The sequence below is a fragment of the Flavobacterium agricola genome (assembly GCF_025919725.1).
Taxonomy (GTDB): domain Bacteria; phylum Bacteroidota; class Bacteroidia; order Flavobacteriales; family Flavobacteriaceae; genus Flavobacterium; species Flavobacterium agricola.
Window position 1 is genome coordinate 2,014,463 of sequence record NZ_CP081495.1, and the last position, 57,671, is coordinate 2,072,133.

The window sequence follows — 57,671 nt, forward strand, 5'->3', positions numbered from 1 at the left end:
TAAACTTACAACGAATACAAAAAACAAATAGTTACTTATTGTGGTTTTCATGATGAACATGCTAGGATTAATTGGTAAATATACAATAGAATTGAAAACGAATACAACTAATTTAGTACGGTAAATCGTCGTTGTCAGAAATTTCTACGCTAGGTTTTACCGCTTTAAATTCGGCAGCTGCTTTCTGATCAATTTCTTTTTTTACGTTTAAAAAGGTAAATTCGGTTACCTGAATCTCAGTAGTAAATTTTTGTACACCATCTTCACCTTGCCATTGACGCGATTTTATACGTCCTTCAACATAAATTTTATCGCCTTTGCTTAAATATTTTTCGCACAATTCGGCCGCTTTATTACGCACAACAATATTGTGCCATTCGGTAGATGAAATGCGTTCGTTGGTTGTTTTATTAATATAAACTTCGTTGGTTGCCAACGGAAAACGCCCAATGCAATTACCGCCTTCAAAATAATGCATTTTAACATTTTCGCCTAAATGCCCAATTAAAATAACTTTATTAACTGTTCCGTTCATAATTTAAATTGTTACGTTCAAATATAATTTTTTTGTTAAATTTTATGGTAGTTTTTATCTAAGAAATTTGCGAGGACGATAGGAAAAGAAAAATCAGCAATTTCATGTTTTTTAACACCATTAACTTCTTGATTTACTTCTAACAACCAAAAACGAATGTGCAAATGCTGATGCGAAAGTTTATGTACTAAATAATCAGAATCAAATCCTAGTAAAGAAACAACATTATGAGTTGCAAAATGATTTAAAATGGTTTGATTTGCATCGTTAAAAGCTAAATTATCAGTACTTTCTAACAATTCAAATTGATGCAGTCCGGCCCAAATATCAGATTCATCACGTTTTACAATTTTATATTTCTGATTATTGCCTTTAATTAGTACATAATCAAAATAGCGTTTTTTAATTTTTATTTTAGCCGATTTATAAGGCAATTCGGCAACTTTATTTGTTGCATAAGCCAAACAACTACTAGCAAAACAACAGGCTGTACAATTGGGCGATTTAGGAACACATTGTAAGGCGCCAAAATCCATAATGGCTTGATTAAACAATGCTGGTTCACACGGATTACCTTCTAGCAACAGCTTATTAGCTAATTCTTGAAATATTTTTTTAGTTTTAAGCAAAGAAATATCGGCATCAATACCAAAAATACGAGAAAGCACTCTAAAAACATTACCGTCTACCACTGCAATTTTTTCATTATAAGCAAAAGATGCAATGGCAGCAGCGGTATAACTACCAACGCCTTTAAGCTTTAATAAATCATTATAATTATCTGGAAATTGGTTATTTAACTCAAAGCTAACATATTGTGCTGTGGCATGCAAATTTCTGGCACGCGAATAATATCCTAATCCTTGCCAAAGTTTTAGTACATCTTCTTGGCTGGCGTTTGCTAAATCACTAACTTTGTAAAATCGCTCAATAAATGCCTCATAATAAGGTAATCCTTGGGCTACACGGGTTTGTTGTAAAATAATTTCTGACAACCAAATGTGGTACGGATTGGTCGTTTTTCGCCAGGGTAAATCGCGCTTATTGGCTAAATACCACGTAATTAATGTATTGTAAAAGATCATGATTTTAATGTAGTTTGCAAAAATATAACTTTATATGATTAAATTTTAATTGATTAAGGTTGAAAATTTGTTTTTTTAATTCATATATTTGCAAACTCAAAAAACTCATCAAAATAAATACAAAGAAATAATGACAAAAGCAGACATCGTAGCGAAGATTTCGGAAAAGTTAGGTCTTGAAAAAGGCGACGTTCAAGCTACAGTAGAGTCTTTCATGGAAGAGGTAAAAACTTCACTTGAATCTGGAGAAAATGTATATCTAAGAGGTTTTGGTAGCTTTATTATCAAAACAAGAGCTGAAAAAACAGGGAGAAATATTTCAAAAAACACAACGATTAAAATTCCTGCTCACAACATACCAGCATTTAAACCAGCTAAAGTATTTGTTGATGGAGTAAAATCGAATACAGAAGTAAAAAATAACTAATTTATTAACACTTAAACACTACACATTATGCCAAGTGGTAAAAAAAGAAAAAGACATAAGGTAGCAACGCACAAACGTAAAAAAAGAGCGAGAGCTAACCGTCACAAAAAAGAAAAAGTAGTTTAAAACTACTTTTTCCTTTTTTTAAGTTCATTGAAATTGTAAGCCAAAAAGCTTACATCGGGCTAAAAACCTGTAAAATTTTGTTTAATCCATCTGTACTGCATACGTTTTAGTAAGAAATTACGTTAAAACATATTCGTATGGATAAATAAGTTATACTGTGAACAAAGAGTTAATTGTACGTTCTAGTTCAGAAGCAGTTGATTTTGCCTTATTAAAAGATGGAAAACTAATTGAACTTCATCACGAAGAAAAAGATGATGAAAGCCAAGGTCAAGGATTTAACGTGGGCGATATTTTTATTGCAAAAATTCGCAAACCCGTTCCTGGTTTAAATGCCGCTTTCGTTCATATTGGATTCGATAAAGATGCATTTTTGCATTATCATGATTTAGGTCCAAACCTAACATCAATGATGAAGTTTATTAAACTTGTAAGCACAGGTAAATTAAAGGACTACTCCTTAAAAAACTTTCCTTTTGAAACTGAAATTAATAAAGATGGTGTTATTACAGATGTTTTAAGTGCCAACCAATCTATTTTAGTTCAGATCGTGAAAGAACCAATTTCTACAAAAGGACCGCGTATATCATCTGAATTGTCGTTAGCGGGTAGATATGTAGTTTTAGTTCCATTTTCGGATCGCGTTTCGGTTTCTCAAAAAATCGAATCGAAAGAAGAAAAAGAAAGGTTAAAGAAACTGGTTCAGAGCATAAAACCCAAAGGTTTTGGCGTAATTATTAGAACCGTTGCTGAAAGACAAAAAGTAGCCGAGCTAGAAAAGGATTTGCAAAACTTGCTAGACAAATGGATAGCAATGTGCAAACGTCTACCTACTGCACATCACCCCTCAAAAATTTTGGGTGAATTAAATAAAGCTTCGTCTATTTTACGTGATATTTTCAATGATTCATTTACTGGAATTCACATAGATGATGAAGATTTATATTATCAAACTAAGGACTATTTGCAAGAAATAGCTCCTTCTAAAGTCTCAATCGTTAAGCAATATCATTCGAAAGAGCTGCCGTTGTTCGAAAAATACAATATTGAACGACAAATAAAAACCTCGTTTGGAAAAACGGTTTCTATGAGTAAAGGAGCTTACTTAATCATAGAACATACCGAAGCTTTACACGTTATTGATGTAAACAGCGGTAACCGATCTAACAAAGCAACCAATCAGGAAGAAACAGCTTTAGAAGTTAACTTAATTGCTGCCGCAGAAATTGCCAGACAATTGCGTTTACGAGATATGGGCGGAATTATTGTTGTTGATTTTATTGACATGCAAAACCCCGAAAATCGTAAAACGTTGTACGACTTCTTAAGAGAAGAAATGAGCGACGACAAAGCCAAACACAAAATCTTGCCTCCTAGCAAATTTGGATTAATCCAAATTACTAGACAAAGAGTTAGACCCGAAGTACATATAAAAACCAATGAAGAAAATCCGAATGAAAACGGAGAAATTGAAGCTCCAATATTGGTAATAGATAAAATCGCGGCTGACCTAGAAAGAATTATTAAAGAAAACAAATCGGTTGTTTTAAATACCCATCCGTTTGTTTCTGCTTACCTTACTCAGGGTTTTCCATCAATTCGAATGAAATGGTTTTTTGAACACAAAAAGTGGATAAAAATTATTCCAAGAGATGCTTACACGTACCTAGAGTATCATTTTTTTGACAAAGAAGGTAATCAATTAATGTAAAAAATTAAAACCGCTACGTTTTCGCAGCGGTTTTTTTATTTAGTTTAAAGTAATATTCACAAAAGCTTCATTACCCATTTCATCTACTGCATAAAGCTTATAATCTCCTGGTTTAGCTTCAATCATCATTTCATGAAAAGTTTTGGTTTTACCCAAATAGGTATCATTTAAATACCAAAAAATCTGCGCTTCGGTATTTACATGTGCAACTTTAGCAATAACAGGTTGTAATTCGCCCGCTTGATTTTTAGTTTGACTTAAAACCATATTGTTTTCCGGATAAATAAAATCTAAAACATGTTGTTTACTAGTACCACAATCTGATCGATAAGGCGGTACCAATTTATAATTCATATTTTTAGATTTATAGTACCATTGCATAACAGGAGGTAAAACAAAATAAACTTCGGTTTGTATTTTGTCTAAATCTTCGCAAGCTGCGCTAACTTGAAATTGTTTGGTTTGATCTAAATGAATTACTTTATGATACGGACAAATGGTCGTATTGATTCCTTTTTTAGGAATTTTAGCTTTTTGTGAAGGACAATGCTGAGATGCAACATGGCCTGAAACAGTACAAACATCAATTAGCTGTAAATCAGATGCAGGTTCTTTAAAAAATTCATTTTTAGGCAAAGATCTAAAAACATCAAACAAAATGGGGCCGGCGTATTGCATCCCGGTTAAACCAGCACGGCCTTCGCCCGATGCATTACCAACCCAAACACCAACTACATAATTTTTATCTACTCCAATAGCCCAACCATCTCGGCTACCAAAACTTGTTCCTGTTTTCCAAGCAATTTCTATAGATGAATCGTAATAACGCCATGCATCATCATTGGGTCGGTTTACCTCTTTCATCGCAGTAAACGTTTGATACAAAGCTCCTGCACCAAAAACGGTAGCATCCGAAACAACTTTTCCAAAATCTAAATCAATATTGCTATTACTTTGTAACGACTGAAATTCATTGCTGCGGTATTTTTGTGTTTTGTTGTAAAAATTTAAGGTTGATGCCATGTTTGCGTAAGCGCTGCACAAATCGTACAAATTGGATTCTGCTCCGCCTAAAATTAAAGATAAACCATAATGCGCTGGTTGTTTATTAATATCTGAAAGTTGTAATTGTTTCAGTTTTTCGTAAAATTTATTTACGGTATAATCTTTTAGCATTAAAACATACGGAATGTTTAACGATTTAGATAAGGCAATATCAGCCGGAACTGCTCCATCGTACGTATTTTCGTAATTCTGCGGCGAATAATTAGCAATTTGAGTAGGAATGTCGGCCAACAAAGTTTTAGGCAGTAATTCGCCCTCATCTAACATTGCAGCATATAAAAAAGGTTTTAAAATACTGCCTGTACTTCGCGGTGCAACGGTAATATCTACATCTTTACTATGTGCCGCATCCGTAGGGCTATTTCCAACATAAGCTAAAACTTTTCGCGTATTTACATCGGCTACCAAAACTGCTACATTATAAATTTGATTTTGCTTGTACAAATTATAATATTTGGCAACAATATGATTAACCTGCTCTTGCAAATGTGCATCTAAAGTTGATGTTAATGTTTGCTCAGGATATTTTTGAGCCATTTGCATGACATAATGATTGGCACTTTGTGGCAAATTGTAAGGTTTGCCCGGTAAAGATTCTGCAATGGCCAATGCATAAGTTTCGGCATCAATTACTTTATTTTCATGCAATTTTAATAACAACGTATTGCGTTTTGCTAACAACTTTTCCTGATTTTTACCCGGATAAATTAAACTTGGCGCATTAGGTAAAATAGCTAAAGTTGCACTTTCTGCCCAAGATAATTGATGTGCAGGAATACCAAAATACCGATAAGCAGCCATGTCTAACCCCACAACATTACCACCAAAAGGTGCGTGCGAAGCATAAAGTTCTAAAATAGTATTTTTAGAATGCATAAATTCTAAACGCGTAGCTAAAACAACCTCAACAAATTTTTCGACATAGGTGCGTTTTTTATTTTTTCGATGCAATCGGATAACTTGTTGCGTCAACGTACTTCCGCCTCGAACAACTTTTTTTGCTTTGTTATTTTGCACCAAAGCTTTGGCCATAGCTACCGGATTAACTCCAAAATGGTAGTTAAAATATTCATCTTCAAAATAAATTAAACTTTGCTTGAATTTATACGGAACAGAATCAGCTTCTGGAAAACGCCATTGACCATCTTCAGCAATTTTTGCACCAAGCAATTCTTGATTTCGATCTTGAATTACCGTTGCATACGGCTGATTGAATAAGTTTTTTGGTAAACAAAAATAGTAAGCAACCACAGCTACAAGCGCTATGGTTGCTTTAATTTTATTATTTTTTATGTATTGAAAACTTTTTTTTATCATTAATCGGCAACAATTTCTACCCAACCGCCAACATTGCGCGCTTTATATGTATTGTCGTACATGGCTTCAACATAGGCACCTGATAAATAATATTTTCCTAAATAGGATGCAATTACAACTGTTGTAAATGTTTTACGATCGGCTGGTCCTAAATTAAAATAATACATGGCACGATCGTCACGAATGTCAATAAATTCGGCGTCATTTTTATAAACTTCACCATATTCTGTAAAACGTAAGTTTACCACCTCAAATCCAGAAGGGAAAATTTGTTGTAATGCAACATTAGTAAGCGCCTTTCTACTTAAATTATCAACGGTTACGGTAGCAACAATCTCAGATCCTTGTTTAATATTTGCCATATTAATAGGTTCGCCACTACGTGTTTTAAACGTAGTTGTAATACGTAAATTATCAGCAATTACTTGCTCATCGCCCACAGGTAAAACTCCAGAACTCATGATGCGAACATAAACCACATTATCACCTTTATTAGTAAGTTTTACTTGATGATTGCCTTTTTCTACTTTATAAGTCTTATCAGCAAACGCTTTATCTGTTTTTATTTTGTCTGATTTACCGTCAAATTGATAGGTTACATTCAAACCTTTGCCACCAACAACTTTAATAAACTTACTTAACGCATTTAATGCGTATGCTGTAGCTTGCGTACTCATGTATTTTTCTGATGATAAAGCTTGTGCAAGTTCGTTAGCAACTTCAAAACTTTTGGTTTTATCATTTAATAAAATATAAGTTTCTAAAGCAATAGCCTGGTTTCTGTCGTACGAACCAAAATAATACAATTGATCTAGCTTTTTACGATCTATGTTTTGCAATAAACTTTTAGCCACCTTTTCTTGCTTAACTAATGCATAAGTTGCTGCTAAACGCACTTTTGCTTCGTCCGAAATATTTGGTGTTTCGCGCAAACGGTTCATTGATGCTAAATCGACTGAGCCAGCCAACGCCAACGTATATAAACGATAAGCTTGTGCAATATCATTATAATAACGGTTTTCATAACGCCATTGCTTTGCTGCACGTTTTTGGTAATCTAGCCATTTGTTTTTCATTCCGTCAGGCAAAATATATCCTTTATCACCCGCTTCTATTAAAAACTGCCCCACGTACGAGGTTGCCCAATCGCTTACATAACTACCTCCCGGCCAATATGCAAATGCTCCGGAACTTAATTGGTAATTATTAAGCAGATTAATGGTTGCATTTACATTACGTTGCGCGCTGCTTTTTTGCGAAGCATCTAACTCAAAAATATCTGCCATGTACAATTGCGGAAAAGCGATTGACACAATTTGCTCTAAACATCCGTGCGGATATTGCAGCAAATAGCTCATACGTCCGTTAAAGTTGATTGACGGGAATGAGGAAACTTCTAGCACTGCTTGGTTAGATCCTTTTACTCCAAATGCTTCAAAGTTAATTGTTTCTGTTTGCCCTGGATTTACCGTTATATCCGTAAAAATTGCAGTGGTTGGGTTAGGGTTTGTAATTGCTATTTCAACCTTATAACTGGCTTTAAAACTACCTGAGGTTGCAATAACTTCAATAGTTTCAACACCTTCTAAGTCGTTTACCTCTAAATCAAAAAATGCCATTTTTTCTCCAGGTTCAGAAAAAGATAAGTTTTGACTTTTAGAACCTACAACCTGAGCTTTGCCTGTTGTTTTAACCTGCACGTTTACGTTGGTTACATTATTTTCTAAAGCAAAAACGGTTACCGGCATGGTTACACGCTCGTTAGGCGAAATTTTTCTTGGTAAAGATGCTAAAACCATTAACGGTTGACGCACCGGTGTTGTAACTTCTGTACTTCCGTACGAATTGGTTTCTAAATTACTTGCCACAACCATTGTACGCACCGATCCAATATAATTTGGAATGGCAATTGTGTGTTTTTCTGTTGCATTTTTACCTAACGTAAATGGACCAATAACACGAACCATAGGCTCGAATCTGTTGGCTTTTTTGGCATCGCTTGCGCCTAAAGCTTCGTCACCACCAATACTAAAAATTTGGTTTAATTTACCACCGTAAGCACCAATAACCTGATCGTAAATATCCCATGTTTTAACACCTAACGCCATACGAGCATTAAATTTATCCCAAGCATTTGGCGTTTTAAAACGGGTTAAATCTAGTAAACCATCATCTACAATAGCAATGGTATACGTCATTGGTTTTCCGTTTTGTTCTTTCACTTTTAAGGTAACGGTTTCATTTGGTTTTAAAACCTTCGGCATTTCGATAACCGGATTAAGCTTTGTACCTTCATTAACCACCTCTAAATTTAGAACACCGTACATGCGAATAGGCACGTCAGAAACGGTTTGGCTATGCGGACGTAATAAAGTTACATAAACATAAACATTAGGAGCCATTTTATCTGTTAACGGAATTTCGACTAAAGTTTCGTTTTCTTTAGTTTCTACCCAATGTGCTTGAATAACTTGGCTACCTGATTCGATTGAAATTAATGCACGTCCGCCTAAAGTTGAAGGAAATGCAATTTTAGCGGTTTCTCCTACTTTATATTTGGCTTTATCAGCCGAAAACAACAACATATTAGCTGTTGACGATCCGTTATTTTTTGTTTTTCCAGACCAAATTGGCCAATCTATTAACGACGTTATACTGGTTGCGTGACCGCCATTTTCATCGATTACTCGAATTAAATAACGTCCCCAATCTTGTTCAGGAATATTTAATTTAAAATTAGCTAAGCCCGAAGCATTGGTTTTTATAGTAAAGTTTTTATAGGCTGATGTTGCATCAGAATAATTGTACTGCGTTAATTCACCGTCGTACGAATTCCACCACCAGCGCCATGATATTTTATAAATTTCTACCTGAAGGTTAACATTAGCTTTTATTGCGCCAGAAGCATTTACCGTTTTTATCTCAAAAATATTATCTTTTCCGGTTTCTAACATGCCGTACTTGTTAGGTTCTGGCGCTTTAATACCTACATAGGTTTGATACGGCGAAAAAGTTGATGTGCTTACATCGGTACTAAAATCACCACCATTTTCATACACACGGGTTTGAAAAACGACGCGTAATTTACCTGGTGCTTGTGAGCCAATGTTGGGTGAAAAATAGAAAGATGTTTCGCCGGCATCATTTAATCTACCAGAAAAAACAGAATTTTCATCAGACGAGAATTTGCGCACTTTATCATCGAAATCAAATTTTTCTGATCCTTTAAAAGTTGTTGTTCCTGGCAAAATACGTGCCTTGATATCGGCTTTTAAATTTTGAGCCGTGGCTCCGTGCAACCATTTTGCTTGCACTTTTACAGCATTTTCTCGCGTAATTTCTTTATCGGCTAATGAATTTGAAATTTTTAAACGGTTGGGTTTAATGGTTTCTACCTTTAAACTTTTGTAAAAGTTTGCTCCACCAACATTAATACGTGCCTCCCAATTTCCGGTCGGATCGGTTGTTGCTGTTGGCACTTTAAATAAGTATTGATTAGAAGGTGTAATTTGTCGGGTTGCTTTAAATTTAGATTTACCTTGAGCATCTTTTACATTTAAGGTTATTGGATGCGATTTTTGAAGCTTTGCATCTAAATCGTTTAAAATAAAACCAACATAAATGGTATCGCCCGGACGCCAAACGCCACGTTCGGTATAAATAAATCCTTTTAATCCGTTTTGTAATTCGGTTCCTTGTACATCAAAATTACTTAAAGACAACGTCTGCGCTGCGTCTAATTTTACGTAGGTTGAATTATCACCAACCGAAACTACTGCGAAATATGCATATTTATCTAAAGTAACTTTTGCAATACCATCACCATCGGTAATGGTTTTAGCTAATAATTGTTGTTGGTAATCGTATAATTTAATTTCGGCACCAGAAATTGGTAAGGTTGAAACAATGTTAGAAACTGCAAAGAAATAACTTCCGTTTTCACCACGTTTTGCAATAACCCCAACATCGGATGCTAAAACATTAGTTTTAATGGCTTTGTTGTAATAATACGAATCGTCACACGGATTATCGCGTTGTTCCCAATCGTAATAGTAATAATCGTAATCATAATCGTACGCAGATGCGCTACGCACTTCGCCATCTTTAGCGGTAAGCGGTTCTACAGCTTCTATTTCTTCTGTAATACAATCTAAAGCTGCATAACTTTTTTTGTATGAAAGTTCAACCGAATAAATAGCACCTGGATCTGGAATAATTAGCTTGGCTAAATCAATCGCATAAACATTCCAGCGATTCATTTTCTTTAATTTATTCGGATTTAAATAAATGGTTTGACGGGCAACCGGAGCGCCTACGCGTTTTAAATTGCGATCGGTATTGTAATCGTTATCCTGAAAAAATTGTAAAATGTTATTGTTGTAAACTTTATAAACAACCACATCAACAGCATTTAAGTTGATGCTTTTAAAGTTTATTTTTAAATCGTTAGAAGTTGGTAAAATGGTTCCGCTACGCACAAACTGAATTTCTGGTAAATTAGAACCCAGCGTAATATTGGTAACAAAATCGTTTTTTAGCTTAATATTATCTTGACTAACAATACCCTGAAAAACTTGCAATTGTTTATCGCCGGTTAAGCTTTCGGGATAAAAAACTTTAAGTACATTTCCTGCCGTTGCAAATTTTAAATCGGTTGCATCTTGCAACTGAACCAAACCTGCAAAGTTTTGTGTGCCTTTTAAAGGATCAGAAAAGTTTATTAAAATGGCGTTTTCAACATCACTCATTTCGGCTTGAATAACCGAAAAGTTGTTTTTACCTGGAATTGGAAAGGTTACTTCGCCTTTCTGATCAATTCCTAACGGATTTCCGTCCCAAAAAATATCGATTTGTGAATCGGTATCTAAACGCTGAATCGAATCAATATAAAACTCAAAATTATTTTGAGCCATATCTGATCCTCTAAATTTAACTTTTAGCTTGTTTTTACCTTGTTTGGCAGTAATAAGTTTTTCTGCCTGATCGGCCATAATGCGATCGGCTGCCTGAAAATTCATATTCAGATATTGGTAATCTTTAGAATACGACTGAATATCAACAAAACTAATAGCAAAGTTCTGTTTTATGGTTTTTACCTTAAATACAAAGGTGCGTTGCTCTTTGGGCACATCGGCTAATTTACCTAAATGAAAAGTAACGGTATATTCGGTATCTTGATTAAACTTATCTTTAGGAATAAAGGCAACGGTATTGGCATTAATAGCAATTACCTTACCTGAAACCTTTGGTGATATAGAAAACAAGTCGGAATCTAATTCCTGGTTGGGCTCCCAATCTAAATGATCGGTAGTTAAAACCGTTCTAATATCTGAATTTGCAGCTATTAATCCGTTGGTATAACTAACAATATAATTGGTAAAATCATCGGGGTTAGAAACTTCTGTGTTTTTGTCGGAACAAGAAAAAAATAAGAAAATTGAGGCTACTAATATTCCTAAAATTGAGTTCTTCATAATCTGATATCTTATGTGAAAGATAACTAAATTTTAAGGAAAAAAGTATAAATCAAAGCGTTTATCTTCTTTTTTTAAAAAAATCAAGCATTAATTGAGCACATTCATTTTCTAACACCCCACGTAGAACTTTTGTTTTAGGATGCAAGTTGGCTCCTAAAGCTACATACCCACGTTTTTCATCGGCTGCACCATAAACAACTTTACTTATTTGGCTCCAATACAAAGCACCAGCGCACATTTGACAAGGTTCTAAGGTTACATACAAGGTACAATTATGTAAATATTTACCGCCCAAATTATTAGCTGATGCCGTTATAGCTTGCATTTCTGCATGCGCCGTTACATCATTCAACATTTCGGTTAAATTATGCGTTTTAGCAATAATCTGATTGTTAACTACAACCACAGCGCCAACAGGAATTTCGCCTGCATCAAAAGCATTTTTTGCTTCAGACAAAGCGATGCGCATAAAATATTCGTCTGTAAAAATATTTTCCATAATTCTAATATGTTCAATAAAAAATTGTTTATACAAAAATACAATACATATTGTACCTTTGTTGTGCTATGAGTAAAGTATTAAAACATATTTCTGAACCGGCCGATTTACGCCAATTGCCAATTGCTGATTTACCGGTAGTTGCGCAAGAATTGCGAGATTTTATAATTGATATCGTTTCTACCAAAGAAGGGCATTTGGGAGCAAGCTTAGGCGTTGTAGAACTTACCATTGCTTTGCATTATGTTTTTAATACGCCGAATGATTTATTGGTTTGGGATGTGGGCCACCAGGCTTATGGCCATAAAATACTTACCGGTCGTAAAGCAATTTTTGATACCAATCGCCAAAAAAACGGTATTTCAGGATTTCCGAAACGTGCAGAAAGCGAATACGATGCGTTTGGCGTTGGCCATTCGTCTACCTCAATTTCTGCTGCTTTAGGCATGGCATTGGCTTCGGCTTTACAAGGCGATACCGAAAAGCAACACATAGCGGTTATTGGTGATGCATCTATTGCATCAGGAATGGCTTTTGAAGGATTAAATCACGCCGGTGTTACCGATGCTAACTTATTGGTTATTTTAAATGATAATGCCATTGGGATTGACCCTAGCGTTGGAGCGTTAAAACAATATTTAACCGAAGTTAAGGCCGGAACAACGCACCGAGCAAACAATATTATTAAAGCACTAAACTTTGATTATTCAGGACCGATTGACGGCCATGATATTGAAGGTTTAATTAAAGAGCTAAATCGATTAAAACAAATTAAAGGCCCTAAGTTTTTACATGTAATCACCACAAAAGGCAAAGGTTTAAAACAAGCCGAAGAAGATCAGGTACTTTATCATGCTCCGGGCAAATTTAATAAAGAAACGGGCGATATTTACCCGAAAACAGAAGTTGGTTTACCACCTAAATTTCAAGATGTTTTTGGGCATACCATTGTTGAATTGGCAGAAAAAAACCCGAAAATTATTGGAATTACTCCGGCCATGCCAACAGGCTCTTCCTTAAAATACATGATGGAACGCTTTCCGGATCGTGCCATTGATGTGGGCATTGCCGAACAGCATGCTGTAACTTTGGCTGCCGGTATGGCAACACAAGGATTAGTTGTTTTTTGTAACATCTATTCAACCTTTTTACAGCGCGCTTACGATCAGGTTATTCATGATGTTGCCTTACAAAATTTACCCGTTATTTTTTGTTTAGATCGCGCAGGATTGGTGGGCGAAGATGGTGCCACACACCAAGGCGTTTATGATATTGCTTATTTAAATTGCGTACCTAACTTAACGTTGGTTGCTCCTTTAAATGAAATGGAACTACGCAACATTATGTTTACCGCACAGCAAGGTTTAAGTTTTCCGTTAGCGATTCGTTATCCGCGCGGACGTGGATATCACGTAAATTGGAAAAATGAATTTGAAACTTTTGTTTTTTCAAAAGTGCATCAATTAAACCATGGTAAAAAAACAGCTGTTTTAACAACCGGAACAATCGGAAATCAGGCACTAAATGTTATTTTGAGTAATCAAAATTTAAAACAAAATGTTTCGTTATATCATTTTCCGACTATAAAACCTTTAAATGAAGCTGAACTGCGAAAAATTGCAGCAAAATACGAACAAATTATTACAATTGAAGAAGGAAGCATTGTGGGCGGATTTGGCTCTAGCCTTGCTGTTTTTTACAATCAGGAAGAAATAAATGTTAAAATTAAGCATTTAGGCGTTCCAGATTGCATTGTTGAGCATGCAACTGTTTTACAGCAACAAGAATTTTGTAATTTAGACGAAAATTATTTGAGAAATCTTTTAGAAAGATATTTAAATTTATAACATTTGTAATCCCCACTATATAATTATCTAAATGAAAAAAATAATTTATTTATTTACTTTTTTATTATTGATTGCAAGCCAATTACATGCACAAGAAAAAGAAAAAGATACAAATGAAAAAAAACATCCCATTGGTTATTGGGAGCGTAGTAATACGGTAGGATTAGATTTAACTCAGGTTTCATTCGTGAATTGGAACGCCGGCGGACAAAACTCAGTTTCGGCTTTAGCTAAAGGGCATTTTACCCGAAAACTTACTAAAGGCCGTTTGTTATGGAATAATGAATTAATTACGCGTTATGGTTTTAACAAGCAAGTTGACCGAGAAACAAGAAAAACGGACGACGTTTTTCAGATCAACTCAACCGCAGGTTACAGAACCGATTCAATTTCTAATTGGTATTATTCGGCTAAGTTTAATTTTATCACACAATTTACCAATGGTTATGCGTATCCAGATAAAACAAAACCCATTTCTAAACCTTTTGCGCCAGCATATTTATTTCTGGGTTTGGGTACCGAATATGTTGATAAGGTAAATAACTTTAACGTTTATCTTTCGCCATTTACAGCTAAGTTAACTTTGGTTTTAGACCAAATGTTAGCCAACCAAGGTTCGTACGGAGTTGAAAAAGCAGTTTACGACGAAGCGGGAAACCTAGTACGTTTGGGAGAAAAAACCAGAACTGAATTTGGTATTTTAGTTTCTGGGCAGTACAAAACGCAATTATGGGATAACATTAACTTAGATACACGCGCTTCGCTTTATACCGATTATTTAAATAGATTTGGAAATATTGATGTTGATTTACAAGCAAACTTAAATATGAAGGTTAACAAATACGTACAAGCTAGTATTTTTGCACATTTAATTTATGATGACGATATTAAGGCAGTACGCGAAGTTGATGGGCAAAACGTAAAAATTGGCCCGCATTCAGTTAAAACAAATTTTAGGTATTGGTTTAAATTATACCTTTTAAATAAAAAAAAGTTCAGCCAATTGGCTGAACTTTTTTTTATTTAATAACCTTGCTTTGATAATCAACTTTATCTCCTTTTATACGAACAAAATAAACACCTTTAGCCAAATCTGACATTTTTAATCGGGCAATGTTCGAAAAGTTATCCAATAATTCGCTTCGAAGTTGTTTGCCATGAATATCAAACAATTCTACCTGAATGGTTGAGGAATAATTAGGAATAGCAATAAACAAATCTTGCAACACCGGATTAGGATAAACCTTAATTTGAGGTTGTTCCGGAATTGTATTTGTTTGGTTGTTGCACGTTTCGGGACGCGTAAAATCTTCAACCTGATCTTTAATATCTTCAGGAAATTCGTTCAGTCCGGCAGAAGCATGTAAACCAACACCACGATCGGCAAAAGCTTGCCATATTTTACATGAATGTGCGCCATTGTACAGCAATTCGTCTGCTTTTAAAATAGCATTTCTACCCGTAATAAAGGACGGATTACACGGTTGTAACTTTAAACCATTCATCACCAACTGAAAAGCAATATAATTACCACTTGTAGGATTAGTAAAGCTGGCATCAAATCCAAAATCGTCAAGCAATAGCCAAGTTAAATCCCACAAAATGCTTGCCCAAACAGTTCCCACCTGATGTGCATTAACTTTTATAACGCCGTCGGTTGTAGTAAAACTTCGGTTCGTTATGGCATAGGTTGCCGGATTGATTTGTTTATCGGTGCTATAAGGATGCCTTCGAATACCTTGTGCATTTGTATTACCCCCGGAAACATAGCTACCAATTCCTACTGGTGCTTGTCCAGAATCGCCATTTTTAAGCTGTAACAACAACGAAAAATAATCAGACCAACCTTCGCCCATTTGCTCTGCAGAAATTAAACAAGATGCGTTGCCACGACCACCGGTTAATCGCGAGGTAACGCCGTGAGCAAATTCATGAATAATAATACTGTTGTCAAAACTTGCATCGTATATTTTTCTATGAATGGCTTGTTCAATTTCTATTTGAATTTCTTGCTTTTTGTTTAACTGTTCAATCCATAAATTACCGGTTTCGTAGCTCACAAAAACAGCTGGAATTGTAATTCTATTGTCGGAACCCGACATGGTAACCAATTCTTCATTCGGAATATTATTCATAACCACAACAGCAATTGCTCCAGCCAATTGTGCCTGATAAACCTTTTCGGTAAAACTACATCCACCACGAACAACTAAAGCAATGTTACCAGCTAAAGCATTTGCATTACTCGGAAACGTGCAACCGGAATTAGATCCGTCAGCATCGGTTACTAAAACAAGTTTTGCTGCAAAACCGTTCGGAAAAACTGGTACAGCAACGTGGCCAGCATCAAAAGCATTTGTGCTGGATTTATAAGCGCCCTTTATTTCTTCAGGTTCAGAAACAAAAACTAAATCTGCAGTATCTTGTTTCCATAAATACATTTGAATTCTGGGGCTAGATCCGTCGCGCGGAACAGAAATATTAGCATTGTTTACTCCAGATCCATCTTGTGCTTCAGCCAAAAGCGGATCAGAACCATCTAAATATCTAGAATTTAATCGATTGTATTGATTTTGCTGAAAATTCCCGCTATTTTCATCGAAGCCAAAGGCGTAAAACAAATCGTGCAACGCATTGGTGGTATAAAACAGATTGGTTATGGCAGCATCTGTGCTCTGAGAAGGCGGTGCTATTTCACCACGAAACGGAAACACGAACTTCAAATTAGGCCCACCGTCGGGTGAATAACCCGGCTTGTTTTCTGACTTATTATCTTCATACGCATAAACATTATTTCCGCGCGTTATGGTATAATCGGCACCTGGAAAGCCATCAACATCATGCCAACCAAAAGGAGAAGCAATTGGATGTGCAGGATTTTTTAACAATTGACGGGTATTTTGCAACGGCCCTGGCGTTTGAAAAGGAAAAACCAGATAGCCTGAATCAGCTTTTATATTTTTTTCTGCTATTGTATTTTTTGAAAGAAAAGAAGAGTTGCTATGATTATGATGAGCAGCCGTGCAATTTAAAGTTAGCAACGTATTTTTACTTACTTCTAAACTAGAAGCCAGAATTTGTACTACAAACAATTGTTGTTGGTCGGCCGTATATAATTCAATATTATAGGCCAAATCTAACCACCCAGACTCAGTTTGTGCATATACAACATCTATAAAAACAGGATGTGCCTCATAACCAACTACCCAAGTTTGAAACTGATTAAGCGCAAGCGTTAGAATCGGCTTAGTTTGCGGAAGTTGATAACCATGAAGCGTTAATGCTTTTTGCAACGCAGCTTGCATGCTATTTTGCTTTTGAGACGTATTCTGAGGACGTAACTTTGCAGCTGTTGTGGTATTAAATTGACGATCAACCTGAGTAATTTGATTGTTTTTAATTACAACCGTTGTTTGATTTTTATCAATCGGAATGCCGTGAATTTGTTGTTGTACATAATATACAGAGGCAGATCCAACCTGGTTTTGTGATTGAATAACAACATCTACCTCGGCAGATGCAGAGCCAGAACTATTTAATGCTTGTTTAAAATAGCCTTTAATTATATCAGGATGTGATTGCGAAAAAACTGTGTAGTAGGTAAAAAGAAAAACAAATAGCGTTATCTTTTTTATGGTTGGTTTACATAACATTATTTATGATTCTAGTGAAAAAATATCCTGATCGTATAAAAAACCAAGTTTAGCAATCGCTTTATCTTTAGGTTCTTTGTGTAAAGTAGTATAAACAACAGCTTCGTGGTTAAAAGGTGCAACTAAATATTCTCCCATATAATCAACAACCTGAGAATGCCCAACATAATTAGCGTTGTATCCGTCAATACCAATTCGATTCACACCAATGGTATAAGTCATATTTTCAATCGCTCTAGCCTTTAATAAAGAATCCCAAGCATAGATACGTTTTTCAGGCCAAGATGCCACATAAAGCAGTAAATCGTAATTTACATTATTGCGAGCAAAAGCAGGAAAGCGCAAATCGTAACAAACCAACGGACAAATTTTCCATTCTTTATATTCTACAAGTAAACGATTTTTTCCTGCAGTAAAAACATCTTGTTCTTTAACTAAAGAAAACAAATGGCGTTTATCGTAATGCTGAACTGGATTATTTGGGGCAATAAAAACCAAACGATTATAAAACTGATTATTTTCTTTAATTATTAAGCTCCCCGTAATGGCAAAGTTTTTTTGCAAAGCAATGGCTTGCAGTTTTTGCAAAACAGCACCATCCATGGTTTCATAATTTGTAGCAGGATTCATGGTAAAACCTGTAGTAAACATTTCTGGTAAAACCACCAAATCCGCATCAACAGTTTCTAAAACCGAATAAAAATAATTGGCATTGGCAACAATATTTTCCCAAACTAATGGAGCTTGTACTAAGGCAACTTTTAACATTTTTTATTTTAAAGATAATAAAAAAGCTCGATACTAAGTACCGAGCTTTTTTGTTTGATTTTGATTTTTTAAACTATTCTAAAGTAGCTTTTAAATATTCTCTGTTCATACGAGCAATGTTTTCTAAAGAAATTCCTTTAGGACATTCAATCTCACATGCTCCAGTATTTGTACAGTTTCCAAAACCTTCTTCGTCCATTTGACGAACCATGTTTTGTACACGTGTAGCAGCTTCAATTTTACCTTGAGGTAATAAAGCATACTGAGAAACTTTTGCTCCAACAAATAACATAGCAGAACCATTTTTACAAGTTGCAACACAAGCACCACAACCAATACAAGCAGCAGCTTCAAAAGCTCTATCTGCATCATGTTTAGGCACAGGAATGTTGTTTGCATCTTGTGTGTTTCCTGATGTATTTACAGAAACGAATCCACCTGCTTGTTGAATACGGTCAAAAGAAGAACGGTCAACCATTAAGTCTTTAATTACCGGGAAAGCTTTAGATCTAAAAGGCTCAACATAAATTGTATCACCATCTTTAAATTTACGCATGTGTAATTGACAAGTTGTAACACCCATTTCTGGACCATGCGCTTGCCCGTTAATAAATAAAGAACACATACCACAGATTCCTTCACGACAATCGTGATCGAAAGCTACCGGCTCTTTTTTCTCTCCAATTAATTGTTCGTTTAATTGGTCTAACATTTCTAAGAAAGAACTGTCAGTAGAAACATCAGCTAAGCTGTATGTTTCCATAGCACCTTGCGTTTTAGCGTTTTTTTGACGCCAAACTTTAAGGTTAATATTGATATTTTTTGATGAAGCCATAATATTGATGTATTATTTCCTTCTACGGATTTTAGATTATTTGTAATTTCTTGCAGCGATAGTGATAAACTCATAAACTAATTCTTCTTTATGAAGAACAGCTTGTGTTGCTTCAGGACCTTTATATTCCCATGCACCAACAAATTTAAAGTTTTCGTCATCACGTAACGTTTCACCTTCAGCATCTTGGTATTCTTCACGGAAGTGACCACCACATGATTCTTTACGTTGTAAAGCATCTACAGCCATTAATTGTCCTAATTCCATAAAGTCAGCTACACGTAATGCTTTTTCTAATTCAGTGTTTAATTCATGAGCTGTACCCGGAACATAAACATTGTTATAGAATTCTTCACGTAAAGCAGCAATCTCAACAATAGCTTCTTTTAAGCCTTGTTCGTTACGAGCCATACCTACTTTATTCCACATAATTAAACCTAATTCTTTGTGGAATTGATCAACAGATTTAGATCCTTTTACTTCTAATAAACGGTCAATTAAACCTTTAACATCATTTTCAGCCTCAACGAATTCTGGTAAATCCGTAGAGATATGTCCTGTACGGATATCATCTGCTAAATAATCAGAAATTGTGTAAGGTAACACAAAATATCCGTCAGCTAAACCTTGCATCAAAGCAGAAGCACCTAAACGGTTAGCTCCGTGGTCTGAGAAGTTTGCTTCACCTGTTACGAAACAACCTGGAATTGTAGATTCTAAGTTGTAATCAACCCAAACACCACCCATTGTGTAGTGAACTGCTGGATAAATTTTCATAGGTGTTTCATATGGATTCTCGTCTGTAATTTTTTCATACATCGTGAACAAGTTACCATATTTCTCTTCTATCCATTGTTTACCTAACTTAATAACGGTTTCTTTAGATGGATTATGGTCACCTTGAATGTAAGCCATTTCTTTACCTTTTTTCTCAATCTCAGTTGAGAAATCTAAGTAAACCCCTTCACCAGTAGCGTTATTTTCGATACCAAAACCAGCATCACATCTTTCTTTAGCCGCACGTGAAGCAACGTCACGAGGTACTAAGTTACCGAAAGCTGGGTAACGGCGCTCTAAGTAATAATCTCTATCTTCTTCAGCAATTTGTGTTGGCTTTAATTTACCTGCACGAATTGCTTCTGCATCTTCAATCTTTTTAGGAACCCAAATACGACCCGAGTTACGTAATGATTCAGACATTAACGTTAACTTAGACTGATTTGTTCCGTGTATTGGAATACAAGTTGGGTGAATTTGTACGTAACATGGGTTAGCAAAGTAAGCTCCTTTTTTGTGAACTTTCCATGCTGCAGTTACGTTAGAACCCATTGCATTTGTAGACAAGAAATAAACGTTTCCGTAACCACCAGTTGCAATAACAACTGCGTGTGCAGAATGGCGTTCTAAATCTCCAGTAATTAAGTTACGAGCAATAATACCACGTGCTTTACCATCAACTTTAACTAGATCAAGCATTTCGTGGCGGTTGTACATTTTTACGTGTCCTAAACCAATTTGTCTTGATAATGCTGAATAAGCACCTAATAATAATTGCTGACCTGTTTGACCTGCCGCGTAAAAAGTACGTTGTACTTGCGTACCACCGAACGAACGGTTGTCTAACAATCCACCGTAATCACGTGCAAAAGGCACTCCTTGAGCCACACATTGGTCAATGATGTTTACAGAAACTTCAGCTAAACGGTGAACGTTTGCTTCACGTGCTCTATAATCACCACCTTTAATTGTATCATAGAATAAACGGTAAATTGAATCCCCGTCGTTTTGATAATTTTTAGCAGCATTTATACCACCTTGTGCAGCAATTGAGTGCGCGCGACGTGGAGAATCTTGGTAACAAAAAGCTTTAACACTATAACCCATTTCTCCTAATGATGCCGCAGCAGAAGCTCCTGCTAATCCAGTTCCAACAATGATAACGTCAATTTTACCACGGTTGTTTGGAGCAACAAGTTTTAAATGATCTTTGTAGTCTGTCCACTTCGTAGAAATGTGACCAGCTGGTATTTTAGAATCTAACTTCATAATCTTATAGGATATTGATTATTTAACAAAATATATATACAGAGGAATGATAGCAAACAATGCCGGAACAAGGATTGAGAACCATAAACCTACTGCTTTAATGAACCCGTTGTATTTAGGATTATTAACCCCTAATGACTGGAATGCAGATGCAAAACCATGGCTTAAGTGAAAACCTAATACAATCATTGCAATTACATAACCAATAACAGCAATAAGTCCAAACTGCTCGTTTTTAAAGAAATCAACAGTGATTTTGTATAAATCTTTATACCCTTCTTTAACTTTTAAATCTGTTCCTGCTTGGTAAAATTCTCTACCATTTTTAATTTCTAACTGACCCATTTGCACAGCAGAAACTGGAGCTGCAGAACCGTCAGTGAAATTATACACAGCAACTTCTTCTTCGATACCTGTCATTGGATTAGCAACTACAACTAATTGTTGTTGTAAAGGCATTTCAGAAAAATGCATTTTAGCCCAAAAGTTAACCATATGCGTTACAATGAACACTAATAATAATGTTCCTAAAACAGCCATATTTCTTGAAGCCCAAGAACTGTTTGTTTTATCATTTTTAACCGCATAACCAATAGGACGAGCCTTTTTGTTTTGTATTGTTAAAAGAATACCGTCGATTGCGTGAAATAAAATCGAGAAGTACGTTACATAAGATAAAATTTTAACTGCCGGATTAGTAGTCATGAACAACGCATATTCGTTGAATTGTAAAGAAGTTCCAAAAATTAATTGTAAGTTCCCTACTAAGTGACCCACTAAAAACACGCATAAAAATAACCCTGTAAGAGACATCCACCATTTTTTTGCGATAGATGACTTTAAAAGTGCAGATTTTGCCATAGTATTAGTTTGAATGAATAGTTTTAAAAAAATCACACAAAAATAACGCTTATTCAGCCTAATAACAATAGGCAGTGCGTTATTTATAATGAATTTAAACAGCTACAACATTGCTTTTTTACGCTCAAAACAAACTAAAAATCAATACATTACTTAAAAAGTACGCACGGTATCAAAATCGGTAACAATAACATAATCTGCAAGATTATTATTTTCAGCAGCTAATTTATTCAAATCCGACTGCATAACGGTAGCAATTGTTACAACCTTTAAATTAGGGTCAGTTTGCTTTAAATACCAATAAATGCCTTCGAAATTATTAGAATGGTAAGATCCATGAAGATGAATAAACACCAAATTTTGTTTCCAAAACTTTAAAATATTATGCGCCATGGTATAATCTTTTATCGCTTGTGCTTTCGGAAAGTTTTTGTTGGCATGCACCGGATCGTCAAACATTGCTAACATAGCTTTGTAAGCCGATAAATTTTCGTCATAAGGCATTGGTAAAGCCGGAAACCATTGCTTATCGGTTTCTGGTAAAGCCAATAAAGCTTCTTCGCCTTGTTTAAAAAGCAAACTGGCATAACGGCGCGGAATATTAGTTGCAATAACTGGAATGCTATTTTCTTTACTAAAATCAACAATAGGTTTGTAATCGGTTTTATAATTGTTCCACAAACGGGCTAACGTATCTAATTGTTTTGCGGAAATTTGATTTGATAAATATTGATTTAAAACCGCTTGATTATCGGTTTCAAACATTTCCATACCAACAACAACTTTATGTTTTTGATGCAAGGTTTGTATTACCTTAAGTTGCAACCAATGCGCTGTAGAATTATCGTGCAATTCGCCAAAAAGTACCACATCAGCGTCAGCTAAACTTTTTAAAAACTTTTTATCCGAAATTTTTTTACCAGATTGATTAAAAATCACAAACGGCTCTAATTTTTGGGCATGCAAACTTATGCTGATAAAAAAGGCAAGAATAATATATATATTTTTCGTCATAATAAAAGTACTTTTGTATTACTTAGATTCAAGTTATGCTTAAAAACACAATTACTTATAAAAACGCAAAGGTTACCTACGTTTACAATCATTTAAATCTTAACAAACCTACAATAATTTGTTTACATGGCTTTTTAGAACACAAAACAATTTTTAATTTTTTATTTGAAGATGAAGCTTTTAACGCTTACAATTTAATTGCTGTTGATTTATTGGGTCATGCCGAAACTGATGCAATTGGTTATGTGCACACCATGGAAAATCAGGCCGAAATGATTATGCATTTAATGCAGCATTTACAAATACAAAAAACAAGTTTAATTGGCCATTCTATGGGTGGTTACGTAGCGTTGGCTTTTTTAGAAATGTTTCCGCAACACGTAACGCAATTATTTTTAATTAATTCTAGCGCAAAAGCAGATAACGATGTAAAAAAGGCTAACCGAGCACGAGGCATTGCATTGGTTAAAAAAAACGCAGCTGTTTTTATACAAATGGCCATTGCAAATTTGTTTGACGAACAAACCAAACAAAAGCAAGAAGCTACAATTAATGAACTTAAACAAATTGCTTTAGCCAACACAACGCAAGGCGTTATTGCCAATATGCAGGGTATGTTAGAAAGAAAAGATCGAGCATTTTTATTACACAATCACGATAATATTTACTTCATTGCCGGTACAAACGACAACATAATTCCGATTGATGAAGTTCGGGAGCAACTTGTAGGCACAAAACAACCAATTAATGAAATAAACGGTTATCATATGCTTTGGTTAGAACAACCCGAAGCGATACAAAAAATCCTTAAAGCTAAGCTTTAAGGATTTTTTTTATTTTCTTTCTTCTGTAAAAGGTAGATTGGGATCTAAAATTTCAGCCAATAAAGTAATTAATTGTGCTTTAAATTTTTCAATTATTTCATCAGTAATTTCGGTTTGCTTTAAATCTGTATCTTCAAACGAAATAAATCCGCTTTTAATATTTTTAAAAGATATCAGCCCAACTTCAATAGGATAATCCTGAAACTTCGAATACGTCATTAAGGCATAACAAAGCAATTGAATGGCTTTGGTCTTATCTGCATTAACAATTAAATCGTTCCAATCGCGAACTTTAACATCACTTGGTAAAACAGCTCCTGATTTGTAATCGGTAATGCGATATTTGCCATCTCGGTATTCAATTCTATCAACTTTACCGGCAATTTTAACCGGATAAGGCAATGCAGGATCTGTAAGTACAAATTCCTGATCATCTTCTAACGATAAAATTTTAACCGCAGCACCATTGGCAATTTCTTGCTTTTCAAGTTGTAAAAAATCATAAATATATTTTTCTGCAACTTTATAAGCAATTAAGTTTTTACCACTTGTTACATCACCAGATCCGTAAACATCTTTAAACTGCGCTTTAACTTCATGTTTAAAATCAGCAAGAAATTGATCTATAATAGCTTCTGACAAAAAGTTATTAATGTACGGCTTGTAAAGGTTTTCTAGAACATTATGAATTACGGTTCCTAAAGTGTTTGCAGCAATATTTTCTTCAACCTCATCAATATCTCGTATCCCTAAAACGCGTTGTTTATAAAACGATAACGGACTACGTAAATACGAACCAATAGAAGATGGAGAAAACCCTTTACCGCTAGCAATATGATGCAATCTTTGTTGTAATAAATCTGATTTTGGCACCACAACTTCTGCTTTAGGTATTTCTGGAATTGAAGGTGTATAATTTAATTCTTGTAAATTATGGTTCTGTTGTTTTTCTATAACCAACTGGGTAATAAATCGTGATTTTTCGCCTTTATCAATTCCGTCTGCGGGTTCAGAATTGTACAACAAATACACGTTTTTAGCACGCAACAACAAATGGTAAAAATGATAGGTATAAATAGCATCCTTTTCTTTAAACGTTGGTAAACCTAATTCAACTTTAACATCGTTTGGAATGAAGGAATTGGTTGATTTTCCTGCCGGAAAAACACCTTCGTTTAACGAGGTAATAATCACGGTTTCAAAATCTAAAACACGGCTTTCTAAAACCCCCATAATTTGCAAACCTTTTAAGGGTTCACCTTCAAACGAAACTTCGGCCATATCAACCGTTTGTTTGTAAATTGCAAACAGCATATCGAGCGAATCAATAAGATGGTGCTTTTTTTGGTACGTGCTTATTTTTAATAGCACCTGAAATATGGAGTAAATAAAAGCTAAAGTAATTTCGTCTTCGTTTTGTAACGCATTCGATTTATCATCATCTTCAAAATCAAATTGTTCTTTTATAGCAAAAACAATTTCTAATAATCGTTCAATTACAGCATCAACACCAGAATTCCAAGGTTGGAATAATAAATTTAAAAGCTTATCTCTATTTTTATCTTTTCTATCAGAAGATCCAAAAATAGCTGAATCTGGATACGAAACAAAAGTTATGTTTTTGGCGTTAATTTTATTAATAATTGCTTCACCATTAATTTTACTTTCAAGATAAGGATGCATTGCAACGGCACGTAAATCTTTATAATAAAACTCATAATTCGGACGGTTTAAAGCATGCAAATGCAGTTCGAACAATTTATGAATTAGCAATTGCGCAGGATTATTTTGAGCGCTATAACCCATGGTAATATTTAAAGCATCAACCGAGCTTGGCAAGGCTTTTAACACCGGTTGCAAAAGTGCTTCTTGCCCTAAAACCAAGGCAACCTTATTTAAATTTTGATGTTCTTTTTGAATATTCTCGATTAACTTTCCTGCTATTTTTGCTTGCCCAATAGATTTTGGCGTACCAATAATTTGAATATTTTTGGTTTCTGAAAATTCGTTAACCACCCATTCAAACGGATTGTTTTTATAATATTCCCATTGGTTGTAAAAACGACGAACAAAAAGACCGGCATCGTGATGTGTATCGTTTAGAAAAATGGCATCGATATCCCAAAAAACTTTTGCTTTTTGTGCTTCTAACATGCGCTGAAAAATAATTTCCTCCGCTTGATTTAACGCATTAAATCCTGCAAAAACAACAGAATGATCTGGAATTTGTTGCATGTACGTATTTAAGTTAGCAACCGCTTGTCGATAAACCAGCCCTTGATAACCTAGTTTTTTAGACAACAAATGTTCTGAAAAAGCTTGGTAATACAGCGGCAACTTGTCCCAAAACGCGATAGATTTATTAATCATTTGGGTTGCTTGATCGGCTTCTAAATTCCAACGTTTTAAAACCTCAATATCAGTCAAATATGTAAAAACCTTTTTGGTATCTAACAAATATCGATCGATTTCATTAAAATCTTGAATTAAAATTTTACCCCAATTCGCAAACGTATCAAACGATTGTAGGTTTTCGGTTTTGGTTAGTTTTTTGTAAACAGTATAAAACTCAAACAACAACTCAATATTATCTAAGGTGTTTATTTGCGCTAATTCTTGCACATATTCTTCAATGCTAATAATTTTAGGCACAAACAGATTTTTTTGTGCCCTTTTTTTAATGGTCTCAATTAAAAATACTTTTGCTCTTTGATTAGGAAGTACAACCGTTGTTGTGAAAAAAGTTTTCTTCCCAAACATCAAAAAGCTGTTGGGCAAGTTTTTCTAAAAAAAAGTCATCGTTTTTCATAGCTATAAATATAAAAAAAACGCCCTGATAAATCAGGGCGTTTTTATATAACATTTTAACTTGTCAAAATTATTTTACTAACTTAACTTCAACACGTCTGTTTTCAGCTCTACCTCTAGCAGTTTTGTTAGAAGCAACTGGATCTGCTTTACCAAATCCTTCTGAAGTTAAACGATCAGCATCAATACCGTGCTCTACTAAGTAGTTAACTACAGCTGCAGCTCTTTCTTTAGAAAGTCTTAAGTTTAATGCATCACCACCAGTTGAATCTGTATAACCTTCGATTCTGAAATGAGAATTAGGGTACTCTTTAAAGATTTCAACCATAGAATCTAAGATTGGTAAACTTTGAGATTGGAAAGTATATTTACCAGTGTTAAATAAGATAGTTTTACCGTACTGATTTAACTTTTTAATATGCTCTTCTTTAACCTCAGGACAACCGTTGTTAGCTACAGTTCCAGGAACGTCTGGACATTTGTCATCTTTATCTGGCACACCGTCACCATCTCTATCTGGCCAAGGACATCCGTCATTTTCTTTTGGACCAGGTACATCTGGACATTTGTCTAAATTATCAGGCACACCGTCACCGTCTGTATCAGGACAACCGTTGTAGATTGCTAAACCTGGAACGTCTGGACAAGCATCTTCGATATCAATGATTCCGTCACCATCTCTATCTGGACAACCTTGTAATTCTTTTGGACCAAAGTCGTATGGACATTTGTCATCTTTATCAGGAATTCCATCACCGTCTGTATCAGGACATCCGTTGAATTCTTTTAAACCTGGTACATCTGGACAAGCATCATCTTTATCATAAATACCATCTCCGTCAGTATCTTTACCTCCAAATTTGAAAGAGATACCAGCAAAGTGTTGTAAGTGCGTAGCTACGTCAACATTTGGTGTTCTGTTATCATCAAATGAATACTTGTACGTTGATTGTAATGTTAAACCAACATTTTCAGTAAACCAGAAAGATAAACCAATACCACCATTCACAGTTCCTGCAGAAGCATCACCTAAGAATGTGTACCCCCCACCAATGTGTAAATATGGATCGAACCATTTTGTACCAATAACTTCTAAGAAGCTATATTTAATGATACCGTCGATACCGTAGTACATTAAATCACCAGGATTTTCTACTGGGTAATCTCCAGGTCTAGTTAATCTTGGATTAACAAATTTGTCGATTTTGTTAACAGATCCTGTAAGTCCGAAAGAGAAATTATCTCCTAAGTATCTATTAACATTAATGTAAGAAACTGAAGGAATAATGCTCCAGTTGTCTTTAGCATTAAAATAGTTAGAGAATTGGTCTCCAAATGGACCAGCAGCGCTAACTCGAGCTCCGTCTACTGCGTTAGCCCCAAATGTTATAGACCAAGGATTGTTTGAATCCTGAGCCTGTGCTGCTGTTGTACCAGCTAACATTAAGGAAGCTACAAATAATCTGTTTAGATTTTTCATACTTGTTATATTTAATTACAATACGTTATAATCAAGACAAAAATACATGGTTATAAGAAATAAACAAATATTTTGCTTAAAAAATAAAAGGTTAATTTATATTATTTTAACTTAAAACTCCTAATTTTTTACCAACTTCTGTAAAAGCCTGAATAGCTTTATCTAAATGTTCTTGTGTATGAGCGGCAGATAATTGCACACGAATACGCGCTTTATCTTTCGGAACAACTGGGTAGAAAAAACCTATTACGTAAATTCCTTTTTCTAACAACTCATCGGCCATGATTTGCGACAATTTTGCATCGTACAACATAACTGGTACAATTGCAGAATCTCCATCAATAAAATCAAAACCTGCCTTTCTTAAACCTGCTTTAAAGTAATTGGTATTCCATTCTAATTTATCACGTAAAGCAGTATCGTTTTGTAACAATTCAAAAACTTTTAAAGATGCGCCAACAATAGATGGTGCTAATGAATTTGAAAACAAATACGGACGAGAACGTTGGCGTAAAATTTCAATAATTTCTTTTTTAGCAGTTGTATAACCACCCATTGCTCCACCTAATGCTTTACCTAAAGTTCCGGTAATAATATCTACACGGCCCATTACATTTTTAGCTTCTAGCGTTCCTTTTCCGGTTGCACCAATAAAACCTGCAGCATGGCATTCATCTACCATAACTAAGGCATCGTATTTATCAGCTAAATCACAAATAGCATCTAAAGGAGCAACTAATCCATCCATAGAGAAAACACCATCTGTAACAATCAATTTAAAACGACGTCCGTCTGCTTGCGCTTGTTGCAATTGTTTTTCCAAATCTTGCATATCGTTATTTGCATAACGATAACGCGCTGCTTTACATAAACGTACTCCATCAATAATTGAAGCGTGATTTAAGCTATCTGAAATGATACAATCTTCTTCTCCTAACAAAGGTTCAAAAACACCTCCGTTTGCATCAAACGCTGCAGCATACAAAATAGTATCTTCAGTGCCATAAAAATCGGCAATTGTTTTTTCTAATTGTTTATGAATATCTTGAGTACCGCAAATAAAGCGTACAGAAGACATACCAAAACCGTGAGAATCCATAGTATCTTTAGCTGCTTGTACAACCTCAGGATGTGAGGATAACCCTAAATAATTGTTTGCACAAAAGTTAATTACTTTTTGACCTGTTGAAATAGTGATTTCTGCTCCTTGTGGCGAAGTAATAATTCTTTCGCTTTTATATAAGCCAGCGTCTTTTATGTTTTTTAACTCTTTCGATAAATGTTCTTTAATATTTCCGTACATCAGTGAAACGATTTTTACATTAGTTGCTTACAAATCTACAACTTCCACTTCATCAATGCGAATATAACACAATGTTTTTTTAACAACTTCATATCCCATATTTAACAAAGCCTTTTCATATTCTAAAACCTGATTGATGTGCGATTCTTCTTTAGCGCCCGTTTTATAATCTAACAACGTAGCTTTATTATCAACTAAAGTTACACGATCGGGTTTTATAGTTTTAAAATTAGCATTTACAATACTGCGTTCGTTTAAAACCAATGCTTCAGGGTTGAAGTGCGCTGCAATCTTTGAATCATTAACGATGTTTTTTAATAAATATTTTATTTTATCAAAATCTTTATAATCAAGCTTTCCTTGTCTTAAAGCTTGCTCAGCAACAAAATCTACCTGATCCGGATGTAATACCGATGCCATTAGCTCATGAACCAAGTTTCCGTAATCAATCGCTTCATCTTTACCCGAATGCCATAACAGCGCTTCTTTGTTAGCTAATTTTATTGCATCTGATGGCTTATTACCCGGTGTTACCGCTTCAATAACCTGATTGGTGTTTTGAACAACTTCGGTTTTAGAAACTTTTTGTTTGGTTCCAAAATCAAACACTTCATCATTTACAACATCACGAGCAATATCTCTTAAATATTCTAAAAAATAAGCTGCAACCGAATTGGATTCAATAATCTTCGCATCAAGTTTAACATTTTTTTTCTCAGAAATTACATACAATTGCTCCCTTGCACGTGTTAACGCAACATAGAGTACATTAATTGTATCTAATGTAATTTTTTCGTTAGTAATTTCAAATAAATTAGCAATTGCATCCGAATAATGTACAACTTCGCCTTTTTTACTAATTAAAGCTTTGTTTAACGGAATGTTTTCGGTTGATGGTAAATCAACCCATAACGTATCTCCCGAAGTACGAATAATGCGATCGTTAACAAACGGAAAAATAACCACAGGAAATTCTAATCCTTTTGATTTATGCACGGTCATAATGGTAACCGCATTCATATTTTCGGGCGATGGGATGCTTAGCACTTCTTTTTTATTGTGCCAAAAAGTTAAAAACTCATCCAATCCTAATTGCTTAGTTTCTTGTTCTAAAACCACATCTAAAAAGTACTGCACGTAAGCCGTAGCACTTTTTGCAGGTAAAAATAATGCTATTATATTTTCGCAAACCTGATATAAATCCTGTTTTTTATGGTTAGCGAAGTTAAACGATCGGTTTATGGTTGTCGTTAAAAAGTTTTCAAACTCGGTTTCGGTTTCAGTTTTAAGGCCTTTAACAATAAAATCATGCGTTGGGTTTTCGGGCAAATAGTTGTTTTTTAAATAAAACAAAGCATCAAATTTAGCTTCGGTATCATTAAAATTACGCAACAAATGCAGCAAACTAATTATAAAGTTTACATCGTCAGCATTAGCCAACAAAAGCGTTTCTGACGAAATAATAGGGATTCCATTTTTTGTTAAATAATTAGCCAATAAAACGCCTTTATCTCGACGGCGCGTTAACAAAGCAATATCTTTGTAATTAAATCCTTGCACTAAGCAATTTCTAATAATGACTTCGGTTTTTTGTAAATACAAATCGTCGGATGTTACCTCATCGTCCACATCTTTAACATCTGGAATGAATTGTAAAGAAACATATCCGCCTGGTTTATTATTTGTTTTTTGAAAGCTATTTACCTCGTACATTTTATTGTAATCGGGGTTATTTAACTTGCTGCCCAAAAACTTAAAAAAATCGTTATTAAACGTAACAACCGCATCGTAACTTCGGTAATTTGTTTCTAATATGGTAACTTGTTTTTTTGCACTTTCAAAACCTTCATCTTTTGCATCGGGTTTACTTAATTCAATAAACTGCTCCGGATTACCTCCGCGCCAGCGGTAAATAGATTGTTTGGCATCGCCCACCAACATAACCGAACCTAAATCGGTTTCTACCTCATTTCCGGCCAATGCGTTTGTTAATAAAGGCACCAAATTTTTCCATTGCATTTCGGACGTGTCCTGAAATTCATCAATAAAAAAATGATTGTATTTATCGCCTAAACGTTCGTAAATAAAAGGTGCGGGCTGTTGTTGCACCTCGTTGTAAATAAGTTTATTAAATTCACTAATAAGCAACATATTTTGCTCTTTCTGAATCTGTTTAACTTCGTTAGAAATGGTATTAATTAAAGATAACGGAGTAATATTTTTTACCACATTATCAAATAACAGATACCTACCGGTCCAGTTTTTAATAGTTTCTAATTGTTGCCAAATGGTTTGTAAATCAGGGTTTACGGCATCTATATATTTTTTGTTGATGCGTTTTTCTAGCACGGCAATATTATCGTATTCTAAAGCTTTAGTAAAATCGCCTTCAATAATTTTATTTAAATGATTGGGAATGGTTTTGCGCGAAAAAGCTTCTACCCCGTACGGCTGATTGCTAATAAAACTTAGCAATTGCTGCGCAAGATTGCAAACGCTTTCATGAATTACATTGCGATTTTCGATAACCTCTTTTCGAATTTCTATAAAGTTATCTAATGATATGTTTTGTATTGCCTCAAGCTCTTTGTCGTGATTTTCATCGCCAATTAAATTACCAATGCTTACAAGTTCGCGCGTAAAATCCCAACTTCCGCTTTCGTTTACCTTAGTAAGTGCAAAATCTAATAGTAAATGTGTTAATTGCTTCTCGTTTGTACTTCCGGCTTTTGCAATAATTCGATCAACAGCTTCTTTTATTAAGCTGCTTTTATCTAACGAAACCTCAAAAGTTGCAGGTAATTCTAAATCAATAGCAAAGGTGCGAATTAATCGATGCGTAAACTTATCAATGGTAGAAATATCGAACGAAGCGTAATTGTGGATAATGTTTTTTATTATCGCTCTCGATTTTTGTTTTATCGTGTCATTATCAAGCCCTAATTCACTACCAATGGCTTTAAGCATATCTGCCGAATCGGGGCTGATTTCTTCTTCTCCAAAAGCAATTAAGTTAGAAACAATTCGCGATTTCATTTCATTAACCGCTTTGTTAGTAAACGTAATCGCTAATATTTTTTTATAAGCATCAACAGTTGGTGCTGCCAACAATATTTTTAAATATTCTTTAGTTAAAGTAAAGGTTTTGCCCGATCCTGCCGAAGCATCATAAATAAGAAAATTAGGAGAACTCACGAAAATATATTTTTAGTAATCTTACAAAATAAATATAAACATTTTTTATTACAATTTTTATTTAATAAATTTGGTATATTAATTTTAAAAATTATTATTATGGCTTTCGAATTACCTAAATTACCTTACGCGTACGATGCGTTAGAACCATATATTGATGCACAAACAATGGAAATTCACCATTCTAAACATCATAATGCTTACACAACTAATTTAAACGCAGCTATTGCTGGAACTGAATTAGAAGGAAAATCTATTGAAGAAATTTTAAAAAACTTAGATTTATCTAAAGCAGCTGTTAGAAATAATGGTGGTGGTTTTTTTAACCACAACTTATTTTGGGAAGTAATGGCTCCAAACGGTGGCGGTGAACCAACTGGTGAATTAGCAGCAGCTATTGTAGCTGACTTCGGATCTTTCGAAGCTTTTAAAGATGCTTTTTCTAAAGCTGGAGCTGGACAATTTGGTTCTGGTTGGGCTTGGTTATGTGTTAAAGATGGTAAGTTAGAAGTTTGCGGAACTCCAAACCAAGACAACCCATTAATGCCAGGTGTTGGATGTGGTGGAACTCCTATTTTAGGAATGGATGTGTGGGAACATGCGTACTACTTAAAATACCAAAACAAACGCCCTGATTATATTAATGCATTTTTTAATGTAATTAACTGGGCAGAAGTTGCAAAACGTTACGCAGCAGCAAAATAATTAAACATCAGTTTAAAATAAAAAAACGTCGGTTACTAAGAACCGACGTTTTTTTTATATAAAAAGGGGAAGGTTTTGCCTTCCCCTTTTTAAGCCCCAAATTCACCATAACTCTAACCTATATCTTTTATGGTACTGTAAATGTACTGCAACCAAATAAAACTGTAAAAAATAATCGATTACTTACAACAAAATCCGACAAGTTACTTTTACGAACACAAACCATAAAAAAAAGGGAAGTTTTACCTTCCCTTTTAAGCCCCAAATTCACCATAACTCTAACCTATATCTTTTATGGTACCGTAAATGTATTGCAACCAAATAAAACAATAAAAAATAATCGATTACTTACTTCAAAAACCGATAAATCACTAAAAATCAAATAAAAACAAAAAAGAGAAGCTAAAAACTTCTCTTTTTTTTATATGTATCAGTGTAAAAATGTATTTTAAAAAATATTGTTTTTTATTTAAAATTGTAAAAAACAGATAAAATAAAAATAATGCTAACAAAAATAGCTAACGCTACAAGTGCAGGTTGCTTAATAGGTTTAATTTCAAATGCTAATGTATCTTCCAACTGCTTTTTGTAAAATAATTCTGCCAATAATAATCCTGCAAAGAAGTTGAACAAAATAGCAAGGCCATTATCAAAAGTTAAGTTTAAATAAATAATAATTGCAGTTAAAAAAACAGAAAGTAGAACGGCCTGATTGCCTTTTTTAGATTGATTAATTTCTTTTAAATTATATCGCATCAAAAAAGCACCAAAAATAGGTGTGCAAAAGGCAGAAAATCCTAAAATTGCTTTTCTAGAATATAAAGTTTTCATAGGCTTATAAATTTGGTTAAAATTTGTCCTTAAATGTAGTTTAAAAATAGTAAAAACTATAACAATTGCATGAATAAGAACTGATAAAATGTAAATAAAAACGATAAAGTCTAAAAATTATAAATAAAAAATGGGAAGGTTTTGCCTTCCCATTTTTAAGCCCCAAATTCACCATAACTCTAACCTATATCTTTTTATGGTACTGTAAATGTACTACGCAAAAAGCAAACGCCGCAAAATAATCGATTACTTACAACAAAATTCGACAAATTACTTTTTACATCACAACGCACAAAAAAAGGGAAGTTTTACCTTCCCTTTTAAGCCCCAAATTCACCATAACTCTAACCTATATCTTTTTATGGTACTATAAATGTACCACAACAAAATCAGCACTTAAATTTTTATCGATTAGTTGTTTTTAAAAATCGATATAACAAAAAAAGGGAAGCTTTACTTCCCTTTAATAACTCAAAAAATACATCAAACTTGTTTATATAACAACATGGACACATCATTTTTAGAAAAAAAGGGTGGAAAAAACTTCCGCCCTTATGCCCCAAAAATTACCATAATGCTAACCTAAATTTTCATATGGATACACAAATGTAACATTATTGACTAATCTTACAAATAAAAAGTTAATTAAATTACATAAATATCAAAATAAAAAATGTTGTTTTTGCTAAAAAAATACATTTAAAACAAGGCATTAGTTAAATTGATTTAAAAAACAACAACGCGACTATTAGTTATTAATTATCCTGATATGCTTGCCAATAATACAATTCTTGTTTGTTGTTGTAATAACCTAAATAATAAACTCCGTTTTTAAAAGATAAGTTATAATTAGAGGTTTGCTTTTTATTATCGTTTAAAAAAGCATTAATTTGATCTAAAGCCAAATCAGGTAAGGTAATTTGTTCCGGTTGCATTTCTTGGTTTAAAGCTGCATTAAAAAACATAACTTTACGATTGGCGTAGGCATCCAAATTATTTAAGCTAGGATTAAAAAACCAAATATCTAAAGCAGTAACTACTGCACTCGTTACAATAGCACCAGCAATGCCTAAAGAAGCTGGTACAGCAATCATTGTCATTCCAGATGAATTTCTTTCATTACCAACGGCACCTATAGCTAATATTTTGCTATCACCATAATTATAAACCGTTAAACCGCCATTTAAGTTTTGAAACTTACGCATAAACTGGCTAGTTTTATCAAATTCACGATTAAAATCAGAACTTCCTGGGTTACTTTGCTTTATGTTCCCAATGGCAAAACTAATATCTTCATCTCTTACGGTACCAAGTTTGTTTATCACGTTTCCATCTAAATCATTAACCGTTAAAACAAATCCATCGTTATTAACTTTTATTTGATACAAATAATCGTCTAATAAAAAAGAATTAGAATCCATATTTGGATAATAAGTTAAAACGGGTTTTTTGATTGATTTACGTTGCAATGAAAAATCGTTCAAATCAAAAAACAACAAATCGGTAACATTAATATTACGATCTAAAGTTAATATTAGCTGATTGTTGTTTACATAAGCTTTGGTATAATACGCAGCCGATGAAAGCGCTGTGGTTTGTTTCGGGTCAATAAACTGAAATACCGAACTTGGCTGCACATCAATTAAACGCATAATTCGAATAGCATCAGCAAAATTTTGATTTTTAAAATCGGAAGTTAAAAACTTTTCTTGGCTCATATCTACATCAATTTGTTTGAAAGAACCATCGTTACTAAATTTATAAAACTGAATGGTTACCGTTTTTCGATCTAACGTAACAAAATAATAGGCATCAGCAACAGAAAATTCAACTAAAACCGAACCACGGGTTAATTTAAAGGCTTCTGTTTTAAAAGAATCTGATTGCGTTGCAAAATTTATAGTTTGTACTAAAAGTTCATTCTTTTTTTCGGTAGTCCAAAACAACTGCCCAACTTGATCCTGAAACGTGCTAGCCAATAAAACCTTATATTTTTTTTCTGGATTTGAGATGCGCATCGAATCTAAAACTTGTTGTTGGTTGTTTAAAGAAACTGCCAAACTTGAAGTTTTATCTCGTAAAATAAATAACGACTGTAAGGTTTCGTTATTTTCAACTATAAAAGTTTGCTTTAAATCTTTAAAAGCAATAGCATCTTGCTGTGCAAAACAAATGTTTGTAAGCAACATTAAAAGTAAAAGTTGTATTCTCATAAAATAGTTATCAATATTTCTCGAATATAAAATCTTTTTTAAATATATAATAACGTATAAAATTATATAATACCAATTACGTACTCCAAAAAAATTAATAATATCAAATTTCCTTATTTTTAAAAAGTCCAAATAAATAATATTATGTTCTTATTTAGATTAATTAAAAACAAATATATACATTTGTTAAAAATTCATAATCAAAATGAAACGTATTTATATTCTGTGTTGTGTTTTGTTGTTCGTTGGTGCCCATGCACAACAAAAAGACACCATTAACGACAATTATTTACATGAAATTATTATTGAGAAGTTCATTGTAAAAAATTCTGATTATAGCAACAAAATGCCTTTAAAGGCAATAGAAAATCCTCAGGTTTATTCTTCTATTGATAAACAAGTACTAGAAAATCAATCTATTTTTACTATTGATGAAGCGTACCGCAACGTTACCGGATTACAAAAAATGTGGGGCGCAACCAATCGTGCCGGCGATGGCGGATCGTACGTAAGCTTACGCGGATTTACCACAAACAATTCTTTACGCAATGGTTTAATCGGTCCTGTTTCTACAACTATTGATGCCGTAAATATTGAAAAAATTGAAGTTTTAAAAGGCCCGTCGGCAACCTTATTTGGGAGTGCAGCATCATCTTACGGTGGTGTAGTAAACCGCGTAACCAAAACGCCGTACGACAGCTTAGGCGGCAACGTTTCAGTTTCTGGCGGTAGTTATAATTTTTACCGAGCGCAAGCAGATATAAATACGCCATTAACTAAAGACAAGCGTTTGTTGTTCCGCTTAAACACCGCTTATACAACCGAAGGTACATTTCAGATGAAAAATGCCAACAACCGTTCTTTTGCATTTACACCAGTTGTTACCTACAAAGTAAACGACAAGTTAGATTTAAAGTTTGAATACGAGTTGTTTAAAACCAAATCTACCGCAGAAACTGCCTTTTTTTACTTATCTAAAGCAACAACCGGCGTTACCAATATGAAAGATTTGGCTAGCTTGGGCTTAGATTACAAACAATCGTACATGGGCAAAGGCTTATATACAGATGCTACCGTGAGCAATTTATTTGCACAAGGAACCTATAAAATAAACAATCATATAAAATCATCAACCCACGTAAACACGTCATATTCTAAATCGGACGGATACGGACCCTATTTTTCTTTATCGTTAAATCCAGCAGATAACTTATTGTACGTTAACAGAGCCGATCAATCAACCGATAACAGTAAAAAAGAATATTTTCAGGTTCAACAAAACTTCAACTTTGATTATCGCTTTGGAGAAATGCGCAACAGAACCGTGGTTGGTTTTGATTACATGGCCGTGAAAGATCGCATTCGCTATATCTATTTAGAAAACGGAAATTTTGATGCCGTTCCGGCTTCAGGTTACAGCGATTATGGAAATTTTAATAAAAACAGCTTAGCAGAAGCTTACGCAAAAGGCCCAGTAAGCACCTACAATCAGCTTGGCAATACCGATGTTATTAGCGGTTATATTTCTAACGTATTTACTCCGTTACCTGGTTTTAACATTATGGCCGGCGTGCGTTACGAGCATAATCATTTTAAAGGCGGAAGCTTATGGGTTAATGAATTACCTGCTTACAAACAAGCTTCGTGGTCGCCTAAATTAGGATTGGTTTACGAGTTGGTTAAAAATCGTTTTTCGGTATTCGGAAATTACCAAAACAGCTTTAAAAGCAACGGATATTATTACAGCGATGCCGAAGGAAATTCATCTTTAGCCGATCCGGAAAAAGCAAATCAGGTAGAAGGTGGATTTAAAACCAATTTATTCAGAGGCCGATTAAATGCATCCTTAAGCTATTATAATATAGATGTAAAAAATACTTTATACATTTTAGGATATATTCCTGAAACGTTTAACGCTTACCAAGATCAATCAGGTAAGTTAAACAGCCAAGGCGTAGAATTAGAAGTTAATGCTTATTTACTAAAAGGATTCTCATTTATTGGTGGGATAAGCTACAACCATTCTAAATTTATTAAAGCAGATCCAACCGTTCAGGGCAGACGTCCGTACACAGCAGGTTCACCTTGGTTAGCCAACTTTAATGCAAGCTATGAATTTTTAGAAGGCAATTTAAAAGGATTAGGTTTTGGAATTGGCGGTAATTACGCAAGCAACAACCGTATTTTAAACCAATGGGACACCACCACAAACACCGAAAACATTTTTACGTTACCCAACTATTTTATTTTAAACGCCAATGCGTATTACGATGCTAAAAAATTTAGAATCGCAGTTAAGGTTGATAATTTAACGAACGAAAAATATTGGGTAGGTTTCTCAACCGCAAATCCGCAAAAATTACTAAACGCCACAGCAACTTTAACTTACAAATTTTAACATGAACAAGCACACAAAACAACAAACCAGACCAAACAAATTCAGAAAAACACTAAAAAAACTGCACTTGTACCTGGGTTTACTTGTTGGCTTTTTAGTGTTTTTTATATCGATTACCGGATGTTTGTATGTATTTAAAGACGAGGTAGAAAATTACCAACGTAAAGAATACATGTTTCTTGACAAAGCGGAATATCAGGGAAAACAAAAACTAGAGCTTAAAACACTAGAAAAAATTGTAGAAAACCAATTGCAAGAAGAATATCCGGTGCATTGGGTTAACGTATCTATTGACAGCGCACGTACCTATCAATTTTATTATTATGAAAGAGATGAGCACGCGTGGAATTATTTTGATGAATTCCCGATTTACAAATCGGCTTATGTAAACCAATATACGGGCGAAATATTAAAAGTTTATGACGAAAAACTTACGTTTTTTAACATCGTAAAAAACTTACATTGGGGCTATTTACTAAATTCAGATTGGGGCAAATATGCAACAGGAATTCCGGTTATCATTTTTATGTTTATGACTATTTCGGGCATTATTCTTTGGTGGCCCAAAAATAAAGCTGCACGCAAGCAACGTTTTTGGTTTAGATGGAAAAATGTAAAAAGTTGGAAACGCAAAAATTACGACATGCATAACATTGTTGGCTTTTACGCATCAATTTTCGGTCTCATATTTTCTATTACCGGTTTGTTTTATGCCTTTCTTGTGGTACAAGCTTTAGTTTATTTTGTTTTTTCTGGCGGAAACACAACATATCCAGAATTTTCGCAGTATCAAACCGTAGATCCGATTGAATTAAAAACCGATCAAACTTTAGATATTATTGCAGATAAAGTAATCGAATTGTACCCCGACGCAACCTTATTTTCGATTGATTTAGGAAACGAACACATGGACGATCACGAACATCCTAACTTTGAGGTTTATGTAAAACATTTGTCGTATTCGTATCACAAATCGAGCAGTTTAGTTTTTGATGAACATTCCGGACGTTTGTTGCACCAGCACGATCCTGAAGATAAAGATTTTGGAGAAAAGGTTGTAAGCGCCAATTACGATTTGCACGTAGGTGCAATTTTAGGTTTACCTTCTAAAATAATTGCTTTTATTGCCAGCTTAATGTGTGCAAGTTTACCCGTAACCGGATTTTTAATTTGGTGGGGAAAAAGAAAAAAAGAGAAGAAATAAAAATAAAAAGCTACGCACTGCGTAGCTTTTTATTTTTATAATATATTGAGTTATGTATTATCCAATAGTTGCACCGTTATAAACACCAGCTTCATCTGGGTTTACAAACACCAACTTACCTTCTTTTGTTTCAGTAAGTAAAAGCATTCCTTCACTTTCTACACCGCGTAATTTTCTAGGTGCTAAGTTTACTAAAACAGTAACTTGTTTGCCAATAACTTCTTCTGGCGTAAAATGTTCTGCAATGCCCGAAACAATGGTACGAACATCAATTCCGGTATCTACTTTTAAAACCAATAATTTGTTTGCTTTTGGCATTTTTTCTGCCTCAATAATGGTCCCTACTCGTAAATCAATTTTAGCAAAATCATCAAACTGCGTTAATTCTTTTTGCGGTTCAGCTTGTTTTGCTTCTGCAGCGTTTGCAACTTTTGTTGCTTCTAATCTGTCGATTTGTTTCTGAATTTCTTCATCTTCAATCTTCGCAAATAGCAATTCTGCTTGTCCTATTTGATGCCCGGCTGGAATTAAATCTGAAGTTTCAGAAATTTTATTCCAAGCAATTGCATCAATATGTAACATATTTTTTAGTTTGGTTGCCGAGAAAGGTAAAAACGGTTCTGCCAAAGTAGATAAAGCTGCTGCAATTTGCAACGCTACATACATTTGCGTTTTTACACGTTCTTCGTCCGTTTTAATTAACTTCCAAGGTTCTTCGTCAGCTAAATATTTATTTCCTAAACGGGCAACATTCATCATTTCACCAAGCGCTTCGCGGAAACGGTAACGCTCAATAGAACTTGCAATAACTGCTGGATATGCTTTTAACTCAGCTAAAACTTGTTCATCAACCTCAGTAAATGCGTTAGGAGTTGGAATAATTCCGTTGTAATATTTATTAGATAAAACAACAACACGGTTAATAAAGTTTCCGAAAATAGCAACCAATTCATTATTGTTACGTGCTTGAAAATCTTTCCATGTAAAATCGTTATCTTTTGTTTCTGGTGCGTTAGATGTTAGCGCATAACGCAATACATCTTGCTTTTCTGGAAAATCTACTAAATATTCGTTTAACCAAACGGCCCAGTTTTTAGAAGTTGACAATTTGTTGCCTTCTAAATTCAAGAATTCGTTTGCAGGCACGTTATCTGGTAAAATATAACTTCCTTCAGCCTTTAACATAGCTGGGAAAATTATGCAATGGAAAACAATATTATCTTTCCCGATAAAATGAACTAGTTTGGTGCTTTCATCTTTCCAGTAAGGTTCCCAATCTTTGCCTTCACGAGCTGCCCATTCTTTAGTTGACGAAATATATCCGATTGGCGCATCAAACCAAACGTAAAGTTTTTTGCCTTCGGCACCTTCAACCGGAACGTCAATTCCCCAATCTAAATCACGAGTTACGGCGCGCGGTCTTAATCCGTCTTCAAGCCAAGATTTTACTTGTCCGTAAACATTTGGCTTCCAATCGTTTTTATGCCCTTCTAAAATCCAATCACGTAAAAAAGCTTCGTACTGATCTAATGGTAAAAACCAGTGTTTTGTTTCTTTTAAAACTGGAACAGAACCGGTAATGGTTGATTTTGGATTGATTAAATCGGTTGCGTTTAATGATGTTCCGCATTTTTCACACTGATCTCCATAAGCACCTTCGTTACCACATTTTGGGCAAGTTCCTACCACAAAACGATCGGCCAAAAACTGATCGGCTTCTGCATCGTACAATTGCTCGGTAACTTCTTCATTAAATTTCCCATCATCATATAATTTTCTAAAAAATTCTGATGCTGTATCGTGATGAATTTTGGCAGAAGTGCGTGAATAATTATCAAACGAAATACCGAATTCGGCAAACGATTCGCTTATTATTTTGTTGTATTTATCTATAATTTCTTGAGGGGAAACTCCTTCTTTTTTTGCCTTCATAGAAATAGCTACCCCGTGCTCGTCCGAACCGCAAATAAAAGCTACATCTTTGTTTTGTTGACGTAAAAAACGTGCATAAATATCTGCCGGAACATATACACCCGCTAAATGTCCAATATGTATAGGACCGTTTGTATACGGCAAAGCCGCAGTAACGGTGTATCTTTTAGGATCTTGAATCATATAAAAATTATTTTCAAGTTACAAAAATACGTAACAATTTTTAAATATGTAGCATGCACGTTTTACAAAGTAAAAATCACTTACTTTTTACTTAATCCATTTTTTTTTCACTTCTTGCATTAGATCTTCTAAATAGTCAATTTGTACTTCTTGAATTTCTAATAACTTTTTGTTTTGATGTACCAATAAATGATCTATTTTCTCACTCAACAATTTAATTTCAAGTTCGGCTTTAAGGTTTATTTTATAATCGTGCTCACTTCGTTGCCTATCTTTTTGCTCTTGTCTGTTTTGACTCATCATAATTATAGGTGCTTGAATAGCCGCCAAACAAGACAAAAGCAAGTTTAATAAGATAAAAGGATACGGATCAAAAGGTTGAGTTGCTAAAACCCAAATATTAATTAACATCCAAATTAGAATAAAAGAAAAGAAAGTGATAATAAAAGTCCAACTTCCACCAAAAACAGCCACTCGGTCTGCAATTTTCTGACCAATTGTAAGTTCTGTTTCAATTTCTTCTTGAATATTTTCTGACAGAATAGCATTGTTTTGTATCGCTTCCATTACTTCTTTATCTAAAAGTGCAAACTCACCTTTTTCTTGTAAAACTAATGATGTTAAATACAGACGTCTAAACTGATTTAATTCTGATAAAGAAATAAAACTATCAGTTGTAAAATCTGAATAGTTTGATTGTATCAAATTAAAAATTCCTTCACGAATATCTTTTCCTTTAATTTCTTCTCCTTTTCGAATTTCTTTCTTACTTATATGACTTATCTTCATTTTTATACATTTTAAATAAAACAAATATGCAATTTAATGTATTTCAGCTGTTGTTTTCAAAAACTTAATAAAACAGCGAAACGGATTAAACCAGCATTCCTTAGGCATATTTTTGTAAATTGCTTTTTTAAAAAACTCTAAAATGATTATTCCACCCTATTTAAAAAAAGGAGATACCGTTGCTATTGTTTGTACTGCACGAAAATTTTTTAAAGAAGATGCACAACCTGCCATAGCTTTATTAGAATCTTGGGGATTGCGTGTAAAATTGGGTAAAACCATTGGTTTAGATTATTTTCAGTTAGGCGGAACGGATGAACAACGTACCGCTGATTTTAACGAGCAAATTCAAGATCCTGAAGTTAAAGCCATTTGGGTTGCACGTGGTGGTTACGGAACGGTTAGAATTATAGATTTGATTGATTTTAGCGCGTTTCAATCCGATCCAAAATGGATTGTTGGTTTTAGTGATATTACCACTTTACATAGTCATATAAACAATTTAGGCGTTGCAACCACTCACGCCATTATGCCGTTTACTGTACCAACCGCACCAGAATCAGTTAAACAAACTTTGCATGATGCACTATTTGGCAAAGCTTTAACATACCAAATTGCCCCGCATGAAAATAATGTTTTGGGCGAAGCAACGGGCGAATTGGTTGGAGGAAACCTTTCTATTTTATACAGCTTATTGGGCTCGCCATCGGCTATTCAAACACAAAATAAAATTCTTTTTATAGAAGATTTAGACGAATATCTATATCATTTAGACCGAATGATGCAAAACTTAAAACGCAACAATTATTTTACAACTTGCAAAGCAATTATTGTGGGCGGAATGACCGACATGCACGACAACCAAATTCCGTACGGGCAAAATGCGTACGAAATTATTGGTGCAATTGCAGCGCAATATTATATTCCGATATGTTTTGATTTTCCTGCCGGTCACGTACCAGATAATCGAGCGCTAATTTTTGGACAAACCGTAAATCTTAGCATTAAAAAAGATTTGGTAACCTTATCGTTTTAATACCATGGCAAAGCACAACGAAATTGGTTTATTAGGCGAGCAACTTGCTGTTGCATTTTTAGTACAAAATGAATATGAAGTTTTAGAAAAAAATTGGCGCTTTAAAAAAGCAGAAGTTGATATTATTGCCAAAAAGCAAAACCAAATAATTTGTGTTGAAGTTAAAACGCGAACTTCTGTTGCTGTGGGTGAGCCAGAAAGTTTTGTTTCTCAGAAAAAAATTGAATTATTACTTTTCGCCATGAATCAGTATCTAACAAATTCAGATTTGGACTTAGAAGTACGTTTTGATATTATTTCGGTGCTTATTTTAGATAATGAAACTAAAATTAAGCACATAGAAAATGCTTTTTATCATTTTTAGAACGAATTAAAGAATAAAAAGCAGATTATTACCTTCCAATTTATATCTTTGTTAGGAATCAAAAATCAAAATAAAATAGATATGTATAACATTGTAAAAGAAGCGCACTCGGGTATTGCTTATTTAGCAATTTTTGCGTTAGTTATTGCTATTATTAATGCAGTTTCTGGTATTGCTAGTAAACGAGAATTTGTGAAAAAGGATAGAACAATTTCATTAATTGGTTTAATTTTCTCTCACATTCAATTATTAGTTGGTTTAATTTTATATTTTATTTCTCCACTAGGATTTGCTCAATTAGGTAACATGTCAGACAGCGCTGTACGTTTAACTTCGTTAGAACACCCGTTAATTAACATTATTGCAATTGCATTAATTACAATTGGTTGGTCTAAACACAAACGCGTAGCTCAGGACGAAAAATTTAAAAAGATTGCTATTTTTTATGCATTAGGTTTAATTCTAATTTTATCTAGAATTCCTTACGCAACTTGGTTATCTTAATTATATAAAATGTAAAAAGCACCTTAAAAGGTGCTTTTTTTATACTTTTACTATGATGCAACTTTTACGTTTTATTCTTTTTTTCTTTCCATTTTTAATTACGGCACAACAACAAACAAGTAAAGTTGATTCGTTGTTGCAAGTACAAGCCGTACTAGTAAGCTACGATTCTATTAATACAACAAGTAAAAGCTACAAAACAGATGTTTTTGCAAGTTATTACAGCAACAAGCTTAACGGCCGTTTAACCGCAAGCGGAAAACGTTTTAACAACACCGCGTATACAGCCGCACATAAAAAACTACCGTTTGGTACCCAAGTAAAAGTTACAAACCCCAAAAACAACAAATTTGTGGTCGTTACAATTACCGACCGTGGCCCATTTAGTAAAGGCAAAGAAATTGATTTAACCCAACGCGCTTTTAACGAAATTACGCATCAAAAAGGTTTGGGCGTTTTAAAAGTTGATTTAGAAGTTTTAGAATAATTGCTACCAAGTTGTAAACGGATGTTGTGTTAAATATGCATTGTAATAACGGGCATCTTGCGTAACTTCTTCAGCAATCCAATCGGGTAAATCTATAATTTGTTGGGCATTTTGCAATTCTAATTCAGCCAAAACAAGTCCTTGGTTTTCATCTTCAAAAACATCAACCTCAAACATTTGGTTGTTGTATGGTACCAAATATCGTGTTTTGTTAATTACCCCAGGCAAGCACAAAGGCAAAAGCGCTAAAACCTCAGCAACTTCAATTTCCTTTTCCCATTCAAAACGGCTGGTTCCGTTAGCAAAAGATTTTCCTTTAATGGTTATAAAACCTTTGTTTCCTTTTACCCGAACACGAACTACGCGCTCTGAATCTGTTGATAAATAACCCTGAATAATTTTTTCGGAGCTATATTTTTCTGTTAGAAAAACTGTATCTTTAACCGTGTATTTTTTCTCTATTTCAATAGTAGCTGACATAGTAAATTGCTTTAAAAAAGTAAAAATACAATAATTTTAAACTCAGATAACAATGGGCATTTTTATTAAGCATAGTAAGATTTCATTTAAAGCTTTATTTAAAAAATACTTTTTAGATGAAAATTACATTTCTGAAGATCAATTGGGGTATTTAGTAGATTTGGTTCGAACCATTCGTCCAAAAAAAATGGATGCAGACGTAACGCCGGTTTTAGATGCGTACATTGCCTATTTAACAGAAAACCCCGAACAAAAAAAAATAATTGCCAATTACTTGGTTCAGCTTTTTAGCAGCCGTAAGTTGTTTAACTTTTTATCTAACGCAGGCATCTTACGCGATTCGTTTTTTATGCTTGAAGTTAAAAAACGTTTATTTGCTCGAATTTTACCCGAACAGCCGGGAATTGCTTCGTTAGAATATATTTTGGTTCAGGTATTTTACAAACACGATGATTACAAATGGTTACTTAAAATTCCGGACGCAAAAATTATTGAGCTGAACGATATTTTTGGCTTTCAATCTGTTTTTAAAGAAGTAACCAATTACTCGCTAATCGGGCAAATTACTACAAGTTTATCGGTTTTAGGCCAACGCATTACTGGGCGTGTTATGGAATATGAAGTTATTAAAATGGTACCAGAATACGATCACTTTAATAACTTATTCGAATCGTTTGAAAATGAATTGCAAGCCGTTTTAAAAAAAGTGCGCGTGTACAAACCGCATTATATTTCTAGCAGCGATGAAAATTATTTAAAAACTAAAGTTCAGCTACAAAAATGTTATGAGTTTGTTGATTTAGCTTTTAAAAACAGTTCGAAATACGGTATTTCGATGAAGGTAAACCAAAGTTTACTGCGAATCAGACAACAGTTACAACGTATTGAAAGCTTACTAGAAATATTAATTGTTAACCATGCCGACGATCAGATTTTAAGTGCAATTAAAGCGTGGCGCTTAATTATCAAACTGAATTCTATTAAAAACAACGTTGGACAATTAATTAACGAAAGTACACAGTTAATTTCGTACGAAATTACCAAACATACTGCCATTACGGGCGAAAAATATATTACAGAAACCCGAAGCGAATATTATCACATGCTTAAGGCATCGTTAGGCGGTGGTTTTATTGTTGGTTTTTTATGTATTTTTAAATTGTTGTTATCTGGCGTTTCAACCAGTGAATTTGGACATGCCTTTTTATACAGTTTAAATTACGCACTAGGATTTGTAGTAATTTATTTATTACATTATACCTTAGCCACCAAACAACCTGCCATGACGGCGGCAACGTTAAGTAAAACGCTAGAAGAAGATCATCATTCCGGATTAGGTTATCACGAAAAATACTCGAAATTCTCGTTTTTATTTGCTCGTTTATTCCGCAGTCAATTTATTGCTTTTATTGGTAACGTGGTTTTAGCTTTTCCGGTAGCTTTATTATTAGCTTGGTTAATTGATTTAACCTTGCATGTTAACATTGCAGAAATGAAAGCTGATAAATTATTATCTGAAATTAATCCATGGGAATCTTCAATAATACTTTACGCATCTATTGCTGGTATTTATTTATTTATTTCCGGAATTATTTCTGGTAACGTGGCCAATAAATTAAAACACGAAAACATTTGTTACCGTATTAAAGAAAATCCGTTTTTAAAAAATACCATTGGAGCCCAAAAAGCCAGCAAATTTGCTGATTGGGTATTTAAAAATTGGGCCGGAATTGTTTCAAACGCTTGGTTTGGGGTATTTTTAGGTTGTACCGGTACAATTGGCGTGTTTTTAGGTATTAATATTGACATTCGTCACATTACCTTTGCCAGCGGTAACTTTGCACTTGGTTTGTACGGTAAAGGTTTTGATGCCATGCCTATATATTTATATTTGGTGTTTATTAGGCGTATTTATTATCGGATTCTTTAACTTTATTGTTAGCTTCTCGTTATCTTTATTTTTAGCGATGCGTTCAAGAAGCATTCCGTTTAGAGAATTTATATTAGTAAATCAGGCTATTTTTGCCCGTTTTAAAAAACATCCGCAAACATTTTTCTTTCCGCCTAAAAACGCTAAAAAAGAATTTTTATAGAAACCAATTATATCAAAAAGCCAACATAAGTTGGCTTTTTGTAATTTTGTAAAACTTGTTTAACCAATATGCTTCGAAAAATAATACATGTCGATATGGATTCATTTTATGCATCCGTAGAAATACTGGATAATCCGCGTTACGTGGTAAAGCTTTAGCAGTTGGTGGCAATGAAATTCGAGGCGTAATATCAACCGCAAGCTACGAAGCGCGTAAATACGGTGTAAAAAGCGCTATGAGCGGTGCTTTAGCCATAAAGCTTTGTCCGCATTTAATATTTGTTAAACCAAGGTTTGATCGTTACAAAGAAATTTCAAAAAAAATTAGAAGTATTTTTTTAGAATATACCGATTTGGTAGAACCTTTATCTTTAGATGAAGCGTATTTAGATGTAACAACCAATAAAAAAAATATGAAAAGCGCTACTTTAATGGCGCACCAAATAAGGCTAAAAATATTTGCTGAAACGGGGTTAACTGCATCAGCAGGCATTTCGGTTAATAAATTTGTAGCTAAAATTGCAAGCGATATAAATAAACCCAACGGACAATTAACCATAAACCCCGAAGAAGTTGAACCATTTTTAGAAAACTTAGATGTAAAAAAGTTTTATGGAATTGGAAAAAGAACTACCGAAAAAATGTACAATTTGGGTATCTTTACAGGTAAAGATTTAAAATCCAAACCTATAACTTTTTTAGAGGAGCATTTTGGAAAAAGTGGAACACAATATTATTATATTGTAAGAGGCATACATAATAGCGAAGTGAAACCAAACAGAACAGTAAAATCGGTAGGAGCAGAACGTACGTTTGCAGCCAACCTTTCGTCAGAAATTTATTTGCTTGAAAGGTTAGAAAATATTGCTGAGGAAGTAGAAACGCGGCTTAAAAAAAACAAGTTAGCGGGTAAAACCATTACGTTAAAAATTAAATATTCAACTTTTGCCCAACAAACCCGAAGTAAAACCTTGCCTTATTTTATTTCTGACAAAAGCTTGTTGTTAGAAATTGCTAAGGAATTGTTGTTTCAGGAAAAGTTACAAGATTCGGTTCGTTTAATCGGTATTTCATTATCATCTTTAAATAATGAAAAGAAAAAAGAACCCGAAAAGAAAAAACCCGAAGTGATTCAGCTTAAACTTCCGTTTAAAGATATATAAAATAAAAAAAGCAGCTTAAAGCTGCTTTTTTATATGTATTGTAGTTAGTTACGGCTATTAATTTTTGACAACAAACGTAAAAATTCAATATATAACCAAACCAATGTAATTAGTAAGCCCATTGCAGCAAACCATTCCATAAACTTCGGTTGTTGTTTAGCTGCGCTATCTTCAATCAAATCAAAATCTAAAAATAAGTTTAAAGCAGCAATAACAATTACAAATGCACTAAATCCGATGCTCATTAAAGATGATCCGTGGTGAAACATTTGAAAATTGAATACTAAAGATGCGATAAAACTAATTAAATAATAAGTTGCAATAGCCAATGTTGCGGCAATAACCACATTTCTAAAAGTTTGGTTTACTTTTACAATTCTAAATTTGTATAAACCCAAACAAACTAAAAAGGTTACAAAAGTTCCTCCTACCGCTTGAATTACAATTCCTGGATATCTGGCCTCGAAAATAGCTGAAATACCACCAATAAACAAACCTTCAAAAATGGCATAACCTGGTGCTAATTTACCAGATAAATGCGGTTTAAAGGCAGCTATTAAAACCAATACAAAACCAACAATTGCTCCTCCAACAGTTAAAACAATTGGGTTATATCCTGAAGCAGTTAAATACCAAGTTGCAAAAGCACCAACCAACAATAAGGCCAATAAAATAAACGATTTGTTTATTGTGCCCTGAATGGTCATGGTTCCGTTAGTTAAATCAATCGTATTGTATCTTTCAACCGTTTGTGATGCGTTAAAATCTGTTACACCACCTTGTTTCTCTTTCGTAAATTTGTCGTTTTTTAAAAACGGATTGTTCGAATTAAAGTTCATATTTGGTTTTTCTAATTTTACTAAATATATAAATTATTCTTCTATTTGTGATAAGCGTAATGTATTTACCATACCGCGATTTGCTACTGGCATAGCAGCTAAATTTACTAACATATCGCCAGCTTCAACATAACCTTTTTCTTTACAGATGCGGTTAATATCATCAATCGTATCATCAGTACTCCAAAATTTATCGTAATAAAAAGCAGTTACTCCGTACAACAAGTTTAATTGCGTTAAAATGTGTTTGTTAGAAGTAAAAACTAATGTATGCGCTTTCGGACGCCAAGCAGAAACCTGAAACGCAGTGTACCCCGAATTGGTTAAGGTAGTAATTGCTTTGGCATCTGTTTCGTTAGCCATTGTTGCTGCATGATGACAAATGTGCTTAGTAATATAACGCTTGGTTTTAATTTGCACTTGGTTTTGAGGAATTTGAACCAAAGGTGAATCTTCTACGCTATAAATAATTTTTGCCATTGTTTGAATTACCTGAACTGGATAACTACCAACCGAAGTTTCGCCCGATAGCATTACAGCATCAGCCCCATCCATAACCGAGTTAGCAACGTCGTTTACCTCAGCTCTTGTTGGAGTTAATGAAGTAATCATAGTTTCCATCATTTGCGTAGCAATAATAACCGGAATACGTGCTGTTTTTGCACGAGCTACTAATTGCTTTTGGATTAAAGGCACTTCTTCTGCCGGAATTTCAACACCTAAATCACCACGTGCAACCATTAAACCGTCGCAATATTTAATAATTTCATCAATATTAGCAACTGCTTCTGGTTTTTCAATTTTAGCTACAATCGGAATTTTATATTCGGCATGTTCTGCAATAATATTTTGTAAATCTTTTAAATCGTCACCCGTACGAACAAAAGAAAGTGCAATCCAATCTACTTTATTTTCAATAGCAAAAATGGCATCACGCACATCTTTTTCTGTTAAAGCTGGTAATGAAACTTTTGTATTAGGTAAGTTAACTCCTTTTTTAGATTTTAAAGGACCTCCTTGTACAACAACAGCTTTAACTTCTGTTTCGCGGTCAGTTTCAACTACTTCAAAAATAAGTTTACCGTCGTCTAATAAAATACGTTCTCCCGGATTTACATCTTTAGGAAATTGCTTGTAGTTCATGTACACGCGCTCAGCAGATCCTAGAATATCTTCAGCTGTTGTAAATGTAATGTGATCGCCAGGATGAACAAAAACATCTTCTTTCATTACGCCAACGCGTAATTTAGGCCCTTGTAAATCAGCTAAAATAGATGTATTATATTCAAATTCTGCAGTTAATTCTCTAATAATATCTATACGTTCTTTAACGTCAGCATAATCAGCATGCGAAAAGTTAATTCTAAAAACATTAACTCCAGCATCAATCATTTCTTTTATTGTTTCTCTAGAGCTACATGCTGGTCCTAGCGTAGCAACAATCTTTGTTTTTTTTCTGTAAAGCATTTTAAAATAGTAGGTTGTTTATTGATACTAACGTATTTTTATCTAATTCATATATGGCGTCGAGCTCTTTTATTACGTTTAGTTTAGAAATAAATTGCTGAACCGTTTCTGGCAGTAGCGCTTCTTCAACTTTAATAAAATAATCAACGGTGTCGTATTCTGGAATTAGAACAATATCGCTGTATGTATTTGTTAATACTAAGTTTATATCTGAATCAATGCGAGGCTCAGATTCAATTACCGATTTGTTGGCAATTAAGCTCCAAACAATGCGTTCGTTTTTGTCTTCAAATTTAAAAAAATCAAAATTGGTATGGGTGGCAAATTTTGATAAAGTTAATGGGATTAACTCTTTTTCTAGGTTTAATTGACCGTATTTATTTACTAAATAAGCCAATTTATAATCTTCTAATGAAGTGTGAAGTGCAATAATATTAAAATCGTCTGATCCAAAATCATCAATATCTAATATGCTTACTGCCATTGTAATTTTTATTTAAAGATACGATTTATCTTTAACTTAATGAAAAGCGGCTAAAGTATTTAACCTTAATTTAATGAGAATTAATGAGATGGCGGTTCTATAATATCTTGTAAAACAAAATAAGCGCGCTTAGAAGCAATTTCTTCGGCCTTTTTTTTAGAGGTTGCTCGGGCGCGAGCAACAATTTCGTTATCAATTTTTAGCTTTACGCCAAAATATTTTACAGCTTCGTTACCGGTATCTTCAAAAACCTCGTAAAAAAAAGATTTTTTTTGTTTCTGACACCATTCTATCAACAAGCTTTTGTAGCTAATAATTTTTCCTTCAAGCTTTTCAATATCTACATAAGGAACAATAACTTTTTCTTGAATAAAAGTTTTACAACGTTGGTAACCTAAATCAAGGTAAATAGCACCAACAAGGGCTTCGAACAAATTACCGTGAATATTTTCACTAAACTGCGAAGCTACAACTTTACTTTTAACATGATCTACCAAATGCAAAGATTTACCTAATGCATTTAAGTTTTCGCGGCTAACAATTTTAGAGCGCATTTTTGTTAAATAACCTTCATCTCCGGTAGGAACGGTTTCAAAAAGATGTGCTGCTATAATTAAGCCCAACATGGCATCTCCAAGAAATTCTAAACGTTCGTAATTATGCGCACGACCATTTTCATCGATTTTATTCATTGATCGATGGGTAAAGGCACGCTTATAAATCTCTAAATTAATAGGATTGTCATTAATTATCTCCGTTATGGTTTTCAAAAAAATCCCGTCCTCAGGAGTACGGGATTTATTTAAAAACAATTTCTTGAAAATATTCATGAAATAATATTTCTATTTTTCGAATTTTTTAACCAAAACACAAGCATTGTGCCCCCCAAAACCGAATGTATTGCTAATTGCAACTTTAACATCGCGTTTTTGTGCCTCGTTAAACGTAAAGTTTAATTTCGGATCAATGTTCTCATCATCTGTAAAGTGATTAATGGTTGGCGGAACAATTCCGTTTTGAATAGCTAAAATACATGAAATTGCTTCAACCGCTCCAGTTGCACCTAATAAATGCCCGGTCATAGATTTTGTTGAGTTGATATTCATGTTATAAGCATGCTCGCCAAAAACAGCTAAAATAGCTTTAGATTCTGCAATATCTCCTAATGGAGTAGATGTTCCGTGCATGTTAACTAAATCCACATCTTCTGGTTGTAAACCAGCATCACGTAAACAATTAATCATTACATTTTTAGCGCCTAATCCTTCTGGGTGAGGTGCAGTAATATGGTGCGCATCAGCTGACATACCGCCTCCGCCAATTTCACAATAAATTTTAGCACCACGAGCAACAGCGTGTTCGTATTCTTCTAAAACCAAAGCACCAGCTCCTTCTCCTAAAACAAATCCGTCACGGTCTTTATCCATTGGGCGCGATGCCGTTTTAGGATCGTCGTTACGTGTAGATAAGGCATGCATAGCATTAAAACCACCCATTCCTGCAATTGTAACTGCTGCTTCAGAACCTCCGGTTAAAATAACATCTGCTTGTCCTAAACGGATGTAGTTAAATGCATCAATAATTGCATTTGTAGAAGATGCACAAGCCGAAACTGTTGTAAAGTTAGGCCGCGTAATCCGTATTTCATTGAAATTAAACCACCTGCAATATCAGCAATCATTTTAGGGATAAAGAAAGGATTGAATTTTGGTGTACCATTTCCTTCGTTAAAGGCAGTAACCTCGTCCTGAAACGTTTGTAAACCACCAATTCCTGAACCCCAAATAACACCGGCACGGTCTAAATCAATTTTTTCTAAATCAAAGTTTGCATCGGTCATTGCTTCTGAGGCAGAAACCATAGCCAATTGTGCATAGCGGTCCATTTTACGTGCTTCTTTTCGGTCAATAAAATCTTCAGCTTTAAAGTTTTTAACCTCGCAAGCAAATTTTGTTTTAAAATTTGTAGCGTCAAAAAGCGTAATTGGGGCTGCACCACTTACTCCGTTTATTAATCCGTTCCAGAATTCTTGAATATTATTTCCAATCGGAGTTAATGCTCCAAGACCTGTAACTACAACTCTTCTCAATTTCATAATTTGTAAAGGTATATTCCAAACAAAAAACCCATGTATAATCGTTGGCAATCATCATGGGAATGTTATTTATATTAATGACTTGTAATATCTACTAAAATAATAAAAGATAGTTAAAAATAATAACATCCATGCGATGATTTCGCATCGCATGGATTGAGGTTATTATTTTTTAGCTTCTTCGATGTAAGAAATAGCTTGACCAACTGTAGCAATGTTTTCTGCTTGATCGTCTGGAATTTGAATATCAAATTCTTTTTCGAATTCCATGATAAGCTCAACAGTGTCTAATGAATCAGCCCCTAAATCGTTAGTGAAACTTGCTTCAGCAACAACTTCGTTTTCGTCAACTCCTAATTTGTCAACGATAATAGCTTTTACTCTTGATGCAATGTCTGACATAATCTTTTAATTTTAAATTTAATTTGTGGCAAAAATAAAAAACTTTATCTTAATACCACATGAATTGTTTGATAAATAGTCGGAGCTAAGATAAAAATTAATTTTAAATGTAACGATAATTTTTATCATTTCTATTTTTTTATGCTTTTCTTTGTACTTGTTAACCTAAGTATTTATAAGGCTTTATATCTATTTTATATGAAAAACATAATCATTTTCGCATCAGGTAATGGAAGCAATGCAGAACAAATAATTTCGCATTTAAACCAAACAAAAACAGCAAAAGTTGATGCAATTTTAACAAATAAAGCAAATGCGGGGGTACTTGAGCGTGCAAAAAGGCATCAAATTCCATCACATATTTTCTCAAAAACAGATTTAGAGAGCGGAAAAGTTTTAGAAATAGTAAATCAGTACAAACCCGATTTAATTGTTTTGGCTGGTTTTTTACTAAAATTTCCAGAACATATAATTAACGTATATCCAAACCAAGTAATAAATATACATCCAGCCTTGTTACCTAACTACGGAGGTAAAGGCATGTACGGCATGCACGTACATGATGCTGTTTTAGCAAATAAAGAATCGTACACGGGCATTACCATTCATTACGTGAACGAAAACTACGACGAAGGTGCAATTATTAAACAAGAAAAAGTTTTTGTAGGCGATTGTACCACGGCTGATGAAATTGCAACACGCATTCATCAACTCGAATACGAACATTTTCCAACAACTATAAACAAGCTATTAAGTGAGTAATCCACAAATAATTATTTATACCGACGGATCTTCTCGAGGAAACCCGGGGCCGGGCGGTTACGGTGTTATTTTAGAGTTAGTAGGTACCAGCTACAATAAATCGTTCGCAGAAGGTTTTCGGTTAACCACCAACAACCGCATGGAATTATTAGCTGTAATTGTTGGACTAGAAAAAATTACCAAACCCAAACAAAACATATTGGTTGTTTCTGACTCTAAATATGTGGTGGATGCTGTAGAAAAAGGTTGGGTTTTTGGTTGGGAGAAAAAAGATTTTAAAGATAAAAAAATCCGGACTTATGGCAACGCTTTTTACACGTTTACAGACAACATCAGGTTAAGTTTAAATGGATAAAAGGGCATAACAACCACCCGCAAAATGAGTATTGTGATAAAATTGCGGTAGAAGCTGCTTTAAGATCAAATTTAAAACCCGATGTTTGGTACGAACAAAACGAAGCTAAAAATTAACTTTTTAAACCTGTTTTTTTAACATCATTAGCGCCTCAACTTAAATAAAATACTTTGAGCAAATAATAAAAAGCTATATCTTTGCGTCTTATTTTCATGTAAATTAAAATGAATAAATTACTTATAGTAGGGACAGTAGCTTTTGATGCTATTGAAACACCTTTCGGAAAAACAGACAAAATTTTAGGTGGTGCAGGAACTTATATTGGGTTATCTGCTTCACAATTAAACGTAAATTCAGCAATCGTTTCTGTAGTTGGTGGCGATTTCCCTCAAGAATATTTAGATTTATTAACAGCTAAAAACATTGACATTTCGGGTATTGAAGTGGTGAAAGAAGGAAAAACTTTTTTCTGGAGCGGCCGTTACCATAACGACATGAATTCTCGTGATACGTTAGAAACACAATTAAACGTTTTAGCTGATTTTAATCCGGTTGTACCTGCAAACTTTACAGATTCTGATGTAGTTATGTTAGGAAACTTACACCCGTTAATTCAAACCTCAGTTTTAAATCAATTAACAGCTAAACCAAAATTAGTAGTTTTAGATACTATGAACTTTTGGATGGATTGTGCTTTACCAGAATTATTAGACGTAATTAAACGCGTGGACGTAATTACGATTAATGATGAAGAAGCACGTCAACTTTCTGGTGAATATTCATTAGTTAAAGCAGCGGCTAAAATTCATACAATGGGTCCAGAATTTGTTGTTATTAAAAAAGGAGAGCACGGCGCTTTGCTTTTCCATAACGAAAATGTATTCTTTGCACCGGCTTTACCATTAAAAGAAGTTTTTGATCCAACAGGAGCAGGTGATACATTTGCTGGAGGTTTTTCTGGCTACATTGCTCAGAGCGAAAATATCTCGTTTGACAACATGAAAAATGCAATTATCTACGGTTCTACCTTAGCATCTTTCTGTGTTGAAAAGTTTGGTACAGAACGTATGGAAAACTTAACAAGCGACGAAGTAAAAGCACGCTTGCAACAATTTAAAGCTTTAACTCATTACGACATTGAGCTAACAAAATAATTTATAAGCCACCTTGTGTGGCTTTTTTTGACTATAAATACCAAAAACAAACAACACAACAACAATGAGCGACGCATTAAAACACGAATGTGGAATTGCACTTTTACGATTAAAAAAACCGTTAGAATTCTATAAAGAAAAATACGGAACAGCTTTTTATGGCGTGCAAAAAATGTATTTATTACTAGAAAAACAACACAACCGCGGACAAGACGGAGCTGGTTTGGCTAGTATTAAATTTGACATGGAACCCGGAGCACGTTATATAAGCAGAATCCGCTCAAACCAAGCTGCGCCAATTCAAGATATTTTTAAACAAATTAACGAACGCATCAATACCGATTTAGAACAAAATCCGGACAAAGCGAACGATGTAGCTTGGCAAAAAAACAACGTACCTTACATTGGCGAAGTATTTTTAGGCCACGTACGTTACGGAACTTTTGGTAAAAACTCAATAGAAAACGTACATCCATTTTTACGTCAAAACAACTGGATGCACCGCAATTTAATAGTTGCCGGAAACTTTAACTTAACCAATGTTAAAGAATTATTTAGCGATTTGGTACGTTTAGGACAGCATCCTAAAGAAATGGCAGATACGGTAACGGTTATGGAAAAAATTGGTCATTTTTTAGATGACGAAGTAACCGATTTGTATTTAGAATGTAAAAACGAAGGTTTATCAAAACGCGAAGCTTCACCAGAAATAGCAAACCGTTTAGATATTGCTCGCATTTTACGTCGTGCCTCTAAAAACTGGGACGGTGGTTATGCCATGGCAGGTTTATTAGGGCATGGTGATGCGTTTGTAACGCGTGATCCGGCAGGTGTACGTCCAGCATTTTATTATGAA

41 protein-coding genes and 4 pseudogenes (2 of these 45 running past the window's edge) are annotated in these 57,671 nt (G+C 34.2%); 18 read left to right on the top strand and 27 right to left on the bottom strand.

Going from position 1 to position 57,671, the window contains the following annotated elements:
- From gldD to mutY, 3 genes are all read right to left on the bottom strand, one after another.
- Positions 1-51, bottom strand: the start of a protein-coding gene (gldD, locus tag K5I29_RS10080; RefSeq protein ID WP_264432994.1) for a gliding motility lipoprotein GldD. Its footprint begins 516 nt before the window's first position; the window shows 51 of its 567 coding nt (coding positions 1-51); it begins with the start codon at positions 49-51; its stop codon lies beyond the left edge, outside the window.
- 61 nt (positions 52-112) lie between these two features.
- The gene (locus K5I29_RS10085; protein ID WP_264432997.1) at positions 113-535 is read right to left on the bottom strand and encodes a single-stranded DNA-binding protein; all 423 of its coding nucleotides are present in this window, start codon (positions 533-535) and stop codon (positions 113-115) included.
- A gap of 35 nt (positions 536-570) precedes the next feature.
- On the bottom strand, positions 571-1,620 hold the full coding sequence (mutY, locus tag K5I29_RS10090; protein WP_264432999.1) for an A/G-specific adenine glycosylase: 1,050 nt from the start codon (positions 1,618-1,620) through the stop codon (positions 571-573).
- Between the two features lie 88 nt (positions 1,621-1,708).
- On the opposite strand from mutY, the gene K5I29_RS10095 reads away from it, so the two are divergent.
- Positions 1,709-2,047: an HU family DNA-binding protein gene (locus K5I29_RS10095; protein ID WP_264433002.1), complete on the top strand. Its 339-nt coding sequence runs from the start codon at positions 1,709-1,711 to the stop codon at positions 2,045-2,047.
- 283 nt (positions 2,048-2,330) lie between these two features.
- Complete coding sequence (locus tag K5I29_RS10100) at positions 2,331-3,884, top strand: ribonuclease E/G (protein ID WP_264433005.1); 1,554 nt, start codon at positions 2,331-2,333, stop codon at positions 3,882-3,884.
- A gap of 39 nt (positions 3,885-3,923) precedes the next feature.
- Here K5I29_RS10100 and pbpC read toward each other — a convergent pair whose 3' ends face one another.
- From pbpC to K5I29_RS10115, 3 genes are all read right to left on the bottom strand, one after another.
- Positions 3,924-6,266, bottom strand: a complete 2,343-nt coding sequence (pbpC, locus tag K5I29_RS10105; protein WP_264433007.1) for a penicillin-binding protein 1C — start codon at positions 6,264-6,266, stop codon at positions 3,924-3,926.
- Positions 6,266-11,740 carry an alpha-2-macroglobulin family protein gene (locus K5I29_RS10110; RefSeq protein ID WP_264433010.1) on the bottom strand — a complete coding sequence of 1,825 codons (5,475 nt, stop codon included), beginning with the start codon at positions 11,738-11,740 and terminating at the stop codon, positions 6,266-6,268. The genes pbpC and K5I29_RS10110 overlap by 1 nt, the downstream gene beginning before the upstream one ends.
- A gap of 61 nt (positions 11,741-11,801) precedes the next feature.
- A complete protein-coding gene (locus tag K5I29_RS10115) occupies positions 11,802-12,242 on the bottom strand; it encodes a nucleoside deaminase (RefSeq protein WP_264433011.1) in 441 nt (146 codons plus the stop codon).
- Between the two features lie 68 nt (positions 12,243-12,310).
- On the opposite strand from K5I29_RS10115, the gene K5I29_RS10120 reads away from it, so the two are divergent.
- Together K5I29_RS10120 and K5I29_RS10125 are read left to right on the top strand one after the other, a co-directional pair.
- Positions 12,311-14,089, top strand: coding sequence for a 1-deoxy-D-xylulose-5-phosphate synthase (locus K5I29_RS10120; protein ID WP_264433012.1), 1,779 nt, complete (start codon positions 12,311-12,313; stop codon positions 14,087-14,089).
- 31 nt (positions 14,090-14,120) lie between these two features.
- Positions 14,121-15,116 carry a DUF3078 domain-containing protein gene (locus tag K5I29_RS10125; RefSeq protein WP_264433015.1) on the top strand — a complete coding sequence of 332 codons (996 nt, stop codon included), beginning with the start codon at positions 14,121-14,123 and terminating at the stop codon, positions 15,114-15,116.
- Here K5I29_RS10125 and K5I29_RS10130 read toward each other — a convergent pair.
- The 6 genes from K5I29_RS10130 to K5I29_RS10155 form a co-directional block, all read right to left on the bottom strand.
- Positions 15,109-17,742 carry a M36 family metallopeptidase gene (locus tag K5I29_RS10130; RefSeq protein ID WP_264433017.1) on the bottom strand — a complete coding sequence of 878 codons (2,634 nt, stop codon included), beginning with the start codon at positions 17,740-17,742 and terminating at the stop codon, positions 15,109-15,111. The two genes, K5I29_RS10125 and K5I29_RS10130, sit on opposite strands and share 8 nt — an antisense overlap.
- 3 nt (positions 17,743-17,745) lie before the next feature.
- A complete protein-coding gene (locus K5I29_RS10135; RefSeq protein ID WP_264433019.1) occupies positions 17,746-18,510 on the bottom strand; it encodes a nitrilase-related carbon-nitrogen hydrolase in 765 nt (254 codons plus the stop codon).
- Between the two features lie 73 nt (positions 18,511-18,583).
- Positions 18,584-19,345 carry a succinate dehydrogenase/fumarate reductase iron-sulfur subunit gene (locus K5I29_RS10140; protein ID WP_264433020.1) on the bottom strand — a complete coding sequence of 254 codons (762 nt, stop codon included), beginning with the start codon at positions 19,343-19,345 and terminating at the stop codon, positions 18,584-18,586.
- A gap of 36 nt (positions 19,346-19,381) precedes the next feature.
- Positions 19,382-21,391, bottom strand: a complete 2,010-nt coding sequence (locus tag K5I29_RS10145) for a fumarate reductase/succinate dehydrogenase flavoprotein subunit (protein ID WP_264433022.1) — start codon at positions 21,389-21,391, stop codon at positions 19,382-19,384.
- Positions 21,392-21,409: 18 nt separating this feature from the next.
- Complete coding sequence (locus tag K5I29_RS10150; protein ID WP_264433024.1) at positions 21,410-22,252, bottom strand: succinate dehydrogenase cytochrome b subunit; 843 nt, start codon at positions 22,250-22,252, stop codon at positions 21,410-21,412.
- A 153-nt stretch (positions 22,253-22,405) separates the two neighbouring features.
- Positions 22,406-23,266, bottom strand: coding sequence for a ChaN family lipoprotein (locus K5I29_RS10155; protein WP_264433027.1), 861 nt, complete (start codon positions 23,264-23,266; stop codon positions 22,406-22,408).
- Positions 23,267-23,301: 35 nt separating this feature from the next.
- Here K5I29_RS10155 and K5I29_RS10160 point away from each other — a divergent pair, with 35 nt between their 5' ends.
- A complete protein-coding gene (locus K5I29_RS10160; protein ID WP_264433029.1) occupies positions 23,302-24,090 on the top strand; it encodes an alpha/beta fold hydrolase in 789 nt (262 codons plus the stop codon).
- Between the two features lie 9 nt (positions 24,091-24,099).
- Here K5I29_RS10160 and K5I29_RS10165 read toward each other — a convergent pair whose 3' ends face one another.
- From K5I29_RS10165 to K5I29_RS10180, 4 genes are all read right to left on the bottom strand, one after another.
- Positions 24,100-26,742, bottom strand: coding sequence for a PD-(D/E)XK nuclease family protein (locus K5I29_RS10165; protein WP_264433032.1), 2,643 nt, complete (start codon positions 26,740-26,742; stop codon positions 24,100-24,102).
- 226 nt (positions 26,743-26,968) lie between these two features.
- A complete protein-coding gene (locus tag K5I29_RS10170) occupies positions 26,969-28,378 on the bottom strand; it encodes an OmpA family protein (protein WP_264433033.1) in 1,410 nt (469 codons plus the stop codon).
- Positions 28,379-28,484: 106 nt separating this feature from the next.
- Entirely contained in the window at positions 28,485-29,681 is a 1,197-nt protein-coding gene (gene kbl, locus K5I29_RS10175) for a glycine C-acetyltransferase (protein WP_264433035.1), read from the bottom strand.
- Positions 29,682-29,708: 27 nt separating this feature from the next.
- Positions 29,709-32,876: a UvrD-helicase domain-containing protein gene (locus K5I29_RS10180; protein ID WP_264433036.1), complete on the bottom strand. Its 3,168-nt coding sequence runs from the start codon at positions 32,874-32,876 to the stop codon at positions 29,709-29,711.
- A 99-nt stretch (positions 32,877-32,975) separates the two neighbouring features.
- On the opposite strand from K5I29_RS10180, the gene K5I29_RS10185 reads away from it, so the two are divergent.
- Entirely contained in the window at positions 32,976-33,581 is a 606-nt protein-coding gene (locus K5I29_RS10185; protein ID WP_264433039.1) for a superoxide dismutase, read from the top strand.
- A gap of 465 nt (positions 33,582-34,046) precedes the next feature.
- Here K5I29_RS10185 and K5I29_RS10190 read toward each other — a convergent pair whose 3' ends face one another.
- On the bottom strand, positions 34,047-34,412 hold the full coding sequence (locus K5I29_RS10190) for a hypothetical protein (protein WP_264433041.1): 366 nt from the start codon (positions 34,410-34,412) through the stop codon (positions 34,047-34,049).
- A 755-nt stretch (positions 34,413-35,167) separates the two neighbouring features.
- Entirely contained in the window at positions 35,168-36,625 is a 1,458-nt protein-coding gene (locus K5I29_RS10195; RefSeq protein ID WP_264433044.1) for a hypothetical protein, read from the bottom strand.
- Between the two features lie 205 nt (positions 36,626-36,830).
- Between K5I29_RS10195 and K5I29_RS10200 the strand changes: the two genes are divergently transcribed.
- Together K5I29_RS10200 and K5I29_RS10205 are read left to right on the top strand one after the other, a co-directional pair.
- Entirely contained in the window at positions 36,831-39,023 is a 2,193-nt protein-coding gene (locus K5I29_RS10200) for a TonB-dependent siderophore receptor (protein ID WP_264433047.1), read from the top strand.
- A 1-nt stretch (position 39,024) separates the two neighbouring features.
- The gene (locus K5I29_RS10205) at positions 39,025-40,227 is read left to right on the top strand and encodes a PepSY-associated TM helix domain-containing protein (protein ID WP_264433049.1); all 1,203 of its coding nucleotides are present in this window, start codon (positions 39,025-39,027) and stop codon (positions 40,225-40,227) included.
- Between the two features lie 57 nt (positions 40,228-40,284).
- Here K5I29_RS10205 and metG read toward each other — a convergent pair whose 3' ends face one another.
- Positions 40,285-42,342 carry a methionine--tRNA ligase gene (gene metG, locus K5I29_RS10210; protein ID WP_264433051.1) on the bottom strand — a complete coding sequence of 686 codons (2,058 nt, stop codon included), beginning with the start codon at positions 42,340-42,342 and terminating at the stop codon, positions 40,285-40,287.
- An 87-nt stretch (positions 42,343-42,429) separates the two neighbouring features.
- Positions 42,430-43,131 (bottom strand): DUF1003 domain-containing protein, encoded by a 702-nt coding sequence (locus K5I29_RS10215; protein ID WP_264433053.1) that lies wholly within the window; start codon positions 43,129-43,131, stop codon positions 42,430-42,432.
- 142 nt (positions 43,132-43,273) lie between these two features.
- On the opposite strand from K5I29_RS10215, the gene K5I29_RS10220 reads away from it, so the two are divergent.
- The 4 genes from K5I29_RS10220 to K5I29_RS10235 all read left to right on the top strand — a co-directional run bounded on the left by K5I29_RS10220 (position 43,274) and on the right by K5I29_RS10235 (position 45,522).
- Positions 43,274-44,167, top strand: coding sequence for a S66 peptidase family protein (locus tag K5I29_RS10220; protein WP_264433055.1), 894 nt, complete (start codon positions 43,274-43,276; stop codon positions 44,165-44,167).
- Positions 44,168-44,171: 4 nt separating this feature from the next.
- Positions 44,172-44,531, top strand: coding sequence for a YraN family protein (locus K5I29_RS10225; protein ID WP_264433057.1), 360 nt, complete (start codon positions 44,172-44,174; stop codon positions 44,529-44,531).
- Between the two features lie 81 nt (positions 44,532-44,612).
- Positions 44,613-45,035, top strand: a complete 423-nt coding sequence (locus tag K5I29_RS10230) for a hypothetical protein (RefSeq protein WP_264433060.1) — start codon at positions 44,613-44,615, stop codon at positions 45,033-45,035.
- 52 nt (positions 45,036-45,087) lie between these two features.
- A complete protein-coding gene (locus tag K5I29_RS10235) occupies positions 45,088-45,522 on the top strand; it encodes a septal ring lytic transglycosylase RlpA family protein (protein ID WP_264433062.1) in 435 nt (144 codons plus the stop codon).
- 3 nt (positions 45,523-45,525) lie between these two features.
- Here the strand turns inward: K5I29_RS10235 and K5I29_RS10240 are convergent, their stop codons facing one another.
- A complete protein-coding gene (locus K5I29_RS10240) occupies positions 45,526-46,002 on the bottom strand; it encodes a CYTH domain-containing protein (protein WP_264433063.1) in 477 nt (158 codons plus the stop codon).
- 187 nt (positions 46,003-46,189) lie between these two features.
- On the opposite strand from K5I29_RS10240, the pseudogene K5I29_RS10245 reads away from it, so the two are divergent.
- Positions 46,190-48,095, top strand: a pseudogene (locus tag K5I29_RS10245) (recombinase).
- 68 nt (positions 48,096-48,163) lie between these two features.
- Positions 48,164-49,257: pseudogene (dinB, locus tag K5I29_RS10250) on the top strand (DNA polymerase IV).
- A 44-nt stretch (positions 49,258-49,301) separates the two neighbouring features.
- On the opposite strand, the gene K5I29_RS10255 reads toward dinB, so the two are convergent.
- From K5I29_RS10255 to K5I29_RS10280, 6 genes and pseudogenes are all read right to left on the bottom strand, one after another.
- Positions 49,302-50,096 (bottom strand): Bax inhibitor-1/YccA family protein, encoded by a 795-nt coding sequence (locus tag K5I29_RS10255; protein ID WP_264433067.1) that lies wholly within the window; start codon positions 50,094-50,096, stop codon positions 49,302-49,304.
- Positions 50,097-50,129: 33 nt separating this feature from the next.
- A complete protein-coding gene (gene pyk, locus K5I29_RS10260; RefSeq protein WP_264433068.1) occupies positions 50,130-51,563 on the bottom strand; it encodes a pyruvate kinase in 1,434 nt (477 codons plus the stop codon).
- A 1-nt stretch (position 51,564) separates the two neighbouring features.
- Positions 51,565-52,047 carry an IPExxxVDY family protein gene (locus K5I29_RS10265; RefSeq protein ID WP_264433070.1) on the bottom strand — a complete coding sequence of 161 codons (483 nt, stop codon included), beginning with the start codon at positions 52,045-52,047 and terminating at the stop codon, positions 51,565-51,567.
- An 80-nt stretch (positions 52,048-52,127) separates the two neighbouring features.
- On the bottom strand, positions 52,128-52,877 hold the full coding sequence (gene rnc / locus K5I29_RS10270; protein WP_264433073.1) for a ribonuclease III: 750 nt from the start codon (positions 52,875-52,877) through the stop codon (positions 52,128-52,130).
- A gap of 12 nt (positions 52,878-52,889) precedes the next feature.
- Positions 52,890-54,142 (bottom strand): annotated as a pseudogene (fabF, locus tag K5I29_RS10275) (beta-ketoacyl-ACP synthase II).
- A 165-nt stretch (positions 54,143-54,307) separates the two neighbouring features.
- On the bottom strand, positions 54,308-54,544 hold the full coding sequence (locus K5I29_RS10280) for an acyl carrier protein (protein WP_002988156.1): 237 nt from the start codon (positions 54,542-54,544) through the stop codon (positions 54,308-54,310).
- Positions 54,545-54,742: 198 nt separating this feature from the next.
- Between K5I29_RS10280 and purN the strand changes: the two genes are divergently transcribed.
- The 4 genes and pseudogenes from purN to K5I29_RS10300 all read left to right on the top strand — a co-directional run.
- A complete protein-coding gene (gene purN, locus K5I29_RS10285; protein WP_264433088.1) occupies positions 54,743-55,306 on the top strand; it encodes a phosphoribosylglycinamide formyltransferase in 564 nt (187 codons plus the stop codon).
- A pseudogene (gene rnhA / locus K5I29_RS10290) lies at positions 55,299-55,777 on the top strand (ribonuclease HI). Before purN ends, rnhA begins: the two are co-directional and overlap by 8 nt.
- A 108-nt stretch (positions 55,778-55,885) precedes the next feature.
- Positions 55,886-56,815 carry a PfkB family carbohydrate kinase gene (locus K5I29_RS10295; RefSeq protein WP_264433089.1) on the top strand — a complete coding sequence of 310 codons (930 nt, stop codon included), beginning with the start codon at positions 55,886-55,888 and terminating at the stop codon, positions 56,813-56,815.
- A gap of 64 nt (positions 56,816-56,879) precedes the next feature.
- Positions 56,880-57,671 carry the beginning of an amidophosphoribosyltransferase gene (locus tag K5I29_RS10300; protein ID WP_264433091.1) on the top strand. Its footprint extends 1,107 nt past the window's final position, so the window shows 792 of its 1,899 coding nt (coding positions 1-792); it begins with the start codon at positions 56,880-56,882; its stop codon lies off the right edge, out of view.

Bases quoted from the DNA above. Each gene is read 5' to 3' on its own strand.
- K5I29_RS10280 (WP_002988156.1), bottom strand. From the start codon at position 54,544: ATGTCAGACATTGCATCAAGAGTAAAAGCTATTATCGTTGACAAATTA.
- K5I29_RS10190 (WP_264433041.1), bottom strand. From the start codon at position 34,412: ATGAAAACTTTATATTCTAGAAAAGCAATTTTAGGATTTTCTGCCTTT.
- K5I29_RS10115 (WP_264433011.1), bottom strand. From the start codon at position 12,242: ATGGAAAATATTTTTACAGACGAATATTTTATGCGCATCGCTTTGTCT.
- pbpC (WP_264433007.1), bottom strand. From the start codon at position 6,266: ATGATAAAAAAAAGTTTTCAATACATAAAAAATAATAAAATTAAAGCA.
- K5I29_RS10140 (WP_264433020.1), bottom strand. From the start codon at position 19,345: ATGGCTTCATCAAAAAATATCAATATTAACCTTAAAGTTTGGCGTCAA.
- K5I29_RS10125 (WP_264433015.1), top strand. From the start codon at position 14,121: ATGAAAAAAATAATTTATTTATTTACTTTTTTATTATTGATTGCAAGC.
- K5I29_RS10215 (WP_264433053.1), bottom strand. From the start codon at position 43,131: ATGAAGATAAGTCATATAAGTAAGAAAGAAATTCGAAAAGGAGAAGAA.
- metG (WP_264433051.1), bottom strand. From the start codon at position 42,342: ATGATTCAAGATCCTAAAAGATACACCGTTACTGCGGCTTTGCCGTAT.
- K5I29_RS10240 (WP_264433063.1), bottom strand. From the start codon at position 46,002: ATGTCAGCTACTATTGAAATAGAGAAAAAATACACGGTTAAAGATACA.
- K5I29_RS10170 (WP_264433033.1), bottom strand. From the start codon at position 28,378: ATGAAAAATCTAAACAGATTATTTGTAGCTTCCTTAATGTTAGCTGGT.
- pyk (WP_264433068.1), bottom strand. From the start codon at position 51,563: ATGCTTTACAGAAAAAAAACAAAGATTGTTGCTACGCTAGGACCAGCA.
- purN (WP_264433088.1), top strand. From the start codon at position 54,743: ATGAAAAACATAATCATTTTCGCATCAGGTAATGGAAGCAATGCAGAA.
- K5I29_RS10150 (WP_264433024.1), bottom strand. From the start codon at position 22,252: ATGGCAAAATCTGCACTTTTAAAGTCATCTATCGCAAAAAAATGGTGG.
- K5I29_RS10145 (WP_264433022.1), bottom strand. From the start codon at position 21,391: ATGAAGTTAGATTCTAAAATACCAGCTGGTCACATTTCTACGAAGTGG.
- K5I29_RS10085 (WP_264432997.1), bottom strand. From the start codon at position 535: ATGAACGGAACAGTTAATAAAGTTATTTTAATTGGGCATTTAGGCGAA.
- K5I29_RS10225 (WP_264433057.1), top strand. From the start codon at position 44,172: ATGGCAAAGCACAACGAAATTGGTTTATTAGGCGAGCAACTTGCTGTT.
- K5I29_RS10230 (WP_264433060.1), top strand. From the start codon at position 44,613: ATGTATAACATTGTAAAAGAAGCGCACTCGGGTATTGCTTATTTAGCA.
- K5I29_RS10265 (WP_264433070.1), bottom strand. From the start codon at position 52,047: ATGGCAGTAAGCATATTAGATATTGATGATTTTGGATCAGACGATTTT.
- K5I29_RS10220 (WP_264433055.1), top strand. From the start codon at position 43,274: ATGATTATTCCACCCTATTTAAAAAAAGGAGATACCGTTGCTATTGTT.
- K5I29_RS10160 (WP_264433029.1), top strand. From the start codon at position 23,302: ATGCTTAAAAACACAATTACTTATAAAAACGCAAAGGTTACCTACGTT.
- K5I29_RS10205 (WP_264433049.1), top strand. From the start codon at position 39,025: ATGAACAAGCACACAAAACAACAAACCAGACCAAACAAATTCAGAAAA.
- mutY (WP_264432999.1), bottom strand. From the start codon at position 1,620: ATGATCTTTTACAATACATTAATTACGTGGTATTTAGCCAATAAGCGC.
- K5I29_RS10130 (WP_264433017.1), bottom strand. From the start codon at position 17,742: ATGTTATGTAAACCAACCATAAAAAAGATAACGCTATTTGTTTTTCTT.
- K5I29_RS10135 (WP_264433019.1), bottom strand. From the start codon at position 18,510: ATGTTAAAAGTTGCCTTAGTACAAGCTCCATTAGTTTGGGAAAATATT.
- K5I29_RS10195 (WP_264433044.1), bottom strand. From the start codon at position 36,625: ATGAGAATACAACTTTTACTTTTAATGTTGCTTACAAACATTTGTTTT.
- K5I29_RS10155 (WP_264433027.1), bottom strand. From the start codon at position 23,266: ATGACGAAAAATATATATATTATTCTTGCCTTTTTTATCAGCATAAGT.
- K5I29_RS10295 (WP_264433089.1), top strand. From the start codon at position 55,886: ATGAATAAATTACTTATAGTAGGGACAGTAGCTTTTGATGCTATTGAA.
- K5I29_RS10185 (WP_264433039.1), top strand. From the start codon at position 32,976: ATGGCTTTCGAATTACCTAAATTACCTTACGCGTACGATGCGTTAGAA.
- kbl (WP_264433035.1), bottom strand. From the start codon at position 29,681: ATGTACGGAAATATTAAAGAACATTTATCGAAAGAGTTAAAAAACATA.
- K5I29_RS10120 (WP_264433012.1), top strand. From the start codon at position 12,311: ATGAGTAAAGTATTAAAACATATTTCTGAACCGGCCGATTTACGCCAA.
- rnc (WP_264433073.1), bottom strand. From the start codon at position 52,877: ATGAATATTTTCAAGAAATTGTTTTTAAATAAATCCCGTACTCCTGAG.
- K5I29_RS10110 (WP_264433010.1), bottom strand. From the start codon at position 11,740: ATGAAGAACTCAATTTTAGGAATATTAGTAGCCTCAATTTTCTTATTT.
- K5I29_RS10200 (WP_264433047.1), top strand. From the start codon at position 36,831: ATGAAACGTATTTATATTCTGTGTTGTGTTTTGTTGTTCGTTGGTGCC.
- K5I29_RS10255 (WP_264433067.1), bottom strand. From the start codon at position 50,096: ATGAACTTTAATTCGAACAATCCGTTTTTAAAAAACGACAAATTTACG.
- K5I29_RS10235 (WP_264433062.1), top strand. From the start codon at position 45,088: ATGATGCAACTTTTACGTTTTATTCTTTTTTTCTTTCCATTTTTAATT.